General features: G+C 36.1%; 39 protein-coding genes and 3 tRNA genes. 15 read left to right on the top strand and 27 right to left on the bottom strand.

Features of this window, described 5'->3' with window-relative positions; genetic code table 11:
- The first annotated feature begins 199 nt into the window (after positions 1 to 199).
- Positions 200 to 859 carry a hypothetical protein gene (locus Q5N69_RS07700; RefSeq protein WP_304368287.1) on the top strand — a complete coding sequence of 220 codons (660 nt, stop codon included), beginning with the start codon at positions 200 to 202 and terminating at the stop codon, positions 857 to 859.
- A gap of 456 nt (positions 860 to 1,315) precedes the next feature.
- On the opposite strand, the gene Q5N69_RS07695 is transcribed toward Q5N69_RS07700, so the two are convergent.
- Positions 1,316 to 1,894: an HNH endonuclease gene (locus tag Q5N69_RS07695; protein WP_304368286.1), complete on the bottom strand. Its 579-nt coding sequence runs from the start codon at positions 1,892 to 1,894 to the stop codon at positions 1,316 to 1,318.
- Positions 1,895 to 1,941: 47 nt separating this feature from the next.
- Positions 1,942 to 3,333, bottom strand: coding sequence for an ATP-binding protein (locus tag Q5N69_RS07690; protein WP_304368285.1), 1,392 nt, complete (start codon positions 3,331 to 3,333; stop codon positions 1,942 to 1,944).
- Positions 3,334 to 3,630: 297 nt separating this feature from the next.
- On the opposite strand from Q5N69_RS07690, the gene Q5N69_RS07685 reads away from it, so the two are divergent.
- Complete coding sequence (locus Q5N69_RS07685; RefSeq protein ID WP_304368284.1) at positions 3,631 to 3,978, top strand: hypothetical protein; 348 nt, start codon at positions 3,631 to 3,633, stop codon at positions 3,976 to 3,978.
- A gap of 433 nt (positions 3,979 to 4,411) precedes the next feature.
- Here Q5N69_RS07685 and gcvP read toward each other — a convergent pair whose 3' ends face one another.
- The 7 genes from gcvP to nhaA form a co-directional block, all read right to left on the bottom strand.
- Positions 4,412 to 7,330, bottom strand: coding sequence for an aminomethyl-transferring glycine dehydrogenase (gene gcvP, locus Q5N69_RS07680; RefSeq protein ID WP_304368283.1), 2,919 nt, complete (start codon positions 7,328 to 7,330; stop codon positions 4,412 to 4,414).
- 543 nt (positions 7,331 to 7,873) lie between these two features.
- Positions 7,874 to 8,260 carry a glycine cleavage system protein GcvH gene (gene gcvH, locus Q5N69_RS07675; protein WP_304368282.1) on the bottom strand — a complete coding sequence of 129 codons (387 nt, stop codon included), beginning with the start codon at positions 8,258 to 8,260 and terminating at the stop codon, positions 7,874 to 7,876.
- 102 nt (positions 8,261 to 8,362) lie between these two features.
- Entirely contained in the window at positions 8,363 to 9,451 is a 1,089-nt protein-coding gene (gcvT, locus tag Q5N69_RS07670; protein ID WP_304368281.1) for a glycine cleavage system aminomethyltransferase GcvT, read from the bottom strand.
- A 620-nt stretch (positions 9,452 to 10,071) separates the two neighbouring features.
- Positions 10,072 to 10,344 (bottom strand): YfcL family protein, encoded by a 273-nt coding sequence (locus Q5N69_RS07665; protein WP_304368280.1) that lies wholly within the window; start codon positions 10,342 to 10,344, stop codon positions 10,072 to 10,074.
- Positions 10,345 to 10,373: 29 nt separating this feature from the next.
- Positions 10,374 to 11,561, bottom strand: coding sequence for an ATP-NAD kinase family protein (locus Q5N69_RS07660; RefSeq protein WP_304368279.1), 1,188 nt, complete (start codon positions 11,559 to 11,561; stop codon positions 10,374 to 10,376).
- Positions 11,562 to 11,577: 16 nt separating this feature from the next.
- On the bottom strand, positions 11,578 to 12,192 hold the full coding sequence (locus tag Q5N69_RS07655; RefSeq protein WP_304368278.1) for an elongation factor P hydroxylase: 615 nt from the start codon (positions 12,190 to 12,192) through the stop codon (positions 11,578 to 11,580).
- Between the two features lie 124 nt (positions 12,193 to 12,316).
- Positions 12,317 to 13,489 (bottom strand): Na+/H+ antiporter NhaA, encoded by a 1,173-nt coding sequence (gene nhaA, locus Q5N69_RS07650; protein WP_304368277.1) that lies wholly within the window; start codon positions 13,487 to 13,489, stop codon positions 12,317 to 12,319.
- Between the two features lie 322 nt (positions 13,490 to 13,811).
- Here nhaA and Q5N69_RS07645 point away from each other — a divergent pair, with 322 nt between their 5' ends.
- Genes Q5N69_RS07645 through Q5N69_RS07635 form a run of 3 tightly spaced genes read left to right on the top strand, consistent with a single transcriptional unit; the run spans position 13,812 to position 15,708 of the window.
- Positions 13,812 to 14,366 carry an RNA polymerase sigma factor gene (locus Q5N69_RS07645; RefSeq protein ID WP_304368276.1) on the top strand — a complete coding sequence of 185 codons (555 nt, stop codon included), beginning with the start codon at positions 13,812 to 13,814 and terminating at the stop codon, positions 14,364 to 14,366.
- 16 nt (positions 14,367 to 14,382) lie between these two features.
- Complete coding sequence (locus tag Q5N69_RS07640; RefSeq protein WP_304368275.1) at positions 14,383 to 15,096, top strand: hypothetical protein; 714 nt, start codon at positions 14,383 to 14,385, stop codon at positions 15,094 to 15,096.
- A 24-nt stretch (positions 15,097 to 15,120) separates the two neighbouring features.
- A complete protein-coding gene (locus Q5N69_RS07635) occupies positions 15,121 to 15,708 on the top strand; it encodes a hypothetical protein (RefSeq protein ID WP_304368274.1) in 588 nt (195 codons plus the stop codon).
- Between the two features lie 115 nt (positions 15,709 to 15,823).
- Here Q5N69_RS07635 and Q5N69_RS07630 read toward each other — a convergent pair whose 3' ends face one another.
- Positions 15,824 to 16,732: a LysR family transcriptional regulator gene (locus Q5N69_RS07630; protein WP_304368273.1), complete on the bottom strand. Its 909-nt coding sequence runs from the start codon at positions 16,730 to 16,732 to the stop codon at positions 15,824 to 15,826.
- A gap of 191 nt (positions 16,733 to 16,923) precedes the next feature.
- On the opposite strand from Q5N69_RS07630, the gene Q5N69_RS07625 reads away from it, so the two are divergent.
- Positions 16,924 to 19,755 (top strand): FAD-binding and (Fe-S)-binding domain-containing protein, encoded by a 2,832-nt coding sequence (locus tag Q5N69_RS07625; RefSeq protein ID WP_304368272.1) that lies wholly within the window; start codon positions 16,924 to 16,926, stop codon positions 19,753 to 19,755.
- 86 nt (positions 19,756 to 19,841) lie between these two features.
- Here the strand turns inward: Q5N69_RS07625 and Q5N69_RS07620 are convergent, their stop codons facing one another.
- Positions 19,842 to 20,741: a dienelactone hydrolase family protein gene (locus Q5N69_RS07620; RefSeq protein ID WP_304368271.1), complete on the bottom strand. Its 900-nt coding sequence runs from the start codon at positions 20,739 to 20,741 to the stop codon at positions 19,842 to 19,844.
- Positions 20,742 to 21,140: 399 nt separating this feature from the next.
- On the opposite strand from Q5N69_RS07620, the gene Q5N69_RS07615 reads away from it, so the two are divergent.
- The 3 genes from Q5N69_RS07615 (at position 21,141) to Q5N69_RS07605 (ending at position 26,949) form a co-directional block, all read left to right on the top strand.
- Complete coding sequence (locus Q5N69_RS07615) at positions 21,141 to 21,803, top strand: hypothetical protein (protein WP_304368270.1); 663 nt, start codon at positions 21,141 to 21,143, stop codon at positions 21,801 to 21,803.
- Between the two features lie 136 nt (positions 21,804 to 21,939).
- Complete coding sequence (locus Q5N69_RS07610) at positions 21,940 to 25,908, top strand: thrombospondin type 3 repeat-containing protein (RefSeq protein WP_304368269.1); 3,969 nt, start codon at positions 21,940 to 21,942, stop codon at positions 25,906 to 25,908.
- Positions 25,909 to 26,448: 540 nt separating this feature from the next.
- A complete protein-coding gene (locus tag Q5N69_RS07605) occupies positions 26,449 to 26,949 on the top strand; it encodes a hypothetical protein (protein ID WP_304368268.1) in 501 nt (166 codons plus the stop codon).
- Positions 26,950 to 27,150: 201 nt separating this feature from the next.
- On the opposite strand, the gene Q5N69_RS07600 is transcribed toward Q5N69_RS07605, so the two are convergent.
- Together Q5N69_RS07600 and Q5N69_RS07595 are read right to left on the bottom strand one after the other, a co-directional pair.
- A complete protein-coding gene (locus Q5N69_RS07600) occupies positions 27,151 to 28,143 on the bottom strand; it encodes a two-component system response regulator (RefSeq protein WP_304368267.1) in 993 nt (330 codons plus the stop codon).
- Positions 28,133 to 31,483: an MHYT domain-containing protein gene (locus Q5N69_RS07595; protein WP_304368266.1), complete on the bottom strand. Its 3,351-nt coding sequence runs from the start codon at positions 31,481 to 31,483 to the stop codon at positions 28,133 to 28,135. The genes Q5N69_RS07600 and Q5N69_RS07595 overlap by 11 nt, the downstream gene beginning before the upstream one ends.
- 505 nt (positions 31,484 to 31,988) lie before the next feature.
- Here Q5N69_RS07595 and Q5N69_RS07590 point away from each other — a divergent pair.
- Entirely contained in the window at positions 31,989 to 32,456 is a 468-nt protein-coding gene (locus Q5N69_RS07590; RefSeq protein WP_304368265.1) for an Lrp/AsnC family transcriptional regulator, read from the top strand.
- 200 nt (positions 32,457 to 32,656) lie between these two features.
- Here Q5N69_RS07590 and Q5N69_RS07585 read toward each other — a convergent pair whose 3' ends face one another.
- The 4 genes from Q5N69_RS07585 to Q5N69_RS07570 form a co-directional block, all read right to left on the bottom strand.
- Positions 32,657 to 34,066 carry a DUF3300 domain-containing protein gene (locus tag Q5N69_RS07585; RefSeq protein ID WP_304368264.1) on the bottom strand — a complete coding sequence of 470 codons (1,410 nt, stop codon included), beginning with the start codon at positions 34,064 to 34,066 and terminating at the stop codon, positions 32,657 to 32,659.
- A 295-nt stretch (positions 34,067 to 34,361) separates the two neighbouring features.
- On the bottom strand, positions 34,362 to 35,714 hold the full coding sequence (locus tag Q5N69_RS07580; RefSeq protein WP_304368382.1) for an ATP-binding protein: 1,353 nt from the start codon (positions 35,712 to 35,714) through the stop codon (positions 34,362 to 34,364).
- Between the two features lie 61 nt (positions 35,715 to 35,775).
- Positions 35,776 to 36,450, bottom strand: coding sequence for a response regulator transcription factor (locus Q5N69_RS07575; RefSeq protein WP_304368263.1), 675 nt, complete (start codon positions 36,448 to 36,450; stop codon positions 35,776 to 35,778).
- Position 36,451: 1 nt separating this feature from the next.
- Positions 36,452 to 36,745 (bottom strand): PepSY domain-containing protein, encoded by a 294-nt coding sequence (locus Q5N69_RS07570; protein WP_304368262.1) that lies wholly within the window; start codon positions 36,743 to 36,745, stop codon positions 36,452 to 36,454.
- Positions 36,746 to 37,197: 452 nt separating this feature from the next.
- Here Q5N69_RS07570 and Q5N69_RS07565 point away from each other — a divergent pair, with 452 nt between their 5' ends.
- Positions 37,198 to 38,070, top strand: coding sequence for a choice-of-anchor H family protein (locus tag Q5N69_RS07565; RefSeq protein ID WP_304368261.1), 873 nt, complete (start codon positions 37,198 to 37,200; stop codon positions 38,068 to 38,070).
- A 155-nt stretch (positions 38,071 to 38,225) separates the two neighbouring features.
- Here the strand turns inward: Q5N69_RS07565 and dnaJ are convergent, their stop codons facing one another.
- From dnaJ to grpE, 5 genes are all read right to left on the bottom strand, one after another.
- The gene (gene dnaJ / locus Q5N69_RS07560; RefSeq protein WP_304368260.1) at positions 38,226 to 39,368 is read right to left on the bottom strand and encodes a molecular chaperone DnaJ; all 1,143 of its coding nucleotides are present in this window, start codon (positions 39,366 to 39,368) and stop codon (positions 38,226 to 38,228) included.
- A gap of 311 nt (positions 39,369 to 39,679) precedes the next feature.
- Positions 39,680 to 41,599, bottom strand: coding sequence for a molecular chaperone DnaK (gene dnaK / locus Q5N69_RS07555; protein WP_304368259.1), 1,920 nt, complete (start codon positions 41,597 to 41,599; stop codon positions 39,680 to 39,682).
- Positions 41,600 to 42,133: 534 nt separating this feature from the next.
- Complete coding sequence (locus tag Q5N69_RS07550; RefSeq protein ID WP_304368258.1) at positions 42,134 to 45,238, bottom strand: efflux RND transporter permease subunit; 3,105 nt, start codon at positions 45,236 to 45,238, stop codon at positions 42,134 to 42,136.
- Positions 45,239 to 45,240: 2 nt separating this feature from the next.
- Positions 45,241 to 46,386: an efflux RND transporter periplasmic adaptor subunit gene (locus tag Q5N69_RS07545; protein ID WP_304368257.1), complete on the bottom strand. Its 1,146-nt coding sequence runs from the start codon at positions 46,384 to 46,386 to the stop codon at positions 45,241 to 45,243.
- 624 nt (positions 46,387 to 47,010) lie between these two features.
- A complete protein-coding gene (grpE, locus tag Q5N69_RS07540; protein WP_304368256.1) occupies positions 47,011 to 47,631 on the bottom strand; it encodes a nucleotide exchange factor GrpE in 621 nt (206 codons plus the stop codon).
- 202 nt (positions 47,632 to 47,833) lie between these two features.
- Here grpE and nadK point away from each other — a divergent pair, with 202 nt between their 5' ends.
- The 4 genes from nadK (at position 47,834) to Q5N69_RS07520 (ending at position 49,854) form a co-directional block, all read left to right on the top strand.
- Positions 47,834 to 48,715 (top strand): NAD(+) kinase, encoded by an 882-nt coding sequence (nadK, locus tag Q5N69_RS07535; protein ID WP_304368255.1) that lies wholly within the window; start codon positions 47,834 to 47,836, stop codon positions 48,713 to 48,715.
- Positions 48,716 to 48,994: 279 nt separating this feature from the next.
- A tRNA-Met gene (locus tag Q5N69_RS07530) sits at positions 48,995 to 49,071 on the top strand.
- A 190-nt stretch (positions 49,072 to 49,261) separates the two neighbouring features.
- A tRNA-Met gene (locus Q5N69_RS07525) sits at positions 49,262 to 49,338 on the top strand.
- A gap of 345 nt (positions 49,339 to 49,683) precedes the next feature.
- Positions 49,684 to 49,854, top strand: a complete 171-nt coding sequence (locus tag Q5N69_RS07520) for a hypothetical protein (protein ID WP_304368254.1) — start codon at positions 49,684 to 49,686, stop codon at positions 49,852 to 49,854.
- A gap of 120 nt (positions 49,855 to 49,974) precedes the next feature.
- On the opposite strand, the gene Q5N69_RS07515 is transcribed toward Q5N69_RS07520, so the two are convergent.
- The 5 genes from Q5N69_RS07515 to nadA form a co-directional block, all read right to left on the bottom strand.
- On the bottom strand, positions 49,975 to 52,641 hold the full coding sequence (locus Q5N69_RS07515; RefSeq protein WP_304368253.1) for a DEAD/DEAH box helicase: 2,667 nt from the start codon (positions 52,639 to 52,641) through the stop codon (positions 49,975 to 49,977).
- On the bottom strand, positions 52,638 to 53,618 hold the full coding sequence (locus Q5N69_RS07510; RefSeq protein WP_304368252.1) for a DUF1837 domain-containing protein: 981 nt from the start codon (positions 53,616 to 53,618) through the stop codon (positions 52,638 to 52,640). The genes Q5N69_RS07515 and Q5N69_RS07510 overlap by 4 nt, the downstream gene beginning before the upstream one ends.
- A 65-nt stretch (positions 53,619 to 53,683) precedes the next feature.
- On the bottom strand, positions 53,684 to 55,603 hold the full coding sequence (locus Q5N69_RS07505; RefSeq protein WP_304368251.1) for a methyltransferase domain-containing protein: 1,920 nt from the start codon (positions 55,601 to 55,603) through the stop codon (positions 53,684 to 53,686).
- Positions 55,604 to 55,899: 296 nt separating this feature from the next.
- A tRNA-Ser gene (locus Q5N69_RS07500) sits at positions 55,900 to 55,989 on the bottom strand.
- Between the two features lie 104 nt (positions 55,990 to 56,093).
- Positions 56,094 to 57,140, bottom strand: a complete 1,047-nt coding sequence (nadA, locus tag Q5N69_RS07495; RefSeq protein ID WP_304368250.1) for a quinolinate synthase NadA — start codon at positions 57,138 to 57,140, stop codon at positions 56,094 to 56,096.
- Between the last annotated feature and the right edge of the window lie 531 nt (positions 57,141 to 57,671).

The raw sequence follows: 57,671 nt of genomic DNA, 5'->3' as shown, positions 1-57,671 counted from the left end.
TTTGCTTCGTCACTTATTTTAACCAAAAATTTTTAGCTTCTTAATGAGGCGTTGATATACAAAAACTAATTCGAGTTCAATCCTCACTGGTTAGTGCTAATGACTTTAATGTGGCATTTGTGAAACTAGACGGTAAATCTGTTGCAGCTTGATTAAAAAATATGGCTAATAAGAAAGCTAAATATAAGGAAGTAAAAGAATGACAAATAGTGATTGGGCTCTAGTTTTATTCTGTATTGTTCAGTTATTAGTAACGTGTGCTGGACTGTATTTTAAACAATATTTAATAAAAAAAGGAGATATTAAGGCTACTAATGAAAATTTTAATCAACTCAAAAAACAGTTAGATGAAACGACTGTTTTAACCAAGTCTATTGAAGGCAAGCTTACTAACAAAGCTTGGTTACACCAGAAAAGATGGGAAATTAAGAAAGATTTTTATATGGAGTCTTTAACATTATTTAATACAATGAATTCACATTTTAATATTATCTTAGGTCATTTATTTCATATTAGTGATGGAAAATTGAGTATTGATGAGATAAATGAATTAGATAATAAAATTGACCACGGGTTAAATGTTATTTCGTCTTTAAAAGATAAATTGAAGGGGATCGTTGCATTACAAGGAGCTATATTCCTTGGAGAGTCTACACTCACTGCAATTAATAAATTTATTGATCCTCACAATAATGAATTTATGGATCCATTTATTAATCGCGATATGTTTAGTGGGTTAAGCTCTAGTAATGAATTGAAAAATGATTTTTTAAATCAGCTAATAGGTAGTTGTAATATAGCTAGAGAAGAGCTTTTAAGAGAGGCTAAAAAAGATTTAAATTTGGTTTGGGATGAATAAATTATACTTTAACGGGGTGCTATTTCCAAAAATGAAATAGATCTCTACAGTTCTGTTTCACATTTCAAACAATATCATCTATCAGTCAAATGAAAGAATGCGGCCTAGCGCTGAATGACTAAGCCGTTTTAAAACACCTTGAGTAATCCAGTATGCATTTTTTGCATAATGGTAAATTTGCTTTAGGCAGCGACAGGCTAATGACTGCAATGAGCTTAAACCAGCTCCACAAATGAGTGTGAAATCTTGCTTAATAGCGCCCTAAATATGCTCCTGAATTTGCACAGGCCTAATGTCAGTAATTGACTAAGAGCTGAAGTATTGAATTTAGTCACTTGATACTTTATTGAGCACTTTATTAGTATTATTTTCTAGTTATTTTTAAGTGTTCTATAGTTTTCACACAATATTTGACGATTCACATATGGGTACGTGCAATTAAGTTGGTTAACTAAACTAAACACCTTGAAACTGATTGGTTTGAATACCCAATGCCTGAATTATTTGCATCTTTTCAGCATCACTTGCATTGTTTAAGTCTGCAACCAACTTAGCAATAGGTGATGATTCTGATTGGGTTTCCTTTTTCTTTTCCAATACCTTCTTTAACCGAAATAATTTGCACAGTTTAATAGTTTCGCAACCTTTAGCACTTAGCCCTTCGTATATTGCCCCATCATGAATTTCAATATGTTCACTATATTTATCAAAATATGGATGAACGATTGTTAGGTTAGTCCCAGCTCTAGGGTAGTTCGTAATAGTACGGTGTAAAACAGGCAGATTACTCTTGTTTGTATTACAACCGGGACAAGACAAAGCTAGGTTCTTAGGGTGAAAAGTAAATTTACTATATTCACTTTTGGGTACTATGTGCTCGATATCAACTTGCTTAATATCAAATCCAAGTTTCCATTTACAGTAACAACAAAGGTTACCCTGCTTAGGTCGTAAATCATCTTTAAGAGAAACCTTTATTCCATCGAAGCAAGATTTATCCCAATCAGTATGATTGTCGAAAGAATTCTTAATCACCTTTAGCTCTTGAGAACTAAGAGAGTATGGAGAGGAAATAAAATCAGTCATAACTCTAGTAGCTTACTTATAACGTCATATAAAGGGTCTATTTTTTTTAGATTAGGTTGAACTTGTCGAATTTTTCTTTTCAATTCTCTGTATCTATTTGAGCCTTTTTTTCCTTCTGCAAGCAGCTCCAATGATTCCGTTACAATAGCTCCAAGATAGTAGTTTCTTGTTGAAGGCATATCAAAAATGTTTAGCAACACATCCTCTGCTGACATTCCATTAGTGTTATCTTCATAATAATCCACATCAATATGGTTACCTTTAGAAGCTTTAAAATGAACGACACTGGATCTTTCATTTGGTAAATCGGAAATCAAAAAATGAGAATGAGTAGCGATAATTACATGACAGCCTGTCACTGATTTTAATAAACGATCAACTAATTCTATATACCGATACTGCCACGATGGATGCAAACTAATCTCTGGTTCATCTATCAAAATGAGACTATCGTTCTCTAAGTTAGGAACCAACCCAATTAACGTTGATAAAATACTAGCCTCTCCAGAACTAGCATCCGTATAGTCGAACTCTCCACCATCTTTTTTATACAACTTGACTTGCATACTTCTCATAAGCTCAAGCTTTCGTAAATCATCAAAGACTTGATACCTTGAGACTTGTTGTGAAGAAACAACATGCTCAGAACGAGTCATATTTTCTTCTGAGAAATTTATCAAAAAGCTAAATTCACTACTTCTATGGAAAGATTGCTCCTTAAATGCATATTTATATGCATCAGCTAACTCTTCCCAGTAATAATCGGGTAACTCTAGAAACCTGCTAAATATCCCTTGCCTTATACCTCCCCTTCTATCACTCTGAAACCTAATGAAATCTTTTAAAGTTTTACCATCTATTGACCCAATTGTATTTTTTAATTCCGCAGGTATTCTTAACTTATATACAAGCTTTAAAACAGGTTCGTACTGCAAGTAATTGAATATCTCGTTGTATTGATGAAAGTTGCTTTTTTCATCTACATTAGACATTAGATATGAAATAGCCTTATCCATTAAAGCTCTATTTGAAGAACCGCCAATACGCCCTTTGGGACCTAAATAACAGTATTTATCTTTTATTGTATGGGGTTTTTCCTGCCGACTAATACTTGAACCTGTAGGGAATTTATCAGACAGGCTAGTAGTAATTGCAATTACCTTTTGAGGATTCTTAAGCTCATCTAGAAAAGTTGTTTGCTTGTGTTTTACATTTCTCTTTCGATATGAGTCAACGATACCCTTCAAAAATCGACTTTTCCCTGTACCGTTATTACCAATCACAACAGTAAAGTAGTTTTCTTCACTCTTAATTGGTTTAGATAATTTAACTCGTGGTATTTGAATTTTCTGTTCATCCAACTTGAATGCTTCTAATCTGAACGACATTTCCTTTCCCGAACAATGTATTATTTTGATAATAAATATAACAAGTTACTCGCGCTCCGTGAATCATTATTACAGCTTGTAATCAAAAATAGAAACTACTTCAACACTTTAGCTATAAACAAATAGCTAGTGTCGAGCATGACTTAAGAGTATTGATAGAAGTAAAATTGACATGAAATAATTTGAATTACTTCGTCATAGCTTGAATCCTACTCATATTTGCCAATCAAACCCATTAATTGAATTCCATATATCATTTGGCAAGACACCAAGCTTCTAATCGGAAAAAAAGTATTAATGAGAGCGATTTATGTTGGTCAAGGTAATGTAAAAGATCGGCTAAACACTCACCATGGTGAAAAGCGCTTGTATTCTCAATTTGGTAATTATTTTATTTCTTTTTATGAAATCGACCGCAGACTTGCTCTTTATTTTGAAGCGGCCTTTTTGGAAAGTTACTTTTTTAAATTGAATACTGAACATATGCATGGAGAAGAAGAGCTGTATGCTATGTTCGATGAGGAAGTAGTAGATTATGGAAATCAAAAATTTATAGAACAAGTGACGAAGAAGAACAGTAAGTATCAGAAACTTATTGATAAAGATATAAGTAAGGTATTACCAAAGTCCCCTCATAGTCTCTAGAGATGGAAGTAGAGAGAATCTTTAACAATAAAAAAGCGGATCATCATAGATCCGCTTTTCAAATTTAATATTGGGGTGAATTAACCAACTTAATTAAGTTAACCATCTAAATTAACTCGTTAACCAACTTAATTACATACCCCCAACATATTACTAAAAATCACAAACTTAATTATAGATCGACACCGTTACGTACTTTCAACAGTCCTCATTTAAATTTATGTGATCATAATTTATATATAAAAAACCGCCTTTCGGCGGTTCTGGTATTAAGTAAATTACATTACAGTTGCAATTTTCATGTTCAGCGACAGCTTTTTAAAATACAGCAAATCTAATACTCTGAAAAATCAGTCCCCAACGGGGAACTTAATTCCCATGGGATAACCCATTATTTCTGTAGGGGAACTTAGTTAATCTACACACCAGTTACCTAATCCTGATAACTAGAAACCGGCGGACATGAACATATTAAATTTCTATCCCCGAACACGTCATCTATACGGTTAACCGTTGGCCAAAATTTATTCGCCGCAGCTGCTGGCACTGGGAATACCGCTTCTTGAATAGTATATCCACGATCCCAAGTATCAGTAATATCCGCTAACGTATGTGGAGCATTGTGTAATGGGTTGTTTTCTAACGTCCACTCACCTGACTCAACTTTACGTACTTCATCACGAATACACACCATAGCTTCAATAAAACGATCAAGCTCTACTTTAGACTCTGATTCTGTTGGCTCAATCATAAACGTACCCGCTACTGGGAACGACATAGTTGGTGCATGAAAGCCGTAATCCATTAAACGCTTCGCCATATCTACTTCTGTAATACCAGATTCAGCCTTAATTTGGCGTAAATCAATAATACATTCGTGCGCTACACGACCATTTTTACCTGTGTATAAAATTGGGTAATGTTGGCTTAACTTTTTGGCTAAATAGTTAGCGTTTGTTATCGCGTATTTAGTTGCATCTGTTACGCCTTTTTTACCTAACAATGCGATGTAAAGGTAAGAAATACATAGTATACCTGCACTACCGTAAGGTGCTGCTGATACTGCGCCGTTACCTTTTGTACTTTCGTTTACATTCACTAATGCGTGATCAGGTAAGAATGGTGCTAGGTGAGATTTAACACCTATTGGACCCATACCAGGACCTCCGCCGCCATGTGGAATAGCGAAAGTTTTGTGTAAGTTAAGATGCGAAACATCGGCGCCAATAAAGCCTGGAGACGTTACGCCAACTTGTGCGTTCATGTTTGCGCCATCAAGGTAAACTTGACCACCATGTTCATGAATAATATTACAAATTTCAGCAATGGTGCTTTCGTAAACACCGTGTGTTGATGGATATGTGATCATGATACAAGAAAGGTTGTCTGCCATTTCGCTTGCTTTGTTACGCAAGTCGGTCATGTCAACGTTACCTTGTTTATCACAATCTACTACTACAACTTTCATGCCTACCATTTGTGCCGACGCTGGGTTTGTACCATGCGCTGAAGCTGGTATTAAACAAACGTTACGATGCGCTTCGCCACGACTTTCATGGTATTTAACGATGGCGATTAAACCTGCGTATTCACCTTGTGCACCAGAGTTTGGCTGCATTGAAATGTTGTCGTAGCCTGTAAGCTCAACTAACCACTCGCCTAACTCGTCGATCATGTGTTTGTAGCCAAGCGCTTGATCGGTAGGAGCAAATGGATGCATGTTGGCAAATTCAGGCCAAGATACAGGTATCATCTGCGCTGTCGCGTTTAATTTCATGGTACAAGAACCTAATGAAATCATTGAGTGGTTTAACGCTAAATCTTTGTTTTCAAGCTTTTTGATATAACGCAGCATTTCAGTTTCGCTGTGATACGAGTTGAATACTGGATGCGTTAATATTTCAGTGTCGCGTACTAAACCGTCTGGAATTGAATCGCTGCCGTTTGCAATTACTTGCTCGTCTAGCTCTGCAACACTTAGGTTGTGCCCTTCACCTAATAAAATAGTGAATAAGGTGTCGATGTCGCTACGCGTAGTGGTTTCGTTAATTGAAATACTGATTTGGTTTTCAACATCAATACGTAGGTTTACGTTATTTTCTAACGCGCGCGCTACGATAGTTTCTTTACTGTCGAAACCTGAATTACCTAATGAGTTTAGGTTGAAGCTTAACGTGTCGAAGTAGTTGTTATGTAATGGCGTTAAACCTTTGCTTAATACGCCAGCCGCTAAAATATCAGTAAAACGATGAATACGTTCAGCAATTACTTTTAAGCCTTTAGGACCATGATAAACCGCATAAAATGCAGCCATGTTGGCTAATAATACTTGAGCTGTACAAATGTTTGAGTTAGCTTTTTCGCGACGGATATGTTGCTCGCGTGTTTGCATTGCCATACGTAATGCTGGGTTGCCGCGCGTATCGCGAGATACACCGATAATTCTACCTGGTAATGAACGTTTGTATTTGTCAGACGTTGTGAAGAATGCAGCGTGTGGTCCGCCGTAGCCCATTGGAACACCAAAACGTTGGGTTGAACCAATTACAGCATCAGCACCTAAATGACCTGGCGCTTTCAACATAACTAAACTCATGATGTCGGCTGCTACTGCTACTATGCCATTGTTAGCATGAATTTTTTCGATTAACTCGCTGATGTCACTTACTTCACCCGTTGCACTTGGGTATTGTAATAATGCACCAAAGATATCGTGATCAGCTGCCTCAACTGCAGGAGCAACAATGATATCAAATCCGAACATGTCAGCACGTTGCTTAACAAGATCGATTGTTTGTGGGTAAACGTCGCTTGAGATGAAAAACAAGTTTGATTTTTTGTTTTTAGATACACGTTTAGCCAATGCCATTGCTTCGGCTGCTGCTGTACCTTCATCAAGTAATGATGCTGATGCTAGGTCAAGCCCCGTAAGATCTAAACACATTTGTTGGTAGTTTAATAAAGACGTTAAACGACCTTGTGCTATTTCTGGTTGGTATGGCGTGTAAGCTGTGTACCAGCCTGGATTTTCTAACACGTTACGTAAAATTACGTTAGGTGTAAGTGTTGGGTAGTAACCTAAGCCAATGTAGCTGTTGTTTACTTTATTTAAGCCAGCTACTTTTTTTAAGTCAGCCAATGCCTGAACTTCTGTTTTGCTTTCTTCAATCGCTGGTAAGTTAGGTAAACGAATATCGCTTGGTACAATTTCGTCAATTAGCGCATCAACAGACTCAGCATCAATGTCTTTTAACATCGCTTGAGTTTGCTCAGCGTTTGGCCCTATGTGTCGGCTAATAAAATTTTCAGATTGTTCTAATTCGTTTAACGTTACTTGAGATTGAGTAGTCATAAACAGTTTCACTTAAATGATTTTACTAATTTAATAAAAGAAAGCCTCAAACTTATTGCTTAGTTGGAGGCTTAAAATATTCTTGCTCGTAATCATTCTGCTTTTAGATAGAGCATCTTAAATGCAGAATGTAACCAAATACTTTTGCAAAGATAATCGAGGCTTTTCATACCTGATTAACATAGCAACAATTCGTCAACAGTCTGCTTTTAGTAACTATCTACAAAACAAAATGAGTCCGAATATTTGGCAAAGATAATCGAGATTTAATTAAGTTCGATTAGCGAAGCAATAATTCGTAAACAGTCTGCTTTTAGGCAAGGCGATGAAGTTGCGAGACATTTGAGCTTAGTGTGCTAAGTGATAATGTCGAGCAACGAAATCAACGCGGTATAAATGCAGAATGTAACCAAATACTTTTGCAAAGATAATCGAGATTTAGGCAAGATGTTAAAGTTGTGAGACATTTGAGCTTAGTGTACTAAGTGATAATGTCGAGCAACAAAAACAGCGATGCATAAACTCGATTAGCGAAGCAAAAAGTTAGTCGGCAATAGAAGCTGCGTAAGCCTCAGCATCTAACAAAGCTTCGATCTCACTTTCATCAGCAACTTTAACTTTAAACAACCAACCGTCACCGTATGCGTCGGCGTTTACTAATTCTGGAGAGTCTTCTAGGTTTTCATTCACTTCAACTACAGTACCTGAAATTGGTGCGTAGATATCTGATGCTGCTTTAACTGACTCAGCTACTGCTACGTCGTCGCCTGAACCAATTTCGTCATCAATGTCTGGTAATTCAACAAATACCATGTCGCCTAATAACTCTTGTGCGTGTTCAGTAATACCAACAGTTACTACACCGTCACCGTCGTTGCGAACCCATTCGTGAGTTGATGCGTATCTTAATTCTGAAGGAATGTTGCTCATTTTATTAACCCTGCCCTGTATGTAAATTTTATAAATTGTGTTTGGCTACCGTAATCTACTATAGCCTAAATATTATGCGATATTATGAGTAATAAATAACGCTTAAAAAACTTTTTTACCGTTGCGTACGAAACTTGGTTTGATAACTTCTACATCAACCAATTTTTTACGCATTTCAACTTGGATGGTATCGCCAATTTGCACTGAACGCGGTACACGAGCCATAGCAATACTGTGGCCTAATGTTGGAGAAAATGTACCTGAAGTGATAATGCCGTCGCCACTTGGTGTGATAACTTTAAGACCTGAACGAAGTACACCTTTTTCTAAGAATACTAAGCCAACAAGCTTAGGTTGGTCGCCTGCAGCTTTTTGTGCTTCAAGTGCTGAACGACCGATAAAGTCACGATCTTCAGGTTCCCAGCTGATAGTCCACGCCATGTTTGCGGCTAATGGTGAAACTGTTTCGTCCATGTCTAAACCGTAAAGGTTCATGCCTGCTTCTAAACGTAATGTATCGCGAGCACCTAAACCACATGGAGCTACGCCAGCGTCTAGTAATTGCTGCCATAAATCTGCTGCTTGATCTTGCGGTACAACAATTTCGTAACCGTTTTCGCCAGTGTAGCCTGTGGTTGCAATGAATAAGTCGCCTGTTTGAACACCAAAGAATGGCTTCATACCTTCAACAGCTTGTGTTTGCTCTGCTGTTAATAACGTGGCTACTTTAGCTTTAGCTTCCGGACCTTGAACTGCGATCATGCCAAATTCAGGACGTTCAGTAACGGTTACTTTAAAACCTTCAGCTTGCTTGTTCATCCAGGCAAGATCTTTTTCGCGAGTTGCAGAGTTAACGACTAATTTGTAGCTAGTTTCGCTGAAGAAATAAATAATAAGGTCGTCTATTACGCCGCCTTCTTCATTTAGCATACCTGTGTATAAAGCTTTGCCTGCAACGGTTAATTTAGCAACGTCGTTGTTTACTAATTTACGTAAGTAAACTTGAGCTTGGTCGCCGCTTACATCAACGATAGTCATATGAGATACGTCGAACATACCTGCATTTTGACGCACTGCATGATGTTCTTCTATTTGAGAGCCATAGTTGATAGGCATTTCCCAACCATAGAAGTCGACCATTTTAGCGCCAGCTTCAATATGTTTTGCATGTAAAATAGTTTTGTTGCTCATATAACAATCGCCTAAAAAAATGAATAAACAGTAGTTGCAAGATTATAGCCACTGGCACCTGTCGATTCAACAACAAAAGATGAGCGTTTGAAATATAAAACCACTTAAAAACACTGTGCAGAATTATATTTTACAAAATAGTCTTTTTAGAAATAATAATCGAATTAGATATATAGAAATAAGCTATTTTTGTGAATAATTTCCACAAAACGATATAAAAAATGTGAATAGTTATTATGGAATTTTAAAAGGTGATGTTGGATTGATTTACAGCATCACTAATAACATTATTGTCAACCTCAGCTCGGGTTAAGCTATTTTACTCAACAATGCTATTTAAGCGCCTATCTGCGTTATTTTTACGCCCAATAGCCAGCTATGGGTTTATAAAAATGCCTTGATAAACACATAAATTTCATCATTGAGATAGAATTAAGGCCTTTTATGTTTTTAATCTTGATAAAGCTAAAAGATACTTCAACAAATCAATGAGTTATCAAATCCATTAACCCGAGTTGAGGTTAGTCAGCTAAAGAGGATGAATAAGAGAAGATAAATAATAGAATCATATACGCCCAATAACATTACATGAGGAATTGGGCGTTTAAGAAGATAGGTAGTTAAGCAGTAAAGTGAGTTTTTAGTTCAGCCCAGTAGTTACTAACAATTTGTTGATCTTGTGGGGTTAACTCTGAACGAGAATCTGTTAGTTTTGCTGAGATATCGTTAGCAAACTCTGTTGATAATGCTTGAGTTTCGTCGCCAAATTTACTTGCAGATAAGGCAATAAAACCTCTGATATAGCTGCTTGCAAAAAGTTCATCGTCGTTGTTTTCTTTTAAACAAAGATCGTCAAAGTGTTGATAAAGTTGATTAAGGTTCTGAATTGACATGTGTATTCCTGTGCTGATAAATATTGTCGTTATTGAGGGCTGCTGGCCGGATATAATACCTGATCTTTGTAACCAGTAATAACAGGAAAATATCCTGATAAGGTTTGATCAAGCTCGGTATCGCCCGTATCTATAATTAATGGGCGATTGTTTAAAGCGGCAAGTTTGGTTTTTGTCGCTACAATAATAATGTTATTTTTCCCTACAGCTTTGATGACTCTTGGGCTTAACTGCTGGTTGCCTCGACCAAAGATATGACCTTGACCACCAATTAAAGTAATAACTAATTTGAGCTGCTCGCTGGCATTACTGCCCGCTTCGGCTAAATGCTTATTTATTAAATCCCAAAGCTGAGGCTCGGTTACATCGTTAGCGATTATCGCGTGGTCGTGCAATACATCAACACCTAACAAGGTATTTTCTTCTCCGAGTTCTTCCATAATAAATGCGGTAGTTGAACCAGATCCCATGATATAAAGTTCGTCGTCCATGGTTTCAATAATATGTGCGGCTATGTCTTGTAAAACCAGTTCGTCGGTTTCTTTACCGCCTGATTTTACTGCTTGAACATAACGTAACTCGCTTGGGATTTGCATTTCGCCGTAACGTTTCGCTTTAACCACGCCTTGCCTAAATAAGCTTTCGTCGATGTCCATTACATCAGCATCAGTGAGTGTAACCAGTTGATTGGTGACTAGCATTTCTACCACACGCCCTGCCGCTTTTGGCGTAACAGCATAAACACCTGAATGAATTTTACAGCCTGCTGGAATACCTAATACGGGAAATCTGTCATCAACAATTGAGCAAATATCGCGCGCTGTGCCATCGCCACCAGCAAATAGTAATACATCAACATGAGCTTGCATCAAGGCGGTAACAGCATCTTTAGTGTCTTGTGCTGTGGTATTCAAATATTCGCTAGGTATGGTTTTAGTATTACTGGCTTCTGCTGAATGAGTTACTACAACCACTTCAAAACCTAAGTCGCGAGCGCAGTTTTCACCCATAGCACCACTTGCGGTGTAAATGATGATTTGGCTTTTATAAGGTTCAAGCACGCTTAGTGCAGTAGTTGCACGTTGGTTTGCTTTAAATTCGGCACCTAGTGCTAAAGCTTTTTCTGGTGTGCTCTCGCCGTCACTACCTTTGAGTGCGACACTTCCACCTACGCCAGCAACAGGGTTAATAACAAAACCAAGTTTGAATTTTTTCATGTAAATAACCTTAGCCTTATTTAAATTGTGCCAGTGACAGATTTGAAGATTGTGTAGCAAGAACAGAAGAAGATGGTTGATAAAAAGCCGCTAACGCATCAATAAATTGTTGTGCTCTTTTAGGAAAACCGTGCTCAAGGTAATGTTCAACTTGTTTAAGAACTGCCACTTTAAATGCTTGTGTATCGGCTTCTGCACCATTTAAGTTATCTGCTGATACATTAAACTTCTTATTAGCTGCAATGCAAAATGCCCATTCAATCGCTTGTGGTTTAACTTCTACAGATTCAAATACTTTTTGTTGTTGCTCATTTCGGCCATCAGGTTCATACCAATAACCAAAATCTTCTTTTAAACGACGTTCTTTACCTGCGATACACCAGTGAGCTATTTCGTGTAAACCACTTGAAAAATAACCATGAGCAAAAACAATTTGATGATATGAGCAAGCTTCTGATGCGGGGAGATATACGGGTTCATCGTCACCCTTAATTAATCTTGTATTGTAGTCAGCAAAAAATGTAGCTGAAAACAGTTCAATTAAATCTTCAATTTTATGCTCAATATCTATTTGATAATTTTCAGATAAAGCAAATTCAGATGTGTGATCAAAAGATGATATATGTTGCATAAACAAAAGCGTCTATTGTGAGTGAAAATAATTTTGCCGCAACTTTAACAAAAAACGGCGATAGTTACATCGCCGTTTTGATTTATACCTTTACGTTTTAAAAACAACGTTGGAAAAGTAAGTGTTACTCTGCTTTTTTCAGTGCCATTTTAATTACGATGTAACCTAATATACCTGAGATTAATGAACCGATAACAATACCTAAACGGTCTTGGAATAATGGTGAATCAGCTGATTGTTCAAATGCTAACGAACCAATAAATAAACTCATGGTAAAACCAACACCACACAGTAAAGACACACCGTAAAGTAGTTTCCAGTTCACGTTCTCAGGCAGTTTAGCTAAACCTAACTTTATCGCGATAAAACAGAAACCAAAAATACCTAATTGTTTACCAATTAATAAGCCAGCAATAATACCTAATGGAACAGGAGCTAGAACTTCGTTAATACCAACACCTGTTAAACTAATACCCGCGTTAGCAAAAGCAAATATAGGTAATACAATGAAAGCCACCATTGAATGTAAGTTATGCTCTAGCGACTTAAGTGGTGACGGCTCTCCTTCTCCACCTTTAATAGGGATAAAGAAAGCCAAAGCAACACCGGCTAATGTGGCATGAACACCAGATTTAAGTACAGCAACCCATAAAACAATACCTAAGAAAATATAAGGTGAAGTGCTGGTTACGCCTTTCTTATTCAAACCAAATAAAATAGTTAATACAACCGCCGACACGATTAATGAAAGCATTGAAAGTTGGTCAGTATAGAATAAGGCAATAACAATAATTGCGCCTAAATCATCAAAGATAGCTAATGAGGTTAAAAATACTTTAAGCTGCAATGGTACTTTACTACCAATAATAGCTAATATACCTAAAGCAAATGCAATATCTGTTGCGGTAGGAATTGCCCAGCCATTTATCGCAGCCGGATCGTCGTAATTGAACGCTACGTAACAAAGTGCAGGTATAACCATACCACCAATAGCACCAATGGCAGGTAAAGCAACTTGTCCTGGTTCAGACAAATTACCCTCTAAAAATTCGCGTTTGAGCTCTAGCCCAACTAAAAAGAAGAATAAAGCCATCAAACCATCGTTTATCCAAAGTAATAATGGTTTTGCAATTTCGAAAGTACCAACACCGACTACAACGGGTATATCAAGCAATAAGTCGTAGTAATGCGCCCAAGGTGAATTCGCTATGATCATAGCAAGAACAGCAGTGAACATGAGTATGATACCGCCTGATGCTTCCTGTTTTAAAAAATTTTGTATTGGTGAAAGTTCCATGATTTCCTTTATTAATATCAATAACAACCAGACATAATATGTCATATGTTGTAGGTGTTAGTAAAGATCACATCGATAATTTTTACTAAAGGTTATAATAATTTAACCTAAATTAAAGAAATGAGGATCAGTTAAAGTAATAATAGCCAGAAAATTGGTACCTGCAGTTCTTATTTTATACTCACATCATTTGTCATTTTGTTTAAATACTCTGTACTTAATTCAAGTATAGATAAAATAATTAAATTTACTGCAACCTTTACCTAGTCTATTTCGTTACTATGATTAGAGAAAAGTGAAACTTACTGAGACCCTGTTTTATATGAGTCAAATTTTATCTTTTTTTGGTATTAAAGAAAAAGAGCACTCGTTTGAAGAATTAATTCATCCGCACATGAGTAATTTGTTTAAAGTGGCGTATCAATATACTGGCACAAAACATGATGCAGAAGATTTACTACAAGACTTGCTTGAATTTTTATTAACCAAAGAAAACGAGCTACGCAAGGTAGAAAAATTAAAACCTTGGCTAATGCGATGTTTATACAATCGGTTCATCGATTTATATCGTAAGAAACAACGTCAACCTAATTTAGAGGATATTGACGATGATAAAGTGCAGCCATTGTTTCGCTATTTCGATAATCATCAAAAAGATGAACAAAACAAAGAAATATATACCGCGATGAGTAAGTTATCGCAAGATCAACGTGCCTTAGTTGCGTTACATGATATTGATGGTTATACCCTACCTGAACTTTCAGAAATTATGGATGTTCCTTTAGGTACTTTAAAATCGAGTTTGCATCGCGCTCGTAAAACATTAAAACAACATATTACCCTGCAACCCTATGAACTTAATGTTCGTCATTATTAACAGAGGATAAAAAATTATGAACTGCAAACTTGTTAATAACGCCATTGATGAACTCACGTTAGCGGATTTTAAGTCAGGCTTAAATGATGTTTTAAACAATACCTTAAAAGCTCATATTGAATCTTGTGAAACGTGCGAGAAAGCACTGCAAGAACATCATTCATATATAATTAAAATGTCGAAAACTACAACGCCTGAATTTAGCGAAGAGCAAGCAACAGCTATGCTCAATAAGGTTGTAAATAAATCAAATAATAATGCTTATGCAAATAAATCAGCAAAAAATGACAGCAGCTTTTTCCAAGGATTTATTGCTGCATCGGTTTTAGCATTATCAATATTTGGCGCCTGGAATGTGTTAACACCTTCAGCAGATCAGCAACCTTTAGTAGTGAGTACCGCTCCTGAATATTTTACTACCGAAGTTGTATTAGTTATTGATGCCCCTGAAGATATGTATGACGCTGATTTAAATATTGTTTTACCACAACAAATTGCTTTAGAGGGTTACGACAACATTAAAGATCTAAGTTGGCCTGTAGATTTAAAAGCTGGAACTAATACCTTATCGTTACCAATACGTGTAAACAAAAATCAGAACTTAGAACAGCCGTTAAGCATTATGGCCAAGCTTTATCATTATGCTGAAGAACGTGAATTTGAAATCAAAGTAAATGTTCAAGATATGCAAGACAGCTTGGATGCTAGTGCCAGCACAACACGCGCTTAACGAATAAAAGTGAATGAGTATAAAATGAAGATTAGAAATTATGTATTAGGTGCCTTAGCTATAATTTTATGTGGAAATGCTTATATAGCAATATCTGCAGAAGATTTAGAAGGCGTAACCATGAAACTCGCGCAAAAAGAAACTAAGCGTGGTCATCGTGTACAAATGCGTGCTCATCAAATCATTGCAGATTATATGCTTAAAAATGGCGACATGACTCAAGATGAGCTTGAAGCTATGAAAGAACAACGCAGAACACATCGTAATGAATTAAAAGCACTTAAAAAATCTGGTGATATGGATGCTTTTAGAGCGCGCTTAAAAGAAATAAAACAAGCTCACGAAGCAAAACGTGAATCGATGAAAGAATATATTGATAGTCACCCTGAGCTTGAAAAAATACTAAGAGATACGCACGAAAAACGTCATGTCGAAAGTAAAGGTAAACCGGATGGTGATCGTCGAGGTGATAAATTCATGGACGGCAGACGTGGTGGTAATTTCGGTGACGAGTTTGACGACGAAAAACGTAAGAAACATCGTGAGAAAAGATTTGAAGAATTTGAAAGTGATATGGATGACGAAAAAGTTAATAATGATGAAAACAATTAAATCGTATTAATTAATATACTTAATTTCGTTAGAAAGTTACTTCTCAACAAATGCCAATCGGTTCACTGATTGGCATTTTTATTACTCTGCGTACTAATCTTAAACCGAGTTCAGGTTAACTAAAATATTCTTTTTTCTCGCTGTAAGCTTTTCTGAAGTATTCAATTAATAGCTTAAGTTTCTTATCTGGTTGTCTACTTCGTGGATATACAGCATAAATGCCTAAATCTTTCGCCGTAAATCCATTTAAAAGCGAGACTAAATCGCCTTTCATTAAATTTTTGTGGATTAATGCTTTGGGTAAGTAAGCAATGCCTAAATCAGATAAAGCCGCTTGCCTTAAAGAATGTAAGTTATTAGAACGAAATTGACTCTTCACTTTAACAAAATACTCGCCAGATCCATCTTTAAATGCCCATTGCTCAGAGCCAGAACCTTCGTTTTGATAAATTAAACATCGATGTTTAGATAAATCTTCTGGTGACTCAAGGTTAGCACTATTATTCAAATATTGAGGGCTTGCACAAACAACCCAATTTGAATCAACCAAGCGCTGTGCGACAAGCGACGAGTCTTCTAATTGAGCTGTTCTTATGGCTAAATCGTAACCTTGTCCAACAATATCAACCACACTGTTATCGATAGATAGCTCTACATTAACACTAGGGTAATCATCACAAAACTTTGCTAACGCTTCATTCAACACTAACTGAGCAGACACCATAGGCATAGTTAACTTAATGGTTCCGCGAATGTCTTCGCTATACCCAGTTATAGAGTCTTCTGCTTCTTGCATAGCCAGTTTTGCTAACCTAGCTTTACCATAAAGTGTTCTTCCTGCATCCGTTAAGCTTAGTTTTCGTGTTGTTCTATATAAAAGCTGAGTATTAAGCTGAACTTCCAAACGACCAATACGTTTGCTTACTACAGAATTCGTTAGGTTAAGGTTATCTGCTACTTTGCTAAATGAGCCAGCCTCAACCACTAAAACAAATAAAATAAGATCATCAGCTTTTGCAGCCATAAATCACTTCTTGATTATGCAATAAAAAGAAAAAAACAATATCATTTATTCCAATTCATTAACAGTGTGATTAATTGTACATTTATGCCTATGATTTTAAGGTGCAATACTTATTAAAAAATTGATTGTTAAACAATCAAATAAGAAGTTGTCTTAACTACAAAAAAACAAAGGTATAGGTATAAAAATTAATGACGACGATTAACGCAAACTTCCTATTAAACATACGTGAAATTCTCGCCTCAGAGCAGATTATTGAAGATATTACGCGTAGGCGCGCTTTTGGTACTGATGCGAGTTTTTATCAACTTATACCTCAATTGATTTTAAAAATAGACACTGAAATACAAATTCAAAAAGTAATCGCCTTAGCCCATAAGTTTGATGTGCCTATTACTTTTAGAGCGGCTGGCACAAGCCTTTCGGGACAAGCAATAACAGATAGTGTACTTATTATGTTATCTACTGATTGGACACAATATCAAGTAAAAGACGAAGGTAACTTAATCAGTTTACAGCCAGGTATTATAGGTGCCGATGCAAATAAACATTTAGTTAAATACCAACGAAAAATAGGTCCTGATCCGGCTTCAATTAATACCTGTAAAATTGGTGGTATTGCCGCTAACAATGCTTCAGGTATGTGTTGTGGCGTAAGTAAAAACAGCTACTACAGTGTTGCCGATATGACATTAGTTTTAGCCGATGGCACCTTAGTAAACACCGCAGATGCCCTTAGTGTTGAGTTATTTAAACAAAGCCATTCAGCTATGTTAAATAACTTAAGTGAATTAGCAGAAAGTGTTCAAAACAATGCAGAATTAAAACAACTTATAGATCATAAATATCGTTTAAAAAATACCACAGGATATGCAATAAATGCTTTGATCGACTATATCGATCCTTTAGATATATTAATGCACCTTATGATTGGTTCGGAAGGTACGTTAGGTTTCATATCTAATATTACGTATCGAACTTACCCTGACTATCAGCATAAAGCCAGTGGCTTATTTTCATTTTCAACAGCTGAGCAAGCTTGTTTAGCCGTTACTCAATTAAGCAATTGCCCTGTTGATGCCGTTGAATTAATGGATCAACGAGCACTTAATTCAGTAAAAGGACAAAAAGGATTACCTGATAGTTTTTGTGATCAAGCAAACGAAACAACAGCCTTGCTTATAGAAATACGAGGCGAAACAAACACCGAACTACTTAAAAATATTGCTCAAGTTAAACACGTTATTAACTTATACACTCCTATTCAACAAATCGATTTCACTCAAGATCCTCTATTATCTCAGCAACTGTGGGCAATACGAAAAGGTACTTTTCCAGCAGTAGGCGCTGTTAGAGAAACAGGTACTACTGTTATTATCGAAGATGTGTCTTTTCCTATAGAAAACCTTGCTGAAGGTATTATAAAGTTACACGCTTTATTTGATGAGTTTGGCTACCACGAAGCGATTATTTTTGGTCATGCCTTAGCGGGAAATTTACACTTTGTATTTACCCAAGCTTTTAATAGTGATGAAGAAATAAAACGCTACGACCGCTTTATGCAAAAAGTCACTCAATTAGTTGCTGTTGAATTTGGTGGTTCATTAAAAGCAGAGCATGGTACTGGTCGTAACATGGCACCATTTGTAGAGCTAGAATGGGGAGAAACAGCTTACCAAGTAATGCAACGCGTTAAAGAAATAATCGATCCTAAAGCCATTTTAAATCCTGGTGTTATTTTAAATAAAGATAAAAATTCTCACATCAAAAACCTAAAAGAAATGCCTCATGCTGATCCTATTGTTGATAAATGTATTGAATGTGGCTTTTGCGAACCTGTTTGCCCATCTAAAACTTTCAGCTTAACACCTCGGCAACGTATTGTTATTTGGCGACGAATACAACAGCTAAATAGTCGCAGTGCTTTATCCCAAGATGAAAAGTCTGAACTAGATGAGTTAAATAAACACTATCAACATTTAGGTATAGACAGCTGTGCCGCAACAGGATTATGTGCAGAGCGCTGCCCTGTTGGTATTAATACAGGTGAGTTAATACGAAAGCTTAGAGGTAATAAATTAAGTAAAACAGGGCATGTTATTGCTAAATGGTCTGCTGAGCATTTCTCGGTATTAAATACAGGTACCGCTCTAGCATTTAATGCTAGTGGAAAGTTTACGAGTTTATTAGGAGAAAAAACGGTCAATAATATAGGCGAAACATTACATAAAGTAACCGGTTCAAGGTTGCCTTTATGGCATTCAAAATGGCCCGCGAAAGCAAAAAACAACGCTAGCCAAGCTGTTCCAGTTAACGATACAAAAGCACCTAAAGTTATTTTCTTTGCTAGTTGCGCAAGTAGAACGATGGGACCAGCAATCGAGAGTACCGATAGACGCAGTTTAACTGATGTCGCTTACTCTGTTTTCGCCAAAGCTGGTTATCAGGTGCTCACTCCGAATAAGTCTTCAGATTTATGTTGTGGCATGCCTTTTCATAGCAAAGGAGCTGCTGAAGTCGCTCTTAATAAAGGCCAACAACTTATTAATATGCTTACTGAGTTAAGTTGTAACGGAGAGATTCCGATAGTATTTGATACAAGCCCCTGTAATTTAAGGATCAAAGAACTTGGTTCAACATTACCTATTTATGAACTTACCGATTTTTGCGCTAAATTTTTAGTGGATAAGTTATCAATAACGCCTAAACAAGAAGCTATTGCATTACATATTACTTGTAGTAGTCAAAAGGCTGGCATTGCAGATAGCTTACGCTACATTGCAAATGTTTGTTCAAATGAAGTGATTGAACCTGAAGATATTACTTGCTGCGGATTTGCAGGAGATAAAGGTTTCTTCATGCCAAAACTCAATGAAAGTGCGTTAACAACACTCGCGACTCAAGTAAAAGGTAAATGCTCTAAAGGATACAGTAATAGTAGAACGTGCGAGATAGGATTATCAAAAAATAGTGGTATTGATTACCAGTCACTTATTTATTTAATAGACGAAGTGAGTAATTAAACATCATGCCTATAAGCTTTTATTGATGTATTTATTAGGCGACTAACACCTTAAGTCGCCTAATTAAACAATTCAAATACATAAAATTAGCTAGCTAAATGTTTCTCAAAAAAGGCAATCGTTCGTTGCCACGACAATTCTGCTGCTTCAGGATCGTAGCGTTGTGTAGAGTCGTTATGAAAACCATGCTGTGTGTCTTTATAAATATGAGCTTGGTAATCAACAACTTTACTTTTCAATAAAGCTTCATATTCTGGCCATGTTGCATTAACTCGTTTATCGTTTTCAGCAAATTGTAATAATATTGGGCTTTTTATATTTTTAATAATATCGGCTTTAGCTGGTGTTCCATAATATGGTACCGCAGCATCAATAACATCAGGAATAGCAGCCGCCAGCATATTGCTGATATAACCACCAAAACAAAAACCAACCACACCTAACTTACCGTTACCTTTAGGGTGAGCTTTTAAGAACTCTGCGGCGGCAATAAAGTCAGCTTCAATTTTATCGCGGTCTAAACTTTTTTGCATAGCGCGACCTTCATCATCATTTCCTGGATAACCGCCTAAAGGATGCAATGCATCAGGAGCAAACGCGATAAAACCTAGTTTAGCAAAACGTCGTGCAACATCTTTAACATAAGGATTAAGGCCTCTATTCTCATGTACAACAAGTACGACAGGCATTGAAGCATCAACATTTGTTGGCTCAACTAAATAACCTCGCCCTTCTCCATGACCTTTTGCAGAAGTGAAAGTAGCGTAAGTCGCTTTGATCGTTGGATCGTTAAACGACACGGTTTCTGCAAGGGCATAATTAGGAAGTAAGGCAGAAGCTACAACACTCGCCGTTAAACCGGCTACAGCTAATGTTCCTAAGCGTGATAAAAAGGTTCTACGATCAATACATCCATGGGCATATTCATCATACCAATCAAACGCTTCTTGAGGGATTTCTGTAGGGCTTAACTTTGATTCATGCATAGCTTTTCATCCTAAATATTAAATTGAATAATATAAATTTCCAAACAAACTTTTCGCGAGATTAATGCTTTATAAAATGAGCGTAATCATCTAATACTACTAAAAACACATAATATAATGGAAGATTAATCAACTAAGAATTGAGCGTATTTTGTAAGTTAAAGTTTCTTAGGTAAGAAAAAATTAGGATACCTCACTCAACACTTCTTAGTATTTCCTCTTTTTAGACGCCTATTTAATGGAAGTATATTTATCATCGCATATACTTCTATTAATACATTTCCTATCTGATTTTCAATCATAAATTATGAGCTAATGTAGATTTTAATATTTATGGTTTAATAATTGCTTTTAATTATTTCAATAGCTTAACTTTAATACAACCCTGGTGATTTACAAATGACAGTAACTACAACTAAAAAAAATAAAACCAATAAAAACAACTCACTAAAAAAAAATTTACGTAATATTACGCTTGCTGGTTTATTGACGTTACCTTGCACTAATGCACTAGCAATAGAGACAATTTTTAATTTACACAAAGGCAGCGAGTCAAAAACTGCCGGTTTTAGTGTTGCCGTTGCCGATAACTTTAGCAAAGGCAGTAATTTTTATTGGTCAGTTGGTTATAGTTCATTACGCGATATCAGTGTTGACTGGTACTACAATGTACAAATTGAATGGCTACAAGATATAGTTATTGATGAAGACAAAGGTGATTTGTATTTTAACAATAGTACTATCGATGCAACACTAAGTTATCGCCAAAAATTAAGAGGTTACAATAACTTTTTAAAGAAAGTGACGATAGAATATCAAGCAGGTGCATCATTAGGCTTAACAGATAATAAGTTTTTTTGGACTGATTTAAACGAAGAAAGATACTTCTCTGAAAAAGGCGATATTAACCCCTTACTTGCTGTTTCAACCCATTACAATTTCGATAAAAAAACAGCGCTTGTTTTAGGCTTGAAGTACCAACCAAGTTTTTCAGAGTTTGGTGATATCAGCTCTATATTTTTAGGTATCAATCATAAATTTGGTAAAGTGATCAACTACTAGTATTAAGTACCAACTAACTGATTAAAAAATAAAATAAATGACTTAAGCAACACGTTAACTCTCTAGCATAGAATTAACGGGTAAAAGTCAGCAAAAGCGTTAACTCAATGCCCTAACGCTTTTAATGGAGAAATAAATGCCCATCAAGTTCAAACTTTCAATATTAGCAATATTAATTGCTAGCAGTATAGCGACTAACGTAACTCATGCGGCTGCTTGCCCTATTCCAACTCCGGTTACCGACACAGATGGTGATGGTGTTGACGACAGCATAGACTTATTTCCAAGTGATGCTAGCGAATGGTACGACACCGATTTAGATGGCATAGGTAATAATGCTGATGACGATGATGATGGCGATGGCATTCCTGATACCTCAGATAATAATAATGATGGCGATCCAGTTATTGATTTATACGATCCCTTCCCTGAAGACGCTACTGAATGGCTAGACACCGACGGTGATTGTTTAGGAGATTCGGTTGATACCGATGATGACAACGACGGATTTCTCGATAACGTAGATGCATTCCCATTAAATGCGAATGAATGGCTAGATACCGACAGCGATACCATTGGTAACAATACCGATGGTGATGATGATGGTGATGGCACTATCGATTTATATGATGCGTTTCCATTGGATGATACCGAACAACTTGATACTGATTTTGATGGTATAGGGAACAACGCTGATCTTGATGATGATAATGATGGCTCACCTGATTCAGAAGATTTATTTCCATTAAATAACTCAGAATCAAGAGATCTTGATGGTGATGGCATAGGTGACAACTCTGACAGTGATAATGACGGTGACAGCTTTAGTGATTCAATCGACTTTTTGCCTGATGATCCTACCGAATGGGTTGATAGCGATGGTGATCTCATTGGCGATAATGCCGATACAGATGACGATAATGATGGTGTTTTAGATGGTGCTGATGCTTTCCGCACAGATCCAAATGAATTTGAAGACAGTGACGGCGATGGTGTTGGTAATAACGCTGACAGTGATGATGATGGTGATGGCATTACTGATAATAGATCAACCCCAAGTGGTACTGATGTTTTTCCTGATGATGCCACAGAATGGGCAGACAATGATGGCGATGGCTTAGGTAATAATGCTGATACAGATGACGATAATGATGGTGTTTCAGATAGTGCTGATGCATTTCCATTTGATGCAACAGAAACAGCAGACTTAGACGGCGATGGTATTGGCGATAACTCTGACGACGACATAGATGGAGATGGCATTCTTAATACTGCAGATCCAGAACCTTTAGATCCTGCTGAAACAACAGATACCGATGGCGATGGTATAGCAAACTTAGCTGATACCGATGATGACAACGATGGCTTTCTTGATAGCGTAGATGCTTTCCCACAAAACGCACTTGAATGGTTAGATACTGACGGAGACGGCACAGGTAACAATAGCGATGCTGACGATGATAATGACGGTCATGTTGATGGCGATGACGACTTCCCTCTTGATTCAGGCGAATACCTAGATACAGATGGTGACGGTATTGGCAACAATACTGATACTGACGACGATGGCGATGGTGTACTCGACATTAATGATGCATTCAGATTGGACGCTACTGAAGCGGTAGATACTGACGGTGATCTAGTTGGTGACAATACCGATAGCGATGACGATAACGATGGACGCGTTGATAGTATAGACGCCTTCCCTTATGACTCTTCGGAATGGTTAGACACTGATGGCGATGGCATTGGTAACAATACAGACCTCGATGACGATAACGATGGCACCAACGACAGCGATGATTTATACCCACTGAATATTCAAGAACAACGAGATGACGATGGAGATGGGATAGGAAACAACGCCGATGGTGACGACGATAACGACGGCATACTAGATGCAGATGACAGTTTCCCTCTTGATCCTGGCGAAACCTTAGATACAGATAATGATGGTATTGGTAATGTTTTAGACAATGATGACGATAATGACGGCGTGCTTGATAATATTGATTTATTTCCATTAGATAGTAATGAATCAGCTGATGCTGATAATGATGGCGTTGGTAATAATGCAGATAGCGACGACGACAATGATGGCGTTTTGGATATCGAAGATGCATTTCCGTTAGATCCTGTGGAATATCTTGATACCGATGGCGATGGTATAGGTAATGTTTACGATACCGATGACGATGGCGACAATATCCCAGATCATTTAGACGACTTACCACTAATAAACAATGAAACCGATGATTTTGATAACGATGGTTTAGGTAACAATGCCGATCTAGATGATGATAATGACGGAATGAGCGACATCTTCGAAGCTCAATATGGCTTTAATCCTTTAGATGCTAGTGATGCTTCACTTGATACAGATCAAGATGGTGTAATCAACTCTGAAGAAGAACGTAATAATACGAATCCATTACTAGACGATTACGCACCAGTAATTACTGTCCCAGAAGTAGTACATGTTCTTGCAAATCATACTTTTACAAAGCTATCGTTAACTGAGTTGGTTGAACAAACAAATGTATCTGTGGAAGATGGGCACGACGGATTAAATTGTTGCTCGTTAGTTCCACTTGGTTTCGAAACTGGTTTAAATAATTTGCCTTCAGGTGTTTATAATGTTGTTTGGCGTGCCACAGATTTAGCAGGAAATACAACTCGTGTTGAGCAATCATTATATGTGCATCCATTAGTTAATTTTTATCAAGACCAAATCGTCGCAGAAGGAGCTACGGCCAGAGTTAATGTGGTACTTTCTGGAGAATCTCCTACTTACCCATTAGAGATACCTATCGCTGTAACAGGTAGTGTAGATACATTAGATTACACTTTATCAGATGATAAAATTGTCATTACAGAAGGTACTTCAGGTTATATTGATATTCCTCTCAATGAAGACTTTCAAACAGAAGGTGACGAATTACTGATTGTTTCATTTACCGAGCAAACCAATGCGGGTGATCATGATATACAACAAATTACAGTTACCGAAGATAATGTACTAGCGAGTATTTCTACAACACTTGTTCAGAATAATCTTTCGGTCGCTTCTATTGCCGAAGATGAAGGGGTAGCTAATCTTAAATTAACCATTGATGATAAAAACATAAGTGATGAACACGTTGTTACTTGGGATATTCCAGAAAGGATCAATGCCAGAATTAGTGGTAATTCTCTTACTGTTATTATCGATCCACTTGATGTTGAGTTAACTGATGAAGATAGAAGTTTAATATCATTATCAGTAACCGTTATCGATAATGGCACACCGGCTTTAGAACAAACCCAATATGTTTACATACCACTACTTAGTGAACGCCCTGTTATTGACGATACTGATACTGACCGTGACGGAATAATTGATACTGTCGAAGGTTATCAAGATGACGATAACGATGGTCTGCCTGCTTTTATGGACAGTTCAGATATCGGTTATTTACAACAATTGCATGTTAACTCAGCAGAAGTTAAATTAATGGAAACTGAGCCAGGTTTAACTATTAGTTTAGGTAAATATGCACGCCAGCAATATTCAGATGGTGTTCAAATGTCGCAAGTAGATATTGATGGAACCGGCTTAATAGACAACGATACATACGATAGACGTGGCGATTATTTTGATTTCATAATTCAAGGTGTTTCTCCTGTAGGACAATCAGTTATGGTAGTTGTACCACTTGACCAAGCTATTCCAGAATTTGCCCTATATCGTAAATACAGTGCTGAAAGTGGATGGAAAAACTTTGTTGAAGATGGCCAAAACAGCTTATCTTCTGCCCCATTAGACAATGGTGTTTGCCCAGCCCTGACGAGCACTGAATATAGTGACGGTTTAACGGAAGGTAACGAATGTGTACGCTTACTTATTCAAGATGGTGGCCCTAACGATGCTGATGGAATAGCCAATGGTGTTATAGATGATCCAGGTGGAATTGCAGTAATCCCTAATTCAGAAATAGCACAAGCAACAACACCCGAACAATCAAGTAGTGGTGGTAGTGCTTATTGGTTACTTCTTTTAGCGGGCTTACGATTATCATTCTCTTTTTGTAAAAGCTTAATTAAACCCACAAAAAAGAAGCAGTAATCAGTTTTACTTAAAAGGCTAAACAGATAAACAAAGCGATAAAAAGTATGAAGCATTTCACTCTTTTTATCGTTTTTTTGTGTTTACTACTGCATAAATTAATTAACTCACCTGAAACCACATTAATAGATTCAATTTTTATCATTCTCTTTTACTTATTTTAGGTCTTTATTTTTTTCAAATAAAATCAAAAAAACATCATTTAATTAATTGTATCTAAGCCCCTACTTACACAAAAATATAACCTTCAACTTATCAATTAAGGATAGTAGCGAACAAAAATTGCTATTTTTTATGATTATTTTCATCTTTTTTTGTCTTTCTTTAATCTACTGATTTAATTAGAAAAATAATATTATACAGATGAAATAAAATAACTCATTTCAAATTATTGATCATTTATTTTGCAACCTTTCAATGCTAACAATCGTTACAGGCTATGAAAGAAGTAAGTAATAAATACTTTACGACTTACTAATAATCACAAAATGTATTTACAAGAAAATAAAGTAATTACAATCATTTAAAGAAGGAATTCTTATGAAAATCAAATTAGTTTCAATCGCAATGATTTTAGCACTTACTGCTGGTTTTAATGCCAACGCATTCCATTCAGATAAAGAGTCAGACTGTGCTGAAAAGTCGCATGGTAAACACGGACAAAAAATGCGTGGTCATAAAATGGGATTCGATATACGTGACATTGTAACTGAATACATGCTTGCGCAAGGTGATATTACCCAAGGCGAAATTGATCTGAAGAAAGCTGAACACAAATCGACTCGTGAAGCATTAAAAGCACTTAAGGATTCTGGTGATATAGAAGCTTTAGAAGCGAAAAAAGACGAATTAGAGGATAAGCGTGAAGAAAATCGCGATAAGGTTAAAGCTTATATCGATTCTCATGAAGAGCTACAAGCTTTAATTAAAGAAAAGAAAAAAGAGTTTCGTGAAAAAAGAAAAGAACGTCGCAAAGAGAAACGCGAAGAGCGCAAAGCTAAAAAAGCAGCAATGGAAGAAGAGTCTTCTACTGAAAGTTAAGCTTTTAACTTAGCTTAGCAGGTCTACTTAAGTTGATTAGTTCCCATCTTAAGTTTGGATTAATACAAATAAAAAACGAAGATAATATATCTTCGTTTTTTTGTTTATTACTTGATGATTCACTTACGTATTTCAAGGTAAAACATTAGCCTAATTCAACTAAGCGACTCGACATATAAGCTGTTTATAAAAGCATAATAATTAGTCGACCCATGTATCTTTAATTTTTAATATCTTATCAAGCTCTTGATCTAAAACCCCCACAAGCTCAGGATCAAAGTGTATCCCCTTTTGGCTATGAATAAACTCCATTGTTTGTTCAACGGACCAAGCTTCTTTGTATGGTCTTTTACTGGTTAAGGCATCAAAAACGTCAGCAATTGCAACAATACGACCTTCAATGGGGATTTCTTCACCCTTTAGTTGATTAGGGTACCCCGTGCCATCCCATTTTTCATGGTGAGTTAAAGAAATCGATTTAGCTAAGCAAAGTAATTCAGAATTAGTATCACCTAAAATTTCAGCGCCTATTTGTGGATGAGTTTTCATCACAGCAAATTCTTCATCCGTTAATTTACCTGGTTTCAATATAATACTATCAGGAATACCGATCTTACCAATATCATGCATAGGAGCAGCATTTAGAATATTTTCAGCATGATTATTGGTTAAGCCATACGCCAGAGCGATAACTTGAGAATAGTGACTCATACGCATCACATGCATACCGGTTTCGTTATCTTTATATTCAGCTGCTTTACCTAATCTCTGAATAATTTGCAGTCGGGTAACTCTTAATTCATCAGCTTGAGTTAATGACAAATGAGTTTTTACTCTGGCTTTAACAACAGCAGGCGAAACAGGTTTAGTAATATAGTCTACAGCGCCTACTTCAAATCCCATGGTTTCATCTGTGTCGTCACTTAACGCGGTAACAAAAATAATAGGGATAGACTTGGTTTTGTCTTCACTCTTTAACTTTTTACATACTTCAAAGCCTGTCATCCCAGGCATCATAACATCAAGTAAAATAAGATCTGGTCGATCTTTTTCTACAATGTTTAAAGCATCTTCACCACTTTTAGCGAAGGATAATCTATAATTATTAGCAAGTATTTCCTTAATAACTCTTAAGTTAGTAGGTTCATCATCTACTATTAATACTTTATAATCATGATCTTGCTCAACTCTCATTTCTGTACCCATTTTGTTTAGCTAAGGTGATTAATTCTGTCACTAAAGCTTTTGCATTATCATATTCAAAATCATTAACTGCATGAACTAATTTTTGACTTAATTCATTTACGGCCTGAGGAGAAAACTGACTAAGCTGAGTAAGTAGTTTTTCATCAAAACCTTGATATTCAATCATCTTATCAAGTTCTGTTAATAATACTAACCATTCTTGTGCTGTTAGTGAGGCATTGTTATCTTGGCTTTGCTCTTCAATATCCGTTTGTTTACTTTCTAGAATTAAAGCTTCTAAATTTAATAAAATAGTCGCCGACTTTTCTATATGAGCATTACATAATAATTCATCTTGGCGATTTGAAGCTTGTTCAATAGCTGAGAAAGTACGGTGCAGCGTTGTTAATGCTAAGTTACCTGTTAATCCTTTTAGGGTATGAGCAATCTGGCTTATAGCTTTCCATTCTTTATTAGAGAAAAGTCCTTTTAACTCTTCGGTGACAGTAGCATAAGTCGACATAAAAAGGCCTAGCTCTTCAAATAATCGCTGCTTTGATCCCCACAACTTAGTACCTTTATCACAATCGACTAATTTTGAAGGCGATTGCGTACTAACTTCAGACGTCTCACTAATACTTACAGTTACACCTAAAATCTTAGCTAATTCTATATAAATCTCATCAATATCTACAGGTTTGCTGGCAAATCCGTCCATACCTGCATTTTTAGCTGCTTTGCGATCTTCTTCAAGTACACTAGCCGTTAACGCAATAATTGGGATCGCGTTAAGCTTATTGTTATTTTCAAACTCTCGTCTCATTTTAGCCGTAGATAAACCGTCCATAATAGGCATTTGAATATCCATTAATACAGCATCAAATGTTTCAGTTTCCATTAAATGTAGAGCTTTTTTACCCTCTAAAGCAGAACAAACCACATGGCCATCACGCTCAAGTAGTCGTGTTAATAACTCTACATTTTGCGGAATGTCGTCTACCACTAATAGATTTAAGCTAGGTAATTCAACTTTATTAGATTTTTTAATCAATACTTTACTTTTAGATACTTCTAATGGAATTTCGAAAACAAAAGTAGAACCTTTATCTTTCACACTACTTGCCGAAATAGTACCGCCCATTAGCTCAACCAGTTGTTTACTTATAGTAGTCCCCAACCCAGTACCACCGTAGATTCGACTCATTGAAGTATCAGCCTGTACAAAAGCTTCAAAAATCTTATCAACTTGCTCTTGAGTCATCCCTATTCCAGTATCTTTTATACTGAAACGAACAAAATTATCTTTTACAGGTTCAACACTTAATGAAACTTTCCCTTCAGCGGTAAACTTAACGGAGTTACCAATTAGGTTGGTTATCACCTGTCGAATTCTATCAGACGCGCCGTAATAGATAGGAGCAAGATCAGGAGAGATATCAACAGAAAGATCTAAACCTTTCTTACGTACTTCTAGCCATAATGTTGATACAACGGTGTCAATTTCTTCTACTAAAGAAAAGTCACGATATTCTAAATCAAATTTACCTTTATCCATTTTTGCACTATCTAAAATATCATTAAGTAAATGGAGTAATGATTTAGCTGAATTATTAATACTTTTTAAATGTTTGGCATCAGTATCGTCTTTTGCCTCGCCAAGCATAATGTCACTAAAACCGATAATCGCGTTCATTGGGGTACGGATCTCATGACTCATATTAGCTAAAAATTCGGTTCTAGCAGCAACAGCCTCCTCCGCTCTATTTTTCTCATTAACTAACTCTTGTTCCATGTTTTTACGATCAGTAATATCCATAATAAAGCCATCTAACCAATGGTTTTCTTTTAGTCCCATATTGATATAGCTGCCATATCCCATCATCCATTTAACTTGACCAAACCGGTCTATAATTCGATACTCTAAATGAAACTGTTTTTCCTTCAGTTTCATTATTCTAGCTATTTCAGGCATATCATCAGGATGAACAAACTCTGCAAAATAACGTTTCGGATTAGGTGACAAAAAGTCTGCAGCAGGAAAACCAGTAATGTCCTCAACGGCATCACTTATGAAAGTCATTGGCCAGTTGTCTGAAACTAAACAACGATAAGCGATACCTGGAATATTGGTAATTAATGAACGTATTTTTTCTTCATCTTCTTGTCTTTGATGCTCTAACAATAATTGTTTTCGTATATCAGTGACGAATACCACATAGAAGTTATCTTCATCAATTTGAGTGTGACCAATAGACAGTTTTACTGAAATATTTTCACCATTTTGATGAATTGCTTCAACTTGCCTACCTTTAATGCTTGTATCATTTTTGGTTTCAATAGCTCTATTTAACCGTCCATTCGCTCCAACAACAAACTCATCCGGGATAATGATATTGATATTTTCGCCTATTAAAGAATCACTCGACCAACCTAATAAACGTTGAATCGCTGTATTCGAACTAATAACAAGCCCTCTATCGTTAATCGTAACAATACCGTCCATTGCGGTATCCATCATGGCACGTAACCGATTTTCTTTATCTGCAGCTTTGGCTGATATATCTTTATATTTAATTAATAAGTTAGCACCTAAAACAAGCATAATAATGAGGATTGTTGCGATGGTAACTGATGCAGCAAGGTATTTTGAAATTTCTGCTGTTTGCTCAGATAACTCAAAACCAAGAGGACGAACAAATCTTGCGGCTGCCATACCTGTATAGTGCATACCAGCAATAGCAAATCCCATAAAAACACTGGCTAGCATTGATATTTTTGTACTACCTAAATAGCTAAATCTACCTGTACGTAATCGGGTATAAACCCACAAGGAAAGAATAGCTAAAACCGCAGCCACAATAATGGATAAGCCAAACATAGCTAGGTCGTAGCGTAGCAAAGCGGAGACCTCCATAGCTGCCATACCTATATAGTGCATGGTACCTATGCCTAAACCAACTAAAACTCCACCAATAATGAGTTGACACTTCGAGACCTTTTCACGAGTAATAATGTTAAGAGTTACCCATGAAGCAAAAATACTCGGTAATACTGAAATTAAAGTAAGTTGAACGCCATAATTTATAGGAGTACACAAATCAAAAGCTAGCATACCGATGAAGTGCATTGACCAAACACCACCACCTAAAGTAATACTGCCAACAACTAACATAAACTGACGCCAAAAGGCTGAACGAATATGCTTAGCTTGAGAAGCTACATTCATTCCCATGAAGGAAGCTAAAATGGCAATAGTAATTGATAACACAACCAGCCATGGCCTAAATGTACCGTAAATGAGTAAATTATCAGCTGGGTACTGAAAAATGGTTGAAATTTGGTCAAACATAAGGTTACAGCCTTGTTATAGGTACTGATTTATAAAGCTAATTTCTAGCTTAACAAATAGTTACACTGTTAATCTACACGACATTATAATTCTTTGTAATTCAGATGCTTTGCTAAAATAAATCAACTTAAACAAAGATTTGTAATTGAGGATTATAAATTATCTAGAAAATATGGATAATAATCAGCTATATCGGTCTCTTTAAATAAAACTTGATGCATTTCACTTAAATTATTGCTGTATTTTATAATAAATTTAAACAATTGATTTATTGGGCTAATCGTTAATTTTCAGAATTAAAGAATATAAAAAGTATAATAATTTACTAAACCTTAAATATTTCCCTTATCACGTTTCAAATAAAAATTCGGCTTAATTATATTAAAACGAAAATAATTCATATTTTTTAAATTATTTTATGATATTTCTGTATTAAATAAGTATAGTGATATAACATTTGTTCAGTGTAGCAACTCTATTTAACTGTTATTGAGGTAAATATTTTTTGAAGAAACTAGACGATATTGATTTACGCATTTTAACGCTTCTTTATAACAATGCCGATATTAATAATAAAGATTTAGCAGCAAAAATTGGTATTGCTCCTTCAACTTGTTTGGAGCGTGTAAAACGTCTTAAAACCAGCGGTATCATTAAAGGTGCTTTTATTGAGGTTAACCTTAAAAACATTGGCGGCAATATCGAAGCAATAGCGGCTATCCGTTTACAGCCTTACTCTGAAGAAATCGTCAATCAATTACGTGACGACTTACTTAAACTGCCTGAAATCATTAGCTTGTATCACATGGGCGGTAATTACGATTATTATATTCATATGTCAGTAAAAGACAGTGAACATTTAAGACAATTTGTATTTCAGGCAATTACTTCTCGTGACGAAGTTCAAACCGTTGAAACCTCTTTAGTGTTTGAACATAGCAGAAGCTCAGTTTTACCCGCTTTTGATGATTAATATATAGTTACGTTTACCCTGTTCTGAATAATGAATAATGAATAATGAATAAGCAATGATACTTGGCTGCATTAATAGCCATAAACTAAAACAATAAAAAACTTCCAGTTCTTATCACAAATATCCAAACATAAAAAAGCCCAATAATTTTAATTATTGGGCTTTTACTTTTCATTAAGCTTTTCTTCTACAAACATGGACTAATGATCACCTCTTCTTGACTGACGCTCACCACCGCTATTTGATCTACGTACCTGCGACTTTTCTGACCTTTGCGTACGTTGCGGTTTAGATTGATAACTCTTACTTCTTTCAGAAGATCTAACTTGTCTTGATTGCTTTGCCTGTTGTGATGAAGATCTTTCTATGCTTTTTTGTACATTGTTTCTTTGAATATTCTTGGTTTGAACACTCTTTGTTTGAACATTACTTCTTTGTACGTCTTTGCTTTTAGCGTAAGTTTTATTCCTCAGCTCATTAGATCGCTGTGAGTTAAAGTGCTTACGATCACTCGTGTTTTTTTTTATATTTTGTGCTTTTTGCTGAGAAACCGTTTTTTGCACTTTAAGTTTTTTTGATATGACTTCATGCTTTTGGTTCTTTTGCACTTGTACTCTATTGCTATTATTAGCACGAATAACGGCTTTGTTATTATTTAATCTGGCATTAACTGCGGCACTGTTGTGACGTTTAACAACTGTTTTGTGAACAACAGGACGATTATTTCCATAACGTTTACTCACATTTCTATTACTATAGCGTACACCTTTTCTATGTTTTGGGTTATGTACCCAACGTGTTGAATAACCACTGCGAACAATTACTTTTTTAGGTTGATAATGACGAGTATTTCTGTGATTAATCACCACTACATGCCTGTTACTCCAACTAAATCCGCTGAAAAAGTAGTTCCACGAAATATGTATGCCTGCATGCCATCCAAAAGGTCTGCTATTGGTATAGCGAATACGGTGTCCCCAATTCCAATAAACGGGTGGGTACAATGATGAATGCCAATGACCATAAACATGACGCGAATCATAATAAGGAACATATACAATTTCTTTTTCTACAGGTTCAATAACTATATTGTTGGCTTCTCGGCTAACTTCAACATTTTCCATTTTAGCTAAGTTACCCGCTTTGTCGGCCTGTATTCTTAAGTCTTGAATAGCACTAAGAACATTCTCTTCACTCTGTAAAAAGGCATCACCTAATTGTTGAGTCCAAGTTAAGTCATCAACCATACGTTCAAGTACATCAGGAAACATAGTTAAAGCAGTAACTGAAGGCTCCCAATCTTTTTCTTCTAATAACTCAGATTTTTTAGACGCAGATAAATTTTTATTTTTTGTTACCCAACGTTCAGCTTCAACCACTTCAATAGGATAAGTTGATGCAATAAGAATATGAGTAAGTAAACTGTCTGGATATAAAGCCACAGGTGCAAGCATTTGAGCTAGCTGTTCTTGGTTATACTCAAGGTTGCTAGATACCTCATTAGTTGCTTGGCTGTTAGCACTGCTTGCTTGATTAAGAACTTCTTGTGCCGATAACGTATTACACGTTAAAACAGATAACAGGCCGATGCTTAAAATTAATCTTTTCATCTTTCTTTCCTCTTGAAGAATACCTAACAAGCAATACTTATTGGTTTAACAACTATCTAACTATTAGGTATAAATACATTACAGGTGCAATATTAACGAAAGTAAACTGAACGCTTACTGAACACTTATATTTATTTTCTTTATTATTAATACAGACCTAGTAAGTAAACGATCAATTGCAAAAGAACGTTCCATATAAGTAACCTAATGTAACAAGCATTAAGTAATACATTCTGAATAGGAGTGTTGTTGAATAATTAAGAGGTGAGTTTTTAAAGGTATATTGTGTATGTAACTACACGATTTTAATTTTACCTAAGTTAAACGTAAGCACAAAAAGCGCACCGCCTAGGCTTGATGAGTTTTGAATAGTAAGCTCGCCGTTATAACTACTGACTAAATCTCTAACAATAGCTAAACCAATACCGTGACCTTTTTCGTAAGTATCCGCACGAGTACCGCGTTCTAAAATAGTTTTTCTTTGCGACTCTTCAATGCCCTGCCCATCGTCAGCAATAGCAATGCGTAAACTGTCAGCATTAAAACTTACGCTAAAATCAATTTCCGACTTGGCCGCCTTACAAGCGTTGTCGAGCAAATTGCCAAGTATTTCCATTAAATCGGCTTCATCACCTTTGAATAAGGCTTTTTCTTGAATGTTAACAGAAAGCTTAAGCTGCTTATCTCTGTAAATTTTATTTAGTGTATTAACAAGTTTATTCGCGGTTTCTTCAATTGAAACACCTAAATGCCAAGAGGATTCGCCTGCACTTTGAGCGCGTTTAAGTTGATGCTCAACCATGTTACTAATATTGGTAATTTGCTCTTTTGTGTCTTGTGCTAAAGCGGGTTGGCTTTGAATAACAGCTAAAGGTGTTTTTAAACTATGAGCTAAGTCTGATAAGGCATTGCGATAGCGTTTGCGCTGGCTTTGCTCTGTACTAAGCAAAGTATTTAATTGAGTCGTTACTTGTTCAAGTTCAATGGGATAAGTTTTAACTAAAGAATTCTGCTTACCTTGTTCCACATTTTCAAGTTCAGTTGTTAGAGTATTTAAAGGCTTTAAGGTCCATTTTAACCAAATAAATTGCGCAATAATAAATACAACAATCAGTAGTACTAACCATATCCAAAGTTGTTGTTTGAAGCCGTTAGTGATCGCTAAAAACTCAGCTTCATCTTTAAATATATGTAAAGTTACCGGGAATGAACCTTCAGACTCACCAAAGCTTACACTAATGCTATAAACCATATGTGGCTGGTTTTCTATCATCACCTCAGTAAATAAAGACTCACCAATTTTAGGTGAAGGTAAGTCTTTAGTTAAATCAACGCCCATTAATGACGTTGATTGCCATAAAGTACTTAAATCTACTGGATATTGAATCACTTGGTTTTCAGCAAAAACAGGTTTAATTGTGGTTATTTCTGCGTATAAACCCGATTGAATAACATTGAATTGATTTTCTAGCAGCAAATCAGGCATGAGTAGCTGATTATTTTCAACTTCTGCAACCGAGAATATTGAAAAACTATAAGCTCTTAGCTCATTCTCTAAAGCACTTTGCAATTGCTCATTAAAAGCATTACTCAAGGTTATGCCAATAATAGGTAGCATAACCATCACCATAAACATTGCGCTTAACATTAAACGCGCTTTAAGTGACTGTGTTATCCAATGAGTGAGAGAATGAGGTTTGTTCAAATGCTTAACTAAACTGTTTCATTTTATAGCCTTGTCCACGTAAGGTTTCAATAAAACCATGTTTGCTATCAGGATCTAACTTTTTACGTAGTCGTCTAATAAAGACTTCAATCACATTTGAATCTAAGTCAAAGTCTTGATCGTAAATATGTTCTGTTAATACCGACTTAGATTTAACTTCGTTAATGTGCAACATAAGGTATTCAAGCAGTTTGTATTCGTAACTACTTAAACTTACATTATTGCCATCTACAGCTACCGACATACTTTTAGTGTTAATACTAATAGGACCATTTTCAATAACAGGGCTTGCTTGCCCTACTGAACGCCTGATCAAAGCATTTAAACGTGCCGCTAATTCTTCAGGCTGAAATGGCTTAGTTAAATAATCGTCTGCACCTGCATCTAAACCAGCAACTTTGTCTTGCCAGCTATCACGAGCAGTTAACACAATAATAGGAAAAGTGAATTGTTTATCTCTTAAGCTTTTAATAACGCTTATGCCATCAATTTTAGGCAAACCAATATCAATAATGGCGGCATCGTATGGGTATTCCATACCTTGAAAAAGCCCAGACTCTCCATCACTAGCAACATCAACAGAATAGTTTTCAAGCATTAATTGCTTTTTTAAATTGGTTTGCAGCTCTATATCGTCTTCTACTAAGAGTAAACGCATATTAATTCACCTTGCCAGTTTTAGCATCTACCGTAACATTAATAATGTGGCCGTTGTCTTTGATCAGCTTTACTTTATAACCAGAACGACCATTATGTTTAACTTTCAGTATTTTTCCGCCTACTCTTTCTCTAACAATACGCGCAGCTTGACTAGAATTTTGTACTTTATTTTGTTTAACAGCATTACCGTTACCTTTAATAAGGTGCACAAAATCTCCACCTCGTGCGAACACAGGAGAAGACGAAAATAAAGTAATAGAAATAAGCAATAAAATGGCCAGTATATTTTTCATTACACCCCTCAAAATATTAAGAAAGTTTAAGCTGCCAACATAAGAAAACGAGTGAACCTATGACACAGTGTAAAAGATTGCTCTTTTTAAATAAACATAAGGTTCAGATAAAAAGGACTATCATTTGTATGCTGTCATATTAGCTATATATAACTGAACAAAGCCTGAACGAGAAATACGGTTCAATACATTAATTATAGCAACACCTTCTACACAAAACCTCTAATTAAAATAAAATACACCTACATAACTCACTGTAAATTAAAAGATTAAAAAACGTCATCGAAAGTCATTTTATTTGAATGTTAGCTTCATATTTAATGTTCAGCTTGTGTTCAGATTGAATAGGTTCTAATAGCAACATCAAGAATTATGAGTTTAGCTCAAACCTCGGGTTCTAATCTAAGTATTAACCAAGAACAAGAGCTTTAAATAAATTAAGGATGTTTGTTATGAATAACCACTCAATTACAAAAAATAAAACAGCTATTTCTAAACAACAAGAACGCATTAAACGAGTTAACACCATTAAAGGCATTGCTTTTTTATTGGTTATATTAAGTTTCTTGGCTTTATCGATTAGTAATGTATCGGCAAGTGAATTAAGTGGTCAAGCGAGTGTTTCTTATGGCGGTAAAAAAGACCAGCTAGATGATCAAACACGTAATTTAGTTATTGCTCAAAACAGTAATTCAGGTGTTTACGACCAACTTATCGGTAAAGCAAAAGCGAAAACCCGAGCAGAAATAATTGCAGAAAAACAATCAACAACCAGTATTAACTCTAAAGGAGTAGAAAAAAGCTTAGCTCCTGGCACTGCACGTTATTACGTTCCAGAATTTTCTGTTTATGATGCTACCACCTTCCTTGAAGATGATATTGACGGTGACAGCTACTACAGAACCTTTGGCGTAATCTTTGACGTAGATGTATATAACCCAAATGGCAGCGAACAAAGTGTTATTTACGCTGAGTTATACCTAAGTACTGACGGCGTTAATTGGGAACATTACTACAGCACAGACGACTTTTTAATTAGCGGTAACAGTCCAGATGATCAATTTGAAGTGATCACAACTTTAGCTGAAGGTTACAATACACAAAACTACGATGTATTAATTGATATCTACGAAGTAGGATATTCAGATATTGTTGTAACCTATAGCTCAAACGACAGTAATGCTTTATACGCACTACCTTTAGAAAGTGCAGAATACGACACAATTTATATTCAAGAAGTCACCGTACATGGTGGTAGCCAATCAACAGTATTTTTACTATTTACGTTAACACTGTTGTTAGTAAGAAAAATACGAGCGAGTTAAGCTTAACGTTAACCTCTTTTTCAATATGTCATTGAACAGAAAGATGCCCATAAAAAATCCCACTAACTTATTAAAGTTAGTGGGATTTTTATTAGTTAACCTTTAGTTTTTACACTTAAGATAAACACTAAATTTAAGCTATTGGCTAAGTAATACTAGCTTTTTAAATCGTCAAAAAAGCTTTTTACACTATCAAAAAAGCCTGACTCTTTAGGGCTGTGTTTGCTGTTTGTACCCATCTTAGTTTCAAGCTGTCTTAACAAGTCAGCTTGGTCACCAGAAAGGCTAACAGGTGTTTCTAGTACCACTTTACACATTAAGTCGCCTGTTACATGGCTACGAACAGATTTAACACCTTTACCACGTAAGCGGAACATTTTACCTGTTTGTGTTTCTTTAGGTATTTTAAGCTTAACTTTGCCAGCAAGTGTAGGTACTTCAATTTCGCCACCTAATGCTGCAGTTGTGAAACTAATAGGCATTTCACAGTATAAGTCGTTTTCATCACGCTCAAAAATCTTATGTGCTTTAACATTTGCTTGAACGTATAAGTCACCTGCAGGTGCTCCATTCTCGCCGGCTTCACCTTCACCTGTTAAGCGAATGCGATCGCCCGTATCAACTCCTGGAGGAATTTTCACAGACAATGTTTTGTTCTTCTGAACACGGCCTTGACCACGACATGATGTACAAGGATCTGAAATAACTTTACCTTGGCCATTACACGTAGGACAAGCTTGCTGAACAGCAAATAAGCCCTGACGCATTTGTACTTGACCATGTCCATGACAAGTAGAACACGTTTTAGCGCTAGTACCTTTCTTAGCACCACTTCCATCACATGGTTCACATGCAACATAAGTAGGTACTTTAATTTCTAACGTTTTACCTTTAACAGCTTCTTCAAGTGTTAGGTCTAAGTTGTAACGTAAATCGGAACCACGTTGCTGACGTTGTTGACGTCCGCCGCCACGACCACCGCCAAAGATATCACCAAAAATATCACCGAAGTCTTGACCACCGCCAAATCCGCCGCCGAAACCACCATGGCCTCCGCCACCGTGACCGCCTTGCTCAAATGCTGCATGACCATATTGGTCGTAAGCTGCACGCTTTTGATCGTCGTTTAATATTTCATAAGCTTCTTTAACTTCTTTAAACTCTTCTTCTTTGCCTTTATCACCTTTGTTTCTATCAGGGTGAAGTTTCATAGCTAAGCGTTTATAAGCTTTTTTAATATCTCTTTCAGATGCATCTTTTGATACACCTAATACTTCATAGTAATCGCGTTTTGACATAGTGAATTCTTTTACTTACTTTGTAGTTAATACCAATTTTCTTAACAACTTTTATCTATAAAGATAAAACGGGTCGTTGTACCCTCTCGATTAAATTCGGCTAAGAAAATTAGAATTAATATTAAACGGTTAACATAACAAAGCGCCGATATGTCGGCGCTTTGTAATTTAGTAAAGTTCAACAATAGCGTTGATAATTCAGATTAAGCTGTTTCGTTTAAGTTCAAGGAGAAGGCACGGAGCTTAGTTTACTAAGTGAGTACCTTCGACAAAGAAATTAGAATGAAACAGCGACAGCTGAATCAATCAACTTACTTGTCTTCTTTTACTTCTTCAAACTCAGCGTCAACAACATCATCGCCGCCAGCTTGGCCAGCATCAGATGCTTCAGGAGCTTCGCCACCTTGTGCTTGTGACTTAGCTTGAGCAATTTCCATTAACTTAGCTGAAGCTTCGATTGCAGCTTGTTGCTTCGCTTCAATCTCTTCTTTGCTGTCGCCTTTGATAGCTGTTTCAAGTTCAGTTAATGCTGCTTCGATTTTCTCTTTATCTTCAGCTGGTAAATCATCACCTGCTTCAGTAATTTGAGTACGAGTAGCGTGAACCATGCCGTCTGCTTGGTTACGAGTTTGAACTAATTCTTCAAATTTAGCATCTTCATCAGCGTTAGCTTCTGCGTCACGAACCATTTGATCTACTTCTTCATCTGATAAACCAGAAGAAGCTTTGATTGTGATCTTCTGCTCTTTACCTGTGTTCTTATCTTTAGCAGTAACATGTAAAATACCATCAGCATCGATATCGAAAGTTACTTCGATTTGTGGCGTACCACGTGGTGCTGGATCAATACCTTCAAGGTTAAATTGACCTAAAGATTTGTTAGCCGCAGCTTGCTTACGCTCACCTTGAACAACATGTACAGTTACCGCAGCTTGGTTATCGTCAGCTGTTGAGAACGTTTGAGATTGCTTAGTTGGGATAGTTGTGTTTTTGTCGATAACTTTAGTCATCACACCACCCATAGTTTCAATACCTAATGATAATGGCGTAACGTCTAATAATAGAACGTCAGTTACATCACCAGATAAAACACCACCTTGAATCGCTGCACCGGCTGCTACTGCTTCATCAGGGTTAACATCTTTACGAGGTTCTTTGCCAAAAAACTCAGTTACTGTTTTTTGAACTAGTGGCATACGTGTTTGACCACCCACTAAAATAACATCGTTAACATCGCTAATTGATAAGTCTGCATCTTTAAGCGCTTGCTTAAGCGGCTCAAGAGTTGCTTTAACCATATCTTCAACTAAAGATTCTAACTTAGCACGAGTAACTTTGATGTTCATGTGCTTAGGACCAGAAGCGTCAGCAGTGATGTAAGGTAAGTTAACATCAGTTTGTTGTGCTGAAGAAAGTTCACATTTAGCTTTTTCTGCGCCTTCTTTAAGACGTTGCATAGCTAGTGGATCTTTAGTTAAATCCATACCTGAATCTTTCTTAAATTCAGCTACTAGGTAGTTAATTAGACGGTTATCAAAATCTTCACCACCTAAATGTGTATCACCGTTAGTCGCTAGTACTTCAAATGTGTGCTCGCCTTCAACTTCATCAATTTCAATAATTGAGATATCGAATGTACCACCACCTAAATCGTAAACAGCTACAACTTTATCGCCTTCTTGCTTATCCATGCCGTAAGCAAGTGCAGCAGCAGTTGGTTCGTTGATAATACGCTTAACGTCTAAACCAGCGATACGACCAGCATCTTTAGTTGCTTGACGTTGTGAATCGTTAAAGTATGCAGGAACAGTGATTACTGCTTCTGTAACTTCTTCACCTAAGTAATCTTCTGCAGTTTTTTTCATTTTCTTTAAAACTTCAGCAGAAACTTGTGGTGGAGCAACGTTTTTATCACGTGCTGTAACCCAAGCATCACCGTTGTCAGCTTTTACAATACCAAACGGCATGATGCTGATATCACGTTGAACTTCTTTGTCTTCAAAACGACGACCGATTAAACGCTTAATTGCGAATAATGTGTTTTTAGGGTTTGTTACTGATTGACGCTTAGCTGGTTGACCAACTAATGTCTCGCCTTCTTCTGTATAAGCGATAATAGAAGGAGTTGTACGATCACCTTCAGCGTTTTCAATTACGCGAACTTTGTCGCCATCTAGTACAGCAACACAAGAGTTTGTTGTCCCTAGGTCAATACCAATTATTTTGCCCATCTTTAGGAATCTCCGAATACTAATAAAAAAAATATGGTTTAATCTTTCGATGAACAATTAGTGGGGGCAGCAAAAACTGTTTTCAACACTTATTTGTAAAAAAAGAAGGTTTTTTTTACAAAATAATTAAAAAAAGTCTCATTTGAAATTCATTAATTTATGCTGAAAAATGTATACACACATAAAAAACAGGTCTATAGAACAAGTTAAGTTATCTATATTGATATGCTACGGAATAAACGAAAAAGATAATTCTTCTTTATTTACAATGAATTAAATAAAAATCACGCATTCAAAAAAGGATTAAATGAGAAGAATATTTGAATTGGCCTAGCAATCAGCTTTTTGTGAAAAGTTTCACTTTTACTCTTAAAAAGTCGTAAAAAAATAATCTGTAATTATTTAACTGTTTTTTCAATTTAAAACAGCTAATCACAAAATTTTCTTTATATTTATATATTTTTAAAAAACACTTCCGCATATCTTAAATAAAATCTTTAAATGATTTACGGAAGTATTTACGTAAAGTTAGCTTTAATCTTCTTTAACGGCTTGCTGTAATTTAACTAACTCTTTAGTTACAGCTTCTGGTGATTTAGTTCTTCGGGCAAGTAACTTATAAAAACCCGGAATAACAAATAACGTTAATATGGCTGAAATAGTTACACCAAATAAAATTACGATACCTAAAACGTTTCTACTTGCTTGGCCAGGACCTTCGGCAAAAACTAAAGGTATTGCCCCCACCACTGTTGAAACGGTTGTCATGATCACCGGACGTAATCGAATTTTACAAGCACTAATAATCGCTTCAGAAAATTCAACACCTTCATCACGTAGTTGGTTAATAAATTCTACTAACAGTATGCCATTTTTAGTTGCTATACCGATTAGCATTAAGAAACCAATTTGACTAAATATATTAAAAGTAGAATCTGTAAGCCATAAACCAAGCAAACCACCAACAACAGCAAGCGGTACAGTAAATAGAATAACTGTAGGATGAACAAAGCTTTCAAATTGTGCCGACATCACTAAAAACAGTATCAGTAATGCAAAACCAAAAACAAACAACAATCCACCTGAAGATTCTTTAAACTCAAGCGACTCACCTTTGTAATCAATTTTAGCTTGTTGCGGTAATAACTCTTTTGACGTTTGTTCTAGAAAATCTAGCGCCTCATCTAAGGTTACGCCAGCAGCTAAACCACCACTTAAAGTAACAGCACGTAGGCGGTTATAACGCTCTAACGATGCAATATCAGCTCTATCTTCAACTGTAATAACATTGGCTAAAGACACCAACTCGCCACTTAAACGCGAGCGTACAAATATATTTCGAATATCTTCACTGGTATCTCGCTGATCAGCAACAAGAGCTAAAATAACTGGATATTCAAAACCATCATAAATGTATTGAGAAATCTCTTGCTCCGCCATTAACGCTTGTAACGTTAAACCAATATCATTAATGGTAACGCCAAGAGACGCGGCTCGGTTTTTATCGATAACCAAATGAACCTGTTGCTGAGTTTCTTTTAAATCAGACTCTATTGACGTAAACAAACCACTGGCATCAGCTTTTTCTAATACCAAGTCTCGCCACTGTAAAAGGTTTTCGTAATTATCACCTTGAATAACAAATTGCACGGGGCTACCACCGCCACCTCGGCTTAAACCGTTAGGCATAAAAATACCTGTGCGTATCCCTGGAATTTTAGCCCATTCAGCAATCAGCTCTTTACGTAAATCAAATACTGAAAAGTCGCGATGTTCCCAATCAGCAAAACTAATACGACTAAATGCAGAGTTTGGCGATTGTGTACCAAAGGCAGGTGAAACAAACAGCGCTCTAGTTAAAGAGCCTTCTTCAACTTTGTCTAACATTGGCGCCGTAAGTTGCTCAATAATGTCACGCATTTTCTCAACAGAGGTGCCTTCTTCTGCACTTATTCTTGCCATCAGAGTCCCTTGGTCTTCTGTGGGTGCGTACTCTTGATTTAAATTCATGAAAATATAATAAGCACCGCCACCAGAGAAAATAGCGAGAAATACAGGTAATAATAAAAAGTTTAAGCTACAACGTAAGCTCTTTTCATACATTCGGCTTAAGCCATTCATACCTTTATCAACAATACGAACGAACAAATTATTACTATCGCCTTTATGCAATAACTTACTACACATCATAGGCACCATGCTCAGTGCTAAAATGGTAGAACAAATAACCGCAGCTGAAATCGCAACAGCAAGCTCAGCAAAAATCTGTCCGGTGTTGTCTTTAACTAAACCAATAGGTACAAACACCGCAATCAACACTAAGGTCGTTGCAATAACAGCAAAAGCAACTTGTCGAGCACCATTGTATGCAGCTAATAACGGAGGCTCGCCTTCTTCAATGCGTCGGTAAATATTTTCAAGCACTACAATGGCATCATCTACCACCATACCAATAGAAAGCACCATCGCCAGCAAAGTAATTAAGTTAACGGAATAACCAAAAAACCATAGCGCAACAAAAGAGCCTAATAACGATAATGGAATACACACAATAGGAATAACTAAAGCACGCCAGTTACCTAAAAATAACCACAGCACTAACGCCACTAATATTAACGTGGCGATAATAGTACCGTATACATTTTCAATCGCAGCTCGAATAAATTCAGAAGCATCGCCGGAAGATGTTACCTCAACGCCATCAGGCATAGCATCAGCTAAGGCTTTAATTTCTTCATGAATGGCATCAAGCACCTCAACGGTATTTGCTGTTGATTGCTTAACAATACCAATCGACATACCGTCGTTATTATTCACTTGGAATACTCGACGGAAATTAGCACGATCAACCGCCACATCTGCCACTTCAGACAAACGAACTAAATGGCCATCATCACCTTGCGAAATAACAAGGTTTTTAAAGTCTTCTGCGTTTTCATAAGCTCTAGAAATTCTAACGGGAAACTCACGCGTGTTAGATTCTATCAAGCCAGCTGGAAGTTCGATGTTTTCAGACTGCAAAGCCGTAACAACATCTAAAACAGTAAGATCACGTGATATTAGCTTTTTCTTATCAAGCCAAATACGCATTGCCGGGTCACCACCACCTAGCACGTTTACCGAGGCAACACCGGGGATCACAGCAAAGCGGTCTTTTACATAACGGTCGGCATAATCGGTAAGCTCCATTGTCGACCAGGTATCAGACACTAAACTGATATAAATAATAGGACGAGCGTCACTATCAGCTTTGTTTATTTGAGGATCTAATGCTTCCTCAGGCATACGTCTGCGCACTCTTGAAACACGTTCGCGAACATCATTAGAAGCCGCATCAATATCACGAGTGATCAAAAACTCTAAATTAATTGAGGAACGCCCATCAATACTGGTAGAACGCATCGACTTAATGCCTTCAATACCACTTAACTCACCTTCAAGCACTTGCGTTATTCTATTCTCAACAATATCTGCAGCAGCGCCTGGATAATTTGTTATAACAGAAACTTGAGCTGGAGAAATATCAGGATATTCGCGGGTTGATAATTCCTGAAAAGCGAATAAACCAAACACCGCCATAATAATAGAAAGAACGGTAGCAAAAACCGGACGTTTTATAGATATATCTGAAAGTACCATGATTAAGACCTCTCAGATCTTTCAATCGTTGCTTGTTCAGCAACACCTTCATAACGAGTTTTATGTTCAGAATTTAACAAGGCTACAGGCGCAAGCTCTGGATTTTTAATACTAATAGCTGAACCGTCGCGCAAAGTTAACGTACCATCAACAACTACAGTTTCGCCAACATCTAACCCTTTATTAATAACCACCTTACCAGGTAAGCGTTTGCCAATAATAACTTTACGTTTTTCAACCGTTGAATCTTCTTTCACAACAAATACCGATGAATTACTGCCTACTTGTTGTAAAGCGCCTTCAGGAACAATGGCAGCAAGGTATTCTTTTGAATATAAAGTTACATTCATCAACATACCTGGCAACAAAGTTAAATCAGGGTTAGGAATTTTTGCACGCACTAAAACAGCTCGCGTAGTAGGATCTACACGCTTATCAAAAAAGCTGACTGTACCTTCAAACTGCTGATCAGAAATTGACGAACTAGTGGCAGTTACTCGGCTATTTTTTGAAAGACCATAAGAAAAAATCTCTGGAATGGTAAAATCAAGATTAAGCACACTAATATCGTCAAGGCGCGTAATTTCAGTTCCTGGTGTAACTAATGCACCAACACTTACTTTTCTAATACCTAAAACACCTGAAAAAGGTGCGCTAATAATACGGTCAGTTAAACGTGCTTTAGTAACTTCTAATCGACCTTTATTTACTTCAACATTCGCTTTGGCAATTTCAATACCCGACTTAGAAGCATAAGAAGCACCAATACTTTCTAATCGTTCCACTTGGCGGATAGACTCAGCCAAATTAGCTTGAGCTTCAGCTAACTCTGCATTTTGCTCATCGTTGGTTAACGTTACTAACACATCACCTTTTTTAACGGTTTGCCCATCTTCAAAGTTAACACGAGTAATATTGTCGGTAACACTTGCGGTAATTTGAACAGATTCATTAGCGATTAAAGTACCTACCGCTTCAATTTCATTAGCCACCCGCTGTTGCTCAACATAACCAATAACTACTGCTGCAGCAGGTTTTTCTTTAGCTGTTTTCTTAACAACCTTGTTATCGTCTGAACATGCGATAAAACCAAAACTTAAACCTAGCAAAACAACAATCCGTGCTTTACGAGAACAAAAAAGTGCCATCTTAATTCCTTTGGATACTGCATTTATTATATGTAATATTATTCGAACACCTTACACATAAACCAGCTATTTGTAAGTTGAGAAAAATTCATCTCAATCATTTATTTTTGAAAGATTTTGTCTTTAGTTAATTTTAATTTCAATAGCCTTTGTTTTATTAATTAGGTTTACCTAAATAAGGAATAGCCTGTTTTACAAAACCCGCTATAAAAATCATCAAAACCCAAAATAAAACATCCCACTAAAAAAGATTAAATAGCAGTTAAAAAACATACAAAAATAAAGCACATAAATTTGAGTAAATAAAATAATTAACAACACATAAAAATTAACACAAAGATGCTAAAGCACAGTTAAAACAATACGCGTAGATGCTCAACCTAGATTAAGCAGATTGATTTACTTATATTTTTTATAAAGTTCATCTTTACAAAAAGAGAAAAGAACAAACGACAAAAATTTGAAAAAAGAGGAAAATATGAGTGAGTTAAATAACCCACACAAAAAAGATAAAACAACAACAAAGAAGAGAATATTTAACCAAGCAGATAAAAAAAACGATCAAAGCCAAACCTGCGTTCAACTTTAATCGTTATGTGTTTTTAAATTGTAACTTAATATTTATTAAGCAGTAGTATCAACACTTGGAGCTTTAGATACCATAACCATAGCAGGACGAACTAAACGACCGTTCAATTCGTAACCTTTTTGCATAACAGCAATAACAGTATTTGGCGCAACACCTTCAACTTCTTGCATCGACATAGCTTGATGCAATTCAGGGTTAAAAGGTTGGTCTTGTGGGTTAACCGCTTTAACACCAAACTTGTCTAATGCAGTGATCAAACCTTGAAGTGTTAACGAAACACCTTCACCAATAGCTTTTTGCTTTTCATCTTCAGCATCAATGTTTTCTAGGCCACGCTCTAGGTTATCAACCGTAGGTAATAACTCAGACGCAAACTTCTCTAGAGCAAATTTACGAGCTTTCTCAACGTCTTGTGCTGCACGTCGACGAACATTATCAACTTCAGCCTTAGCGCGGATCACTGAATCTTTTTGATCAACTACTGTTGCTTGCGCAGCAGATAAAGCTAATTCAAGTTGGTTAATTTTTTCTTGCTCAGGGCTAATATTTTCAGCCGCATTATCAAGTTGTTCTTCAACTTGCTCTTCAGCTTGTTGAACGATTTCATCAGCCAAAACTTCTTCAGCACTTTTATTATCTGTTGACTCATTAGTCATGAAAAACTCCAGGGTAAACTTAGTTCTAGAAACTACAAAAATAGGATTTAAATTTAATTAAAGCTAATTATGGGGATTTGTTTCTGCTATTCAAGCTCTAATGTGAATCAATTATAAAAAAGTGGTCTTTACAATGAGATAAATACCAGCGAAACTTTACGTAATATAACTAATAACGACATTAGATCGTAATAAAAGCATTATGACTCAACTATATAAAACAATAGGATTGATTGGTAAACCTAATCACGAAGGTGCCAAAGCAACTATCGAGGCATTACACGAGTATTTGCGCTTAAACCATTATCATGTGGTGGTAGAGCATTCTGTAGCCCAATCTGTTGATATCAAAAATATGTCTATTCACCCATTAACAGAAATAGGTGAATTAGCCGATCTTGCTATTGTAGTTGGTGGCGATGGTTACATGTTAGGTGCAGCTAGAGTATTAGCTTGCTACAACATTGGCGTTATTGGTGTAAACCGCGGCAACTTAGGTTTTTTAACAGATTTAGCGCCCGACAACATAATAGAACCGCTTGAAGCCATATTAAAAGGCGAATCTCGTTCAGAGCAACGCTTTATTATAGAAGCCGAAGTTTATCGACACGGCAAACTAAAAAGCAGCAACAGCGCAGTAAACGAAGCCGTTCTTCATGCCGGTAAAGTTGCCAACATGATTGAGTTTGAAGTGTACATCGACAATAGCTTTATGTTTAGCCAACGCTCCGACGGTTTAATTATATCTACCCCTACAGGCTCAACTGCTTATTCAATGTCGGCAGGTGGCCCCATTCTTACACCTAACTTAAATGCATTGTCTTTAGTGCCGATGTTTCCACACACATTAACAAGCCGACCAATCGTAGTAGACGGTAATAGTGAAATAAAACTGGTACTCGCCAACGAAAACTACGAAAACCTACAAGTAAGTTGCGATGGCCATGTAATATTAGCGGTAATGCCGGGCGATGAAGTTATTATTAAAAAGAGTGAAAATTCTATTCGATTAATTCACCCACTTGACCATAACTACTTCAACGTTTTGCGTAATAAATTAAGCTGGGGCAATAAACTTTACTAAACAGCACCTTTTTAAAACCAGTAAAGTTAAGCCAACAACGCTTGAATTTTAAGCGCCAACTTCATAAAGCAATCAAATAACCTACGATTTGTTTAAAGAATGTACGAAGAAATTATTTAATCATAAAAATGACATAAATTAGTTGCAATATTCTTTAACAATCCTTAGTATACGCCTCGTTCTCAGGGGACAGGTTCTTAACCCAAACTTTGACAACTTTCTTTAGTAATAGAAATAAATAATTACTGGCTTGTTTAAGTTTAACTTAAACCATTCGGACGCGGGATGGAGCAGCCTGGTAGCTCGTCGGGCTCATAACCCGAAGGTCGTCAGTTCAAATCTGGCTCCCGCAACCAATTCTTTATAAGTATTAGAATTAAAATAAATACAAGGTTTACGGCGTACGACCTAGGTCGTCAGTTAACTCTTTACAAAATAAGTGACTCCCAAAACCAACTTCTTACTCAAGTTTAAAAGAGTAATTCTTCTAAAGAGAATTAAAACCTTTAGGGCTTTCTTCTTAATATCTTAAGAAGTTCATTCGGACGCGGGATGGAGCAGCCTGGTAGCTCGTCGGGCTCATAACCCGAAGGTCGTCAGTTCAAATCTGGCTCCCGCAACCAATTCTTGTAAAAATAAACACCTTTAATACAAAATATACACTTATAGAAGTCGTCAGTTCACTCTTCATAAAATAAGTGGCTCCAGCAACAAATTCTTTATACACTCCGTATGAAAATTATCAAAAATAAAAAACCTTAATACAAAATAAATACATCTACCCTTATAGAAGTCGTCAGTTCAACTCCGCTATCCCCTACCCTATAAATTTATACTCATCGATAAAATTATGCTTCCACTTCATATACCCAATTAATAAAAATAAAACACAGCAACATATAGAACACATTTACCTTCAGCTATACAATATAAAAAACCTTATGAGCATGGCTACGCCAAGAAAATTTATGACTGAAAAAACAGTAAAATTCGAATTCGAAAAAGAAAACAAAAACAGCGTTCGTTACAAAGAAGTACCTGAAGATGGAATGCCACCAATTGTTGGTAGCATTTATGTTCAAAAATGGTTTGCGGGTAATAGTAAAAACATTGAAGTGACGATTAATAAAAAAGATTAGGTTTTGTGATAAGCTATAAACATCCCATGCCAGCATATCTGTGGCATGAGACGGCTAAGTTGGCTGTTGGTTGATACAAAACACCACCAATAAAACACATCTGTAGATTGCTACACTTTGTTAATCAACTATACGTTTGATTTCTTCAATACAAGCTACAGGAAGGTCAACATTATTAATCAAAATATTTTTTAATTCAGGTAATAATTCATAGGTTTCGCTGTAGTCTTTGTTTTTAAATTTTCCAGATATTTCAAGAGCAGTTATTCTAGAAAGGCCTAATGAAACTAAACCAAGTTGAATCGGGTTACTTACTCCAACCTCCAAAAATAATGGTAAATGACTTGGAATTAATTCAATTAAGTGCTCTTCTTTTCTCTGCACACAAGCTTCAACACACAAGTTGTTATAGCAGTTAATATATTTAACTAACTTAAAGCGGACATTACTTTCAATATCAGTAAATAAGCTCCTAATTTCAGTATTAATTTGTTTAACTGATAAATCTTCATTTTTATATTTCTTTTCACTCTTATAGCTAAGATATACATTTACCATTTTATTGATAGGCGTACCTTTAATCCAACTTAGTGCTGGTATTGTAAAAGCCCAAGCATATGAACTAAGTACATCATCATCCATTGTTGGTGAGTCTATTAATTTTAGAATTTTTGCTATAACACGGTGAAACTTATCTGAATCAGAAAGATTTCTTGGTAAAATCCATTCACTTAATTCTTTTTGAATAATAAGGAAATCAAAAAGCCCTTGTTGTCTAACTGGCGATATCCCTACGTTAGCCCTTATAATTTCATTAGATATAGTTATTTTTTCTTTGATTTCATTAACAGTTGCTGTTACTTCATCAATTACACTATTTTCTAGATCAGGTATTTTATTTAACTCATGCCTGATGCCATTTTCAAAGTTGGCAAGGTCATAAATATAACTTGCAGTTTCTTCTATTCCCTTATTTGCATTTTTTTCAGTATCTGTTAGATGTTCAAGAAGAAGTGCACTCTCATTAGTTATTACCGTCTGAGTCGCAGGAATTACACTTGATAGTTTTTCCTCGTTCAAGTAAGTATCTTCCCATTGTTCATTATTTGATGGTTGTTTTAACAAAAACACATTACCTTCAAAATCTTTGTATAATCGACCAGCTCTTCCTACTATATTCCAAAATGACGACTTATCTATTTGTTCATTTATTCTTGTATCAGAATTTTGAACTTTAGGGTCTAAAATAAATAGATTTTGTGCAGGTAAGTTAACACCTTGGGCTAATGTACTCGTACATATAATGAAATCGAGTTTTTCTTCTCTGAATAACCTTTCTACAGTATCTTTTAACAAAGATGGCATTTTCCCATAATGGATACCAATTCTATATTTTAAAGATTCAGCTAAAACGTAATCCTTATGAATGGTCTTTTTAATATAAGAAGATAATTCATAAATTTCCTCGGTACACTCTTGAATTTGTATTAATTTTATAAGCTCAGAGGCAACAGAATCTGCACTGCTAGGCCCATCAACATATATAATATTTCTTTTTCGTTTACCTAAATTAAACGCACAATACGCTAAAAAACTAGCTTTCGATGTACCTTTTCTTTTTATTTTTAACTCTAATCTATCATGGATACATAATCGCCCATTATGACCATCATGTAATTCTACTTTTAAGCGGTTAGTTACTCTTCTAATCGAGCTTACTATTAATAAATTTTGTGTCACAGGGCTAAGCGTAGTCATATGACTTTCAGAGCTAAAATTAGCGCGTTGGCAAATAAGTGTTTCAAAAAGCTCAGGGTTTGATATTACAGGAGAGCAAAATATAAACTTACCTATATTATATGAGTTATTTAGCCAGTTTAACGCCTGATGCAATAAAGTCCCTCTAGCTCGCTCTGCTATTTGATGGGCTTCATCAACCATCACGATATCAACAAAAGGTAATCTGTCAGCTCCATGATTAGAAAGAAAACTTAACAATCGTTCTTGAGTGAAAACATAAATAACTTTATTCGGCAGCTCTTCTTCTTTATCTATCGAAAGAGTCAATACTCGAATATCTAAACTTTCGTCTTTCTTAAAAAGATCTCTTAGAGAAAAACTTACTTCGTTAATTAATGCTCTTGTTGGTACTAAGTAAATAGCTAAGAATTTTTCAGTTGAGTGTTTAACCTTTTCAACTAGAAAGTTTTGTAGAATAAATGTCTTACCTGACGATGTTGGAGAGGAAAAACTAAGTAAATTATATTGGTTATTCAAACCATCCCATAGTTTTCGCTGAAAGTCTGTTAATTCTAAAACATTAGGTTCATTACTATTCCCTTGTATTGATACTGTGTTACCGTCATATCTAGCAAGTGTTTCCAAAGCAAGACTATGAGGTAGCTTACTTCTCACTCCATCTAAATAACTTACTAAATTATCATCTGCATATTGTTTTTTTAGGGTCGGAAAGTTACCTAGCCTACTCAAAATTATCATTGATAAATTGCTAACATTATCTGATTTTTCACTCATCATCTTTTTAGATATATAAGCGATTCTAAATGCAGCCTCATGAAATTTATCACTATTTTTTTCAGAATGCTTTACTAAAGAAAAAATAGAAGCGGATCTTAATAAGCTAGAAAAATCTAGAATTTCATTAAGTTGAAAATCATTAACAAGATTAGATTGAACATTGGTTACTTTTAAACGTTGATAATTATCTTGAAACTCTGGATCATCCCATAAGTTTTTAGCCGATTGATAAAAAATGCATTGACTCATTTATTCAACCTCGCTTTTGAATGAAAAGCTTCTTTTATATTGTTTAGATCATCGAAGGGTAATAATGCATAAATAAATTTTACTCTTGTAAATTGTGGATTGTTTTCGGATATTAATTTAATAACAAACTCTTCTACAGTTTCAGTCGCATGTAGGGTATATCGGCGTTCAAGTTCTTTAATGCGCTCACTTGTATCACTAATCGATGATAAGTTTTTATATAATGATTTACGGTTATAACCTAATAATATAGCGATAGTTTTTGTGGTTTGATTACTTTCGGGAGTAAATTTGCTGAAATACTTAATTAATTTTGTTTTTAATATTGGATCTAAAATCTCTTGGTCTAAATTACCCTCTATCAACTCTACTTCTTTATCTACCTTTAAATAGCTAGAAACAAAATTAGAAACAGATTCTATAGCGTCATTTAAACCAGTACTTCGATCCTGTCTAAATTTTGATTCACCTAATATTAAAGTTAATAAATTATCATTATTCAAAGTTGCATGAACAGCATCCGCTCCATGAACATGCATTTCGTTACTGGTTTTCAACTTCATTTTACTAGCTATTTTAGGAGCGCTAAGGAAAGCCTCCAATAGTACAAACAGAGTTAATTCACCTATTTCACCAGACCTTTTCGCAGCTTCACTTGCATATTTAACAAATCGATCTCGCCCACGGCTGTCAATTAGAGACGCTTGAATATCATCACCGTCTAAAACAAACTCTCTGTGTTGCTGTAATTCTCGCGCACTCAATGAAAACCGTCTAATACTACCATTAAGTAAATCAATGAAACTTTCCGTATTCGGAAGACCGTTACCACCAATAGCAGGATAAAAAAATAGATTTTCTATACTCATAGAATTTCTATTAATATGTTTCAATTCATCAGCCACTTTTAACTCGACAATTACATTAGGTATTAATTTCGAATAATCTTGGGTAATAACACTATCTAATTGGGACATAATTTCCCTAAATCCTCTGGTTTATATTTTAAAGTTAAATGATGGAAGCTTCTTTTCAATTTAATTCACCACTCACTCAACTGCTGCATTTCTTTTAATCGCCCACGTTGCATTACCAGTGCTTCAAACAAATCATCTATTGATTCGTTGTCAGAACTTAAACCCGGCAATGCGATATTCGCTTCGGCAAAAAATCGTTTAAGCTGGATGTTTCCATCTTGAACTTTTGCCTTGGTCGTAAGTGTTTCAGTAAAAAACGTTGAGCTTATTGCATAACCGGCTGACATATCATTTACTTCATGTTGTTTTGCTGCGGTGATGGCTGTATTTATATCGGCTTTGTTATAGTTACTCGAATAATCATTCAGCCAAGCTTCACTCCACCAGTTTTGAATACGCTCTTTAGATTCTTTTAACTTGTGCTCTGTTGGAAGACTGTCGCTTTTTTGATTGTTTACCTTGCTATCGGTTGGCAGTAAATTCCATAAGTCGTTATTAGGCCAACGAGAAAATGGCATGCTGTGATCAATCTCAAATTTGTGCTTTAAGGATTTAGCCGACCAAACACATTGTGCTATTTCAGGCGTTTGCTGTTTAAGTTGTTCAAAGCGTTTACGTACTTCTGTAGTTGTACGTTTAGGTTCTAGCCAATTTAATGCTTGGTATAAATGATATTGTTTTGCAGGAGATGAATATTCAGTATTGCCTTTATAGCTCGCCATTGTTTTTACCCATTCATTTACTAGCACAGGTTCAATCCAGCAAGCGTAACGATTAAAAGCGAGCCATGTTGTTTCTGGTAATGAAAACTCGCCCCATTGTTCCAGTGTTTTCAAATCAAGAAAGATACTGTCTTTTGCTTTAACTGTTTTATTCGCAACTTCAAATACACTTTTATCGCTATTAGGGAGCGTTATATATTTACAGGGCATGTTTCTGATATTGCTGACTGCCGCTGAAATTGTTTTATGTAAAGCGATAGCATCGTCACCTATAAATAAATTACCTATACGATAATCTGATGCGCTACGGTGAGTGAGTTTGTGCCAGCCATCTGATTTCATAAATCCCATGTTTGGACTTTTGCTAGGTGATTGAAATAATTGGTGTGTATCAATTAAGTCTTTGTATTGGTGACACCAATAAAGGGCGACTAAACCAGCAGGTATGATAACGCGATCGCCGAATGGAGAGGCTTCTCTTCGCAACACAGCACCAGGATGTCCGTCAGCAATACGTAATAACACTCTTAACAATGCGAGCTTGTGAGTAGCTGATTTGCCATCGTTAACGGCAACATGGCGAATGAATGGGAATGCACCAGTGCCATCGTCTGGTAATTGTAGAACTACCGTTTGCCAATGAATATGATTACGGCCTAGTTCATCCGTTTGTTTTGCTGTTTCTAGCTTTGTAAATAAGCCCACATCGGTAGCTAATTGTTTTAATTCATCAGCGCACACATCAAACATTTTTCGGGTTTTGTAGTCGTCTTCTGTTTGCCCATGGCGAAGAGATATAACGAGTTTTCCACCTGGTTTAAGTAAGTTGGCAAGTTTGCGAATTGAACGAGCGCGCTCGCTTGGTGGAATATGCATCCAAACAGCACTTAATAGAATAAGGTCAAAACTCACTTCTTGTTTAGTTACGTTACTTAATGCAGGTAGAGAGTCTTCAAGCCATGTGATTGTGACTTTTTGTGAGGTGTTTCTTGTTATTTGTTTACCAATATTGGCGAGGTCTGTTGCAGGTTCAACGGCATAAATATGGATATTATGATTTTGATCAAATCGTTGTTCTGCTTGCTCGGCAAAGTATTTTACGTCACGCCCTGCACCAGCGCCTATATCAAGTATTCGTGCATCAGGATTATTAATAATGGCAGGTAAGAAATGCGCCCAGCTTTTATGTACCTGTTCAAATGATTTTGAAAGGTATTGTTTGGCAAGTTCTGGAGCGTTGTCGTCGTAGAAATTATGTGACAATTGCGGATCCCTTTCGCATGACTTTTTAAATACATTTAATTCCTTTAACGTACATTCAACTATTTGTAATTCTTTGTCAATAAAGCTAAAGATGATTTTTATAAATTATATCTTTATAAATCAGTAGGTAAGATTGTTTTATATACAGACTTGTTAACAGCAGGTAAATAGAGTTTTGCAATTTTGATAACAATATTTTTTATATATGTATTGAGTAAATATAGAAGCTTAGTTTTAAGATATTTTTTAGCAGGATTTTACGAGGGATTTTGATTAGGTTTGCTTGAGATAAAAAATGGCGGAGAGAGAGGGATTCGAACCCTCGTTAGGTTTAACCCTAAACACGCTTTCCAGGCGTGCGCCTTCAGCCACTCAGCCATCTCTCCATTATATTTTTTCACTTTGCTTTTGCTCTGTAAAAAAGCAGCGCTATGGTAGGTAAATTAACACCATAACGCAACAACAATGTGATTTTATTGTGATTTAATTACTATTGGTTCGCTGCAAATTCTGCATTGAAGTTTAACATTCTGTTTAGCGACTTTAATGCGCCGTCGCGTAATGTCATATCAACGAAGATTTCTTTACCAGAACTGTCGATTAATGCTTCTTCAATCGCTTTAAGTCCGTTCATTGCCATCCAAGGACAGTGAGCACAGCTTTTACATGTAGCGCCTTCACCTGCAGTTGGTGCTGCAACAAACTCTTTGTCTGGGCATAGCTGCTGCATTTTGTAGAAGATGCCGCGATCTGTCGCTACGATAAACTTTTTGTTTGGTAAGTCTTGAGCTGCTTTGATCAGTTGGCTAGTTGAACCTACAGCATCGGCAAGATCTATGATCTCGGCTGGTGATTCTGGGTGAACTAATATCGCCGCATCTGGGTGTAACGACTTCATGTCTTTTAGGGCTTTTGTTTTAAATTCGTCGTGAACTATACAAGCGCCCTGCCACATTAACATGTCGGCACCTGTTTGCTTTTGTATATAAGCACCCAAATGGCGATCTGGGCCCCATAAAATCTTCTCGCCTAGTGAGTCTAGGTGTTCAACAATTTCTAACGCACACGACGATGTGACAATCCAGTCGGCTCTGGCTTTAACTGCCGTTGAGGTATTAGCGTATACCACTACGGTTCTGTCTGGGTTTGCATCACAAAATGCGTTGAATTCTTTTATTGGGCAACCTAGGTCTAGTGAACAAGTTGCTTCTAGGTCTGGCATTACTACGGTTTTGTTAGGTGTTAGTACTTTGGCTGTTTCGCCCATAAACTTAACACCTGCAACAATCAGTGTTGTTGCTTCGTGGTTGTTACCAAATCTTGCCATTTCTAGAGAGTCTGCAACGCAGCCGCCTGTTTCTTCAGCTAATGCTTGAATTTCAGGATCGGTATAGTAATGCGCAATAAGTACCGCGTTCTTTTCAATCAGTAATTGTTTAATTCGATTTTTATGCTCTACTTTTTCTTCTGGAGATAATGGTAAAGGCTTAGCAGGAAACTGGAAATCGAACTCTACAGCTAAATTTGATTGCGACATGGATATTCTCTAGTTAAGTATGAATTTAAACAGGCAAATTATACGGTAATATAACCGTAATGTGTACATGATTTAATTAACCTTAATTCGGGATAAGCGATTATGACTAACATTGCTATTTAACGGCCTACCATTTGCTAATAGCCAGCTATTAGTACATAAAAACCCTTTGGTATACGGACTAAATATCAAGCTTAGGGATGTGTAAAATCATTCAGATAAGTAAAAAACATTACTTTATGGGTATGGTATTATAAATCAGTAATTTACAAAACCTATTATCGCGAGTTTAGGTTGGTTATCTTGTAATAAAGTTGAATATAGAATTGTGAAAATTTAACGTTGAATAGAATGATATAAAGATATTGAGATTTAGGTTCTTGCTTTGGTTTTTAAATAAGGTTTTTTAAATAAGGGATTTTACTAGGATTTAAAATAAGAAGGTGGAGAGAAGAAGTGGTCGGTCGTGAAGGATTTGAACCTTCGACAAATTGGTTAAAAGCCAACTGCTCTACCAACTGAGCTAACGAC

The organism is Pseudocolwellia sp. AS88, assembly GCF_030551755.1.
In the GTDB taxonomy this organism is placed as follows: Bacteria; Pseudomonadota; Gammaproteobacteria; order Enterobacterales; family Alteromonadaceae; genus Pseudocolwellia.
The sequence above is the reverse complement of the archived record's forward strand: the minus strand, read 5'-3'. Positions and strand labels throughout refer to the sequence as shown.

Excerpts from the sequence above, each read along its gene's own strand:
- Q5N69_RS07700 (WP_304368287.1), top strand. The coding sequence starts at position 200 with ATGACAAATAGTGATTGGGCTCTAGTTTTATTCTGTATTGTTCAGTTA.
- Q5N69_RS07690 (WP_304368285.1), bottom strand. The coding sequence starts at position 3,333 with ATGTCGTTCAGATTAGAAGCATTCAAGTTGGATGAACAGAAAATTCAA.
- Q5N69_RS07685 (WP_304368284.1), top strand. The coding sequence starts at position 3,631 with ATGAGAGCGATTTATGTTGGTCAAGGTAATGTAAAAGATCGGCTAAAC.
- gcvP (WP_304368283.1), bottom strand. The coding sequence starts at position 7,330 with ATGACTACTCAATCTCAAGTAACGTTAAACGAATTAGAACAATCTGAA.
- gcvH (WP_304368282.1), bottom strand. The coding sequence starts at position 8,260 with ATGAGCAACATTCCTTCAGAATTAAGATACGCATCAACTCACGAATGG.
- gcvT (WP_304368281.1), bottom strand. The coding sequence starts at position 9,451 with ATGAGCAACAAAACTATTTTACATGCAAAACATATTGAAGCTGGCGCT.
- Q5N69_RS07665 (WP_304368280.1), bottom strand. The coding sequence starts at position 10,344 with ATGTCAATTCAGAACCTTAATCAACTTTATCAACACTTTGACGATCTT.
- Q5N69_RS07660 (WP_304368279.1), bottom strand. The coding sequence starts at position 11,561 with ATGAAAAAATTCAAACTTGGTTTTGTTATTAACCCTGTTGCTGGCGTA.
- Q5N69_RS07655 (WP_304368278.1), bottom strand. The coding sequence starts at position 12,192 with ATGCAACATATATCATCTTTTGATCACACATCTGAATTTGCTTTATCT.
- nhaA (WP_304368277.1), bottom strand. The coding sequence starts at position 13,489 with ATGGAACTTTCACCAATACAAAATTTTTTAAAACAGGAAGCATCAGGC.
- Q5N69_RS07645 (WP_304368276.1), top strand. The coding sequence starts at position 13,812 with ATGAGTCAAATTTTATCTTTTTTTGGTATTAAAGAAAAAGAGCACTCG.
- Q5N69_RS07640 (WP_304368275.1), top strand. The coding sequence starts at position 14,383 with ATGAACTGCAAACTTGTTAATAACGCCATTGATGAACTCACGTTAGCG.
- Q5N69_RS07635 (WP_304368274.1), top strand. The coding sequence starts at position 15,121 with ATGAAGATTAGAAATTATGTATTAGGTGCCTTAGCTATAATTTTATGT.
- Q5N69_RS07630 (WP_304368273.1), bottom strand. The coding sequence starts at position 16,732 with ATGGCTGCAAAAGCTGATGATCTTATTTTATTTGTTTTAGTGGTTGAG.
- Q5N69_RS07625 (WP_304368272.1), top strand. The coding sequence starts at position 16,924 with ATGACGACGATTAACGCAAACTTCCTATTAAACATACGTGAAATTCTC.
- Q5N69_RS07620 (WP_304368271.1), bottom strand. The coding sequence starts at position 20,741 with ATGCATGAATCAAAGTTAAGCCCTACAGAAATCCCTCAAGAAGCGTTT.
- Q5N69_RS07615 (WP_304368270.1), top strand. The coding sequence starts at position 21,141 with ATGACAGTAACTACAACTAAAAAAAATAAAACCAATAAAAACAACTCA.
- Q5N69_RS07610 (WP_304368269.1), top strand. The coding sequence starts at position 21,940 with ATGCCCATCAAGTTCAAACTTTCAATATTAGCAATATTAATTGCTAGC.
- Q5N69_RS07605 (WP_304368268.1), top strand. The coding sequence starts at position 26,449 with ATGAAAATCAAATTAGTTTCAATCGCAATGATTTTAGCACTTACTGCT.
- Q5N69_RS07600 (WP_304368267.1), bottom strand. The coding sequence starts at position 28,143 with ATGAGAGTTGAGCAAGATCATGATTATAAAGTATTAATAGTAGATGAT.
- Q5N69_RS07595 (WP_304368266.1), bottom strand. The coding sequence starts at position 31,483 with ATGTTTGACCAAATTTCAACCATTTTTCAGTACCCAGCTGATAATTTA.
- Q5N69_RS07585 (WP_304368264.1), bottom strand. The coding sequence starts at position 34,066 with ATGAAAAGATTAATTTTAAGCATCGGCCTGTTATCTGTTTTAACGTGT.
- Q5N69_RS07580 (WP_304368382.1), bottom strand. The coding sequence starts at position 35,714 with ATGTTAAGCGCAATGTTTATGGTGATGGTTATGCTACCTATTATTGGC.
- Q5N69_RS07575 (WP_304368263.1), bottom strand. The coding sequence starts at position 36,450 with ATGCGTTTACTCTTAGTAGAAGACGATATAGAGCTGCAAACCAATTTA.
- Q5N69_RS07570 (WP_304368262.1), bottom strand. The coding sequence starts at position 36,745 with ATGAAAAATATACTGGCCATTTTATTGCTTATTTCTATTACTTTATTT.
- Q5N69_RS07565 (WP_304368261.1), top strand. The coding sequence starts at position 37,198 with ATGAATAACCACTCAATTACAAAAAATAAAACAGCTATTTCTAAACAA.
- dnaJ (WP_304368260.1), bottom strand. The coding sequence starts at position 39,368 with ATGTCAAAACGCGATTACTATGAAGTATTAGGTGTATCAAAAGATGCA.
- dnaK (WP_304368259.1), bottom strand. The coding sequence starts at position 41,599 with ATGGGCAAAATAATTGGTATTGACCTAGGGACAACAAACTCTTGTGTT.
- Q5N69_RS07550 (WP_304368258.1), bottom strand. The coding sequence starts at position 45,238 with ATGGTACTTTCAGATATATCTATAAAACGTCCGGTTTTTGCTACCGTT.
- Q5N69_RS07545 (WP_304368257.1), bottom strand. The coding sequence starts at position 46,386 with ATGGCACTTTTTTGTTCTCGTAAAGCACGGATTGTTGTTTTGCTAGGT.
- grpE (WP_304368256.1), bottom strand. The coding sequence starts at position 47,631 with ATGACTAATGAGTCAACAGATAATAAAAGTGCTGAAGAAGTTTTGGCT.
- nadK (WP_304368255.1), top strand. The coding sequence starts at position 47,834 with ATGACTCAACTATATAAAACAATAGGATTGATTGGTAAACCTAATCAC.
- Q5N69_RS07520 (WP_304368254.1), top strand. The coding sequence starts at position 49,684 with ATGACTGAAAAAACAGTAAAATTCGAATTCGAAAAAGAAAACAAAAAC.
- Q5N69_RS07515 (WP_304368253.1), bottom strand. The coding sequence starts at position 52,641 with ATGAGTCAATGCATTTTTTATCAATCGGCTAAAAACTTATGGGATGAT.
- Q5N69_RS07510 (WP_304368252.1), bottom strand. The coding sequence starts at position 53,618 with ATGTCCCAATTAGATAGTGTTATTACCCAAGATTATTCGAAATTAATA.
- nadA (WP_304368250.1), bottom strand. The coding sequence starts at position 57,140 with ATGTCGCAATCAAATTTAGCTGTAGAGTTCGATTTCCAGTTTCCTGCT.